General features: G+C 40.5%; 39 protein-coding genes and 2 tRNA genes. 20 read left to right on the forward strand and 21 right to left on the reverse strand.

Annotated features, from left to right (window positions below):
• Window positions 1–40: 40 nt before the first annotated feature.
• The 12 genes from LPH68_RS16145 to LPH68_RS16200 all read right to left on the reverse strand — a co-directional run bounded on the left by LPH68_RS16145 (window position 41) and on the right by LPH68_RS16200 (window position 10,604).
• Window positions 41–1,441: a P-loop NTPase fold protein gene (locus tag LPH68_RS16145; protein WP_230296985.1), complete on the reverse strand. Its 1,401-nt coding sequence runs from the start codon at window positions 1,439–1,441 to the stop codon at window positions 41–43.
• Between the two features lie 39 nt (window positions 1,442–1,480).
• A complete protein-coding gene (locus LPH68_RS16150) occupies window positions 1,481–2,044 on the reverse strand; it encodes a hypothetical protein (RefSeq protein ID WP_117610571.1) in 564 nt (187 codons plus the stop codon).
• A 165-nt stretch (window positions 2,045–2,209) separates the two neighbouring features.
• Window positions 2,210–3,712, reverse strand: a complete 1,503-nt coding sequence (gene dnaB, locus LPH68_RS16155; protein WP_117610570.1) for a replicative DNA helicase — start codon at window positions 3,710–3,712, stop codon at window positions 2,210–2,212.
• 38 nt (window positions 3,713–3,750) lie between these two features.
• Window positions 3,751–4,248 (reverse strand): hypothetical protein, encoded by a 498-nt coding sequence (locus tag LPH68_RS16160; RefSeq protein ID WP_004303073.1) that lies wholly within the window; start codon window positions 4,246–4,248, stop codon window positions 3,751–3,753.
• A gap of 94 nt (window positions 4,249–4,342) precedes the next feature.
• Window positions 4,343–5,035, reverse strand: a complete 693-nt coding sequence (locus LPH68_RS16165) for a hypothetical protein (protein WP_117610588.1) — start codon at window positions 5,033–5,035, stop codon at window positions 4,343–4,345.
• Window positions 5,036–5,077: 42 nt separating this feature from the next.
• On the reverse strand, window positions 5,078–6,361 hold the full coding sequence (locus LPH68_RS16170; RefSeq protein ID WP_117610569.1) for a PcfJ domain-containing protein: 1,284 nt from the start codon (window positions 6,359–6,361) through the stop codon (window positions 5,078–5,080).
• A complete protein-coding gene (locus tag LPH68_RS16175) occupies window positions 6,358–6,759 on the reverse strand; it encodes a PcfK-like family protein (RefSeq protein WP_117610568.1) in 402 nt (133 codons plus the stop codon). Before LPH68_RS16175 ends, LPH68_RS16170 begins: the two co-directional genes overlap by 4 nt.
• A gap of 4 nt (window positions 6,760–6,763) precedes the next feature.
• Complete coding sequence (gene dnaN, locus LPH68_RS16180; RefSeq protein WP_117610567.1) at window positions 6,764–7,879, reverse strand: DNA polymerase III subunit beta; 1,116 nt, start codon at window positions 7,877–7,879, stop codon at window positions 6,764–6,766.
• Between the two features lie 165 nt (window positions 7,880–8,044).
• Window positions 8,045–9,301 (reverse strand): phage integrase SAM-like domain-containing protein, encoded by a 1,257-nt coding sequence (locus tag LPH68_RS16185; RefSeq protein ID WP_117610566.1) that lies wholly within the window; start codon window positions 9,299–9,301, stop codon window positions 8,045–8,047.
• Window positions 9,302–9,553: 252 nt separating this feature from the next.
• A tRNA-Pro gene (locus LPH68_RS16190) sits at window positions 9,554–9,628 on the reverse strand.
• A 34-nt stretch (window positions 9,629–9,662) separates the two neighbouring features.
• Window positions 9,663–9,737 (reverse strand) — tRNA-Pro (locus tag LPH68_RS16195).
• A 114-nt stretch (window positions 9,738–9,851) separates the two neighbouring features.
• On the reverse strand, window positions 9,852–10,604 hold the full coding sequence (locus LPH68_RS16200; protein ID WP_120069716.1) for a bifunctional 2-polyprenyl-6-hydroxyphenol methylase/3-demethylubiquinol 3-O-methyltransferase UbiG: 753 nt from the start codon (window positions 10,602–10,604) through the stop codon (window positions 9,852–9,854).
• An 890-nt stretch (window positions 10,605–11,494) separates the two neighbouring features.
• Here LPH68_RS16200 and LPH68_RS16205 point away from each other — a divergent pair.
• Complete coding sequence (locus LPH68_RS16205; RefSeq protein ID WP_008022408.1) at window positions 11,495–11,689, forward strand: hypothetical protein; 195 nt, start codon at window positions 11,495–11,497, stop codon at window positions 11,687–11,689.
• Between the two features lie 63 nt (window positions 11,690–11,752).
• Here the strand turns inward: LPH68_RS16205 and LPH68_RS16210 are convergent, their stop codons facing one another.
• Window positions 11,753–13,042, reverse strand: a complete 1,290-nt coding sequence (locus LPH68_RS16210) for a PAS domain-containing sensor histidine kinase (RefSeq protein ID WP_120069719.1) — start codon at window positions 13,040–13,042, stop codon at window positions 11,753–11,755.
• Window positions 13,039–14,415 (reverse strand): sigma-54 dependent transcriptional regulator, encoded by a 1,377-nt coding sequence (locus LPH68_RS16215; protein ID WP_118195232.1) that lies wholly within the window; start codon window positions 14,413–14,415, stop codon window positions 13,039–13,041. Before LPH68_RS16215 ends, LPH68_RS16210 begins: the two co-directional genes overlap by 4 nt.
• A 191-nt stretch (window positions 14,416–14,606) precedes the next feature.
• Between LPH68_RS16215 and LPH68_RS16220 the strand changes: the two genes are divergently transcribed.
• The 6 genes from LPH68_RS16220 (at window position 14,607) to LPH68_RS16245 (ending at window position 25,363) form a co-directional block, all read left to right on the forward strand.
• Complete coding sequence (locus LPH68_RS16220) at window positions 14,607–16,079, forward strand: TolC family protein (RefSeq protein WP_151923716.1); 1,473 nt, start codon at window positions 14,607–14,609, stop codon at window positions 16,077–16,079.
• 75 nt (window positions 16,080–16,154) lie between these two features.
• Window positions 16,155–17,405 (forward strand): efflux RND transporter periplasmic adaptor subunit, encoded by a 1,251-nt coding sequence (locus tag LPH68_RS16225; RefSeq protein ID WP_004312894.1) that lies wholly within the window; start codon window positions 16,155–16,157, stop codon window positions 17,403–17,405.
• A gap of 25 nt (window positions 17,406–17,430) precedes the next feature.
• Window positions 17,431–19,809, forward strand: coding sequence for an ABC transporter permease (locus LPH68_RS16230; protein ID WP_008640198.1), 2,379 nt, complete (start codon window positions 17,431–17,433; stop codon window positions 19,807–19,809).
• Between the two features lie 172 nt (window positions 19,810–19,981).
• Window positions 19,982–20,656: an ABC transporter ATP-binding protein gene (locus LPH68_RS16235; RefSeq protein WP_008640200.1), complete on the forward strand. Its 675-nt coding sequence runs from the start codon at window positions 19,982–19,984 to the stop codon at window positions 20,654–20,656.
• Window positions 20,657–20,683: 27 nt separating this feature from the next.
• Window positions 20,684–23,026, forward strand: coding sequence for an FtsX-like permease family protein (locus LPH68_RS16240; protein ID WP_118219893.1), 2,343 nt, complete (start codon window positions 20,684–20,686; stop codon window positions 23,024–23,026).
• Between the two features lie 15 nt (window positions 23,027–23,041).
• Entirely contained in the window at window positions 23,042–25,363 is a 2,322-nt protein-coding gene (locus tag LPH68_RS16245; RefSeq protein ID WP_151923718.1) for an ABC transporter permease, read from the forward strand.
• Between the two features lie 81 nt (window positions 25,364–25,444).
• Here LPH68_RS16245 and LPH68_RS16250 read toward each other — a convergent pair whose 3' ends face one another.
• On the reverse strand, window positions 25,445–26,629 hold the full coding sequence (locus tag LPH68_RS16250) for an aminotransferase class I/II-fold pyridoxal phosphate-dependent enzyme (RefSeq protein WP_004312889.1): 1,185 nt from the start codon (window positions 26,627–26,629) through the stop codon (window positions 25,445–25,447).
• A 219-nt stretch (window positions 26,630–26,848) separates the two neighbouring features.
• Between LPH68_RS16250 and LPH68_RS16255 the strand changes: the two genes are divergently transcribed.
• The 3 genes from LPH68_RS16255 to LPH68_RS16265 all read left to right on the forward strand — a co-directional run bounded on the left by LPH68_RS16255 (window position 26,849) and on the right by LPH68_RS16265 (window position 30,132).
• Window positions 26,849–27,874 carry a diacylglycerol kinase family protein gene (locus LPH68_RS16255; RefSeq protein ID WP_004312888.1) on the forward strand — a complete coding sequence of 342 codons (1,026 nt, stop codon included), beginning with the start codon at window positions 26,849–26,851 and terminating at the stop codon, window positions 27,872–27,874.
• 108 nt (window positions 27,875–27,982) lie between these two features.
• A complete protein-coding gene (aspS, locus tag LPH68_RS16260; RefSeq protein WP_008022394.1) occupies window positions 27,983–29,746 on the forward strand; it encodes an aspartate--tRNA ligase in 1,764 nt (587 codons plus the stop codon).
• Window positions 29,743–30,132: a GtrA family protein gene (locus LPH68_RS16265; RefSeq protein ID WP_009041050.1), complete on the forward strand. Its 390-nt coding sequence runs from the start codon at window positions 29,743–29,745 to the stop codon at window positions 30,130–30,132. Before aspS ends, LPH68_RS16265 begins: the two co-directional genes overlap by 4 nt.
• Window positions 30,133–30,426: 294 nt before the next feature.
• Here the strand turns inward: LPH68_RS16265 and LPH68_RS16270 are convergent, their stop codons facing one another.
• From LPH68_RS16270 to LPH68_RS16280, 3 genes are all read right to left on the reverse strand, one after another.
• Window positions 30,427–31,311 (reverse strand): carbon-nitrogen hydrolase, encoded by an 885-nt coding sequence (locus tag LPH68_RS16270; RefSeq protein WP_015531126.1) that lies wholly within the window; start codon window positions 31,309–31,311, stop codon window positions 30,427–30,429.
• Between the two features lie 29 nt (window positions 31,312–31,340).
• Window positions 31,341–32,456 carry an agmatine deiminase family protein gene (locus LPH68_RS16275; RefSeq protein ID WP_118407559.1) on the reverse strand — a complete coding sequence of 372 codons (1,116 nt, stop codon included), beginning with the start codon at window positions 32,454–32,456 and terminating at the stop codon, window positions 31,341–31,343.
• A gap of 87 nt (window positions 32,457–32,543) precedes the next feature.
• Entirely contained in the window at window positions 32,544–33,086 is a 543-nt protein-coding gene (locus LPH68_RS16280; protein ID WP_118407558.1) for a ferredoxin domain-containing protein, read from the reverse strand.
• 86 nt (window positions 33,087–33,172) lie between these two features.
• Here LPH68_RS16280 and LPH68_RS16285 point away from each other — a divergent pair, with 86 nt between their 5' ends.
• The 3 genes from LPH68_RS16285 to LPH68_RS16295 are packed head-to-tail and all read left to right on the forward strand — an operon-like array spanning window position 33,173 to window position 34,914.
• The gene (locus LPH68_RS16285) at window positions 33,173–33,793 is read left to right on the forward strand and encodes an ATP-binding cassette domain-containing protein (RefSeq protein ID WP_009041048.1); all 621 of its coding nucleotides are present in this window, start codon (window positions 33,173–33,175) and stop codon (window positions 33,791–33,793) included.
• A 51-nt stretch (window positions 33,794–33,844) separates the two neighbouring features.
• The gene (locus LPH68_RS16290; RefSeq protein ID WP_004312875.1) at window positions 33,845–34,639 is read left to right on the forward strand and encodes an ABC transporter permease; all 795 of its coding nucleotides are present in this window, start codon (window positions 33,845–33,847) and stop codon (window positions 34,637–34,639) included.
• Entirely contained in the window at window positions 34,636–34,914 is a 279-nt protein-coding gene (locus LPH68_RS16295; RefSeq protein ID WP_074704652.1) for a hypothetical protein, read from the forward strand. The genes LPH68_RS16290 and LPH68_RS16295 overlap by 4 nt, the downstream gene beginning before the upstream one ends.
• 53 nt (window positions 34,915–34,967) lie before the next feature.
• Here the strand turns inward: LPH68_RS16295 and LPH68_RS16300 are convergent, their stop codons facing one another.
• Both LPH68_RS16300 and LPH68_RS16305 read right to left on the reverse strand, forming a co-directional pair.
• Window positions 34,968–35,381, reverse strand: coding sequence for a DUF4891 domain-containing protein (locus tag LPH68_RS16300; protein ID WP_117685100.1), 414 nt, complete (start codon window positions 35,379–35,381; stop codon window positions 34,968–34,970).
• Between the two features lie 232 nt (window positions 35,382–35,613).
• Window positions 35,614–36,117, reverse strand: coding sequence for an RNA polymerase sigma factor (locus LPH68_RS16305; protein WP_117685098.1), 504 nt, complete (start codon window positions 36,115–36,117; stop codon window positions 35,614–35,616).
• A 280-nt stretch (window positions 36,118–36,397) separates the two neighbouring features.
• Between LPH68_RS16305 and LPH68_RS16310 the strand changes: the two genes are divergently transcribed.
• The 5 genes from LPH68_RS16310 (at window position 36,398) to LPH68_RS16330 (ending at window position 44,409) form a co-directional block, all read left to right on the forward strand.
• Window positions 36,398–37,492: a Nif3-like dinuclear metal center hexameric protein gene (locus tag LPH68_RS16310; RefSeq protein ID WP_151923719.1), complete on the forward strand. Its 1,095-nt coding sequence runs from the start codon at window positions 36,398–36,400 to the stop codon at window positions 37,490–37,492.
• Window positions 37,493–37,497: 5 nt separating this feature from the next.
• Entirely contained in the window at window positions 37,498–38,328 is an 831-nt protein-coding gene (locus LPH68_RS16315) for a zinc ribbon domain-containing protein (RefSeq protein WP_004312909.1), read from the forward strand.
• 220 nt (window positions 38,329–38,548) lie between these two features.
• On the forward strand, window positions 38,549–39,946 hold the full coding sequence (locus tag LPH68_RS16320; protein WP_141409256.1) for an efflux transporter outer membrane subunit: 1,398 nt from the start codon (window positions 38,549–38,551) through the stop codon (window positions 39,944–39,946).
• A gap of 34 nt (window positions 39,947–39,980) precedes the next feature.
• Complete coding sequence (locus LPH68_RS16325; RefSeq protein ID WP_167509145.1) at window positions 39,981–41,114, forward strand: efflux RND transporter periplasmic adaptor subunit; 1,134 nt, start codon at window positions 39,981–39,983, stop codon at window positions 41,112–41,114.
• Window positions 41,115–41,253: 139 nt separating this feature from the next.
• Window positions 41,254–44,409 carry an efflux RND transporter permease subunit gene (locus LPH68_RS16330; RefSeq protein ID WP_141409255.1) on the forward strand — a complete coding sequence of 1,052 codons (3,156 nt, stop codon included), beginning with the start codon at window positions 41,254–41,256 and terminating at the stop codon, window positions 44,407–44,409.
• Between the two features lie 166 nt (window positions 44,410–44,575).
• Here LPH68_RS16330 and LPH68_RS16335 read toward each other — a convergent pair whose 3' ends face one another.
• A complete protein-coding gene (locus LPH68_RS16335; protein WP_008022371.1) occupies window positions 44,576–45,025 on the reverse strand; it encodes a type I restriction enzyme HsdR N-terminal domain-containing protein in 450 nt (149 codons plus the stop codon).
• A gap of 63 nt (window positions 45,026–45,088) precedes the next feature.
• Here LPH68_RS16335 and LPH68_RS16340 point away from each other — a divergent pair, with 63 nt between their 5' ends.
• Entirely contained in the window at window positions 45,089–45,865 is a 777-nt protein-coding gene (locus tag LPH68_RS16340) for an AMP nucleosidase (RefSeq protein ID WP_141409254.1), read from the forward strand.
• Window positions 45,866–45,889: 24 nt separating this feature from the next.
• Window positions 45,890–46,909 carry a DNA polymerase III subunit delta gene (holA, locus tag LPH68_RS16345; RefSeq protein ID WP_087318571.1) on the forward strand — a complete coding sequence of 340 codons (1,020 nt, stop codon included), beginning with the start codon at window positions 45,890–45,892 and terminating at the stop codon, window positions 46,907–46,909.
• Window positions 46,910–47,429 lie beyond the last annotated feature (520 nt).

The raw sequence follows: 47,429 nt of genomic DNA on the forward strand, positions 1-47,429 counted from the left end.
CCCCCCCCCCCCCCCCCCCCCCCCCCCCCCCCCCCCCCCCCTATTTTTTTTCAAGCACAAGACGGCATACGAGATTAGCCATGGTCTCGTGGGCTCGGAGATGTGTATAAGAGACAGACAATTGGTAATCTCCAATCCCATGTGTTATTTCTCTATAATATGAAATTTCTATCTTATTTTTTTTAACTTCAAAAGTAATTTTTTTGTCAAACGTAGAAGCTAAAGCCCAGTATTTACCTATTATCCTCACAAATTCATCAAAAGCAGACTCTATATCAATATCAGTGAAGTTGAATCCAAATGCTTTCAATAAAGCTAACAACTTTGTAAAGTCTGAATCATAAGTTAGATATTTGCCTGCAAATCTTTGATTTAGTATTATATTTTGGGCCCTTATTAGTTTATTAGCATTAACTATACGTTCCTTTATTATACGCAAATTACTTTCTACAGTTTCTCTATTATCCATCGATGAAATTATGATATCTGATAGTATGTCACAGATTTTGTGGTATTTCTCCAAATCTTTATCCAATAACACATTAGTAATATACCATTTCACTTTTTCCTTTAAAGAATAGATATATTCTTTGCTGTTTGAGAATTTGCTTATATAACCTATAAAATCAGTCTTTTCTCCATAAATATGCGCATATATATTCTTGATATTATCAATATCACAAACTGAAATAATTTTGTCTAAACAAAACTTGTTACCTCCACAGGTTGTTTCAAATTCGACAACACCTGGTGTATGTCTATCAAAATGAGCTGAAAATACATTTAGAATTCTAAAGATGTGAGCAGGATCTATTCTGTCAAGATCTTCTATAATCAACACCACTTTCTTACTGGAACACTTCGCTTTATATTCGTGAATTATATCACATATCAATTGCGAAATAGCATCAAACTCGTATATTGATCCTTTTAAAGCTTCAAATTGGGTAATATATAATTCAGATGTTTTATCAACAGACACAAATCGTTCCTTATACGTATCAAATTTATTCTTGACTTCTTTCAGTTTTTTAATTACGCTAGTAATATTAATATCAACCCCATAGAAATTTATATCAGGGATTACACTTAAAATGTTGAAAAGTTTATCTCCTGGATTGGTCGTGAAAAAGTAATAGAACAATGAAGCAGTATTCAATTCTATTTCATTGATATTAATTTCCTCACTTGAGAGTAGTCTGATTAATATATCCCTTTTTATCAATTCGAATATATCTTTATTATCCATAACCTGGTAATTCACTGGATATATAGGAATAAACAAATATTCTTCAGAATAATCCTTCATAAAGTTGCTAATAAAATAGCTTTTTCCATTTCCAAATTTAGCAGATAGTATACATCTTGAATTTGCATCAAGATATTGTTTAAAGTCCTTAAGATAAGGTTCTATCGGAATCATGTTTTCTTCTGTATTCATGCTTTTATTATTTTTTTTCAAAAGTAATAATATTACAAATTAGAACAATGAATTTCCATTTATTTTCTTTCTAATAAGTTCCTGCACTCCATTATATATTTCATATAGCTGCTTCAATGTCTCTGGGCCTTCCCATTCAGAGAAATTTCCATCATGGAAGAAACGATACTCAAAAACGCGGGTAGCTGTCGTACCAAGGTTTAGGCTTTCGAATGTTTCCCTTACTATGTGCAGCTTGTCTAATATTTCAGCGTTTCGATCTTCTGATTCATCTGAAATATCCTCAATATCTAGCCTGGAATAATCTACATTATCATCCACAGGCAGGGGCTTGTATCTACTCCTATACTGTGAAGTAGGAGAGGATGCGTTTAGCTTTATCATCTTCAAAACAAAGAAATCAAGTTCTGTATAGCCATTTCTTTTTGTCTCAAGTAATTTATCCAGTAACCTGCTTTTCTTTTGAAGGAGCGAACAAATGACCTCATTCAAGACGTCTGTTGCTTCGTCTGAAATACCAGCAAGCCCACAATGATACAAAGAGTAATCAAGCCAGCGTTCGTAGCGTTTAGTTATGTAATTATTTACTGCTTCACTTGCCATAATTTTAATTTTTTAAATTAAGTATGACATAGCAAAGAGAATACTTTAGTGTTTCAGTAACTTACAAATAACAAATGCCGGATTTTTTCTTCAAAATCCGGCGCAACACCATTCTTTTACAAAGATAGAAAAAATATTGAAGAGAAAATTAATTCAGCGAATATTTTAAAAAGGTAATGGACCATCATCTTTAATTTGATTATCTATAGAGAATGGCACTTTGGTTTTAGAGATTGAAGAAGAACCAAGTTTCGTACCGATGGGTTCACCAGGCATGGGAATACATATGTCTTCCTCTGGATTTGAAAAGCGACAGAATTCGCCTTTGAATCGCAATAATATTTCACCTAGTGCACCGTTACGATGCTTAGCAATAATTACTTCTGCCATACCTCGCATATCGTTTCCTCGATCATCTTGAAAAATCTTATAATATTCTGGCCGATGTAAAAAAAGAACCATATCAGAATCATCGCATAATGTACCACTATCACGTAAATCTATTAACTGAGGACGTTTAGCATCAATCCCTTCACGAGATTCAATTGCCCGATTCAATTGCGATGTAATAATAATAGGAATATTCAGCTCTTTTGCTAAAGATTTTAATCTTCTTGTGAAGTAATTTATTTCCGAATATCTATTCTCTGTATATTTGATGTCATTATATAACAATTGAACATAGTCGATAGCAATCAACTTAACACCCTTTTCTTTTACTAAATAATGTGCCTTATTACACAAAATATCCATTTTCATAAGTGGTGAGTCATCTACATAAAGAGGAGCGTCTTGCAAATCTTTTAGTTTATAGTCCAATTGCTGCCACTCATAACAGGCAAGCTGTCCGCTCTTGATTTTCTCACTTGGAATTTCGCAGACATTGGTGATAAGACGATTGACTAACTGCACATTGCTCATTTCAAGAGAAAACAAAGCGACTGGAATTCTGAAGTTGACCGCCATATTTCTTAGCATAGATATAATAAATGCTGTTTTCCCCATTGCAGGACGTGCTCCTATAGTAATCAAATCACCATTCTGCCAGCCACATGTCATTTTATCCAATCTAGTGAATCCACTTTCCAAACCACTTAGTCCATCAGTTCGTGTAGCTGCCTTCTGAATTAGTTTATAGACTTCATCAATCACGGGGTTAATCTGAATACAATCATGTTCCGTATTTAATGAGGATATATCAGTCAGCTTTCCTCTGATTTCCGAAATTAAATCTTCTACATCTTGGGTTTCATCGAATACTTTTAAGCGAATATCTGTTGCAAGTGCAAGTAATTGGCGGGATATATACTTTTGTGCAATGATTCGGGCGTGATACTGCGTTTGAGACGATGATGCTACTTTGCTACTCAAGTGAGTTATATAAGCTGGTCCTCCAATTTTATCTAATTCGCCTCGTTTGCTAAGTTGCTCCTTTACAGTTAGAATATCTATCGGCATTTGATTGACCGCGAGGGTAATTATTGCAGCATATATCAGTTGATGTCGATATTCATAAAAAGATTCTGGACGAAGAATATCACTTATTAACGCATAAGCCTTTTTGTCAGTCATTAATGTACCCAATACAGCTTTTTCTAATTCAGGTGCGTAAAGAAGGTTCATGTTAAATTGATTATCATCTTCTTGTTGCTGTTTTTTTTCTTTCATGGTTTTTTGTTTTTTTATAATAGTTTTCAAAGATACAATTATCTTCGACTTTTACCTCCGATTTCCACAACATTAAACATTTCGTTAACTCGATCGGCAATATATTCCCCATATTTTAAATGAATCTCTTCCGGAAATAAATTAGTAGTCACGAATGTTGTACAACTTCTCCTGTTGTCGTATCTCATTTGAAGTATGTACTGTATCACATCCATCTCTGTCCCGTAATGCTTTACCTTAGGCTCTCGTCCGACTTCATCCAGACCTAACGCTATTCCATTTGAACCGTCATAACTTAAGATTCCGTCAATGCCTTTCTTGCAATACTGGTTAGCTACGAAAGCTGCTGCCTCTATCGGGAATCCTCCCTGTAGGTAATATCCTGTTTTGTCTTTTCCGTTGCTATACCTGTCATACATCTGTATGATTTTCAATATGCAGGATTTTCCGGTTCCTACAGAACCATATAGCCACAATCCTTTGCTGCGGTCTAAAACGTTCGACCCTCCGATGAGATATAAAAAAATCTCATTCATGATTTCGCGATTTCGATCGTCAACGCAAAAATTTGGGCATACATATAAACAACATCTTCGGAACAAATTCATCGAATTCTTAAAAGCAATCGGGTCATAGCTTGATGGTCCGCACTTTAATTTTTGTTTCTGAATCTGTATCTGTTCTCTTACTTTTTCCATCTTTTTTGTTGCTTAGTTCTAATTTCAACCATCGGGCAAAGTGAGACATCGCGCCTTTTGGCGACTTTGTCGTTTCACCCTCATTTTGTAGTTTCATAAAGAATTGCTTCAAACACTCGTAAAAGGCTTCTATCGTAAATTCATCATAACCGGAAGAACGAGTATTCATCGTTACAGTTTCCGCCCATGACTGATTAGATTTCAGTTCCTGATAGCATTCTTCTAAAGACTTATCGAAAAAACTATCTTCCGGAAACAGCTCTCCCACGCATGCGCGTGAGAGAGTTATAGTCTTATTGTCTTTAGTCTTATTATTAATGTTTACCGTTTTACTTACTCTTTTACTTACTCTTTTACTTACCTCTTTACTTACCGTTTTACTTTCGTCAAGTAAGTAATAAACTGGCGATTTCGCATTCTTCTTACCCGATTCGAAGGTTATTAAACCTTTTTGCTGCAATCTGTTCCTAACTTCAATGACGGTTTTCTCTGATATACCGGTTGCGAGGACGATAGTCTTGTTGGGATGCTCAAACGGATTCTGCCAACCCCGAATATTGCACTCATTCAAGAGATAGAAGTACAAAAAGACTTCGTTCGGGCTGAATTCTACACTTCGATTCATCTTCCAAAATTGGTTTATATAATCTATATAGGTCATTGTATGCTATGCCGTCAGTTTCTGACGTATTAAGTTCATATTTTTTTTCACGAGTCCGATAATACGGTTATGGTACTCGGTATTACTATTGCAGGCTCCACGGGACTGAACAATACTGAATGTTTTTAAATTGACCTCTACGGTCTCAATATGTTTCTTGCCGATTCGAGCAGAAAGAATGAGTGAATCCTTTTCTTTATAATATTTATTTGTAAAGACGCAATGGTGCATGATTTCACCTTCTTGTTGAAACTCTTCAAGACTTTTGAGCGGTACTACGACTATTTTACCATCAGACATTTTTAGGTCAAAGAACTTCGATTTTTCTTTGATATAATTCTCTGCATCCTTCTTGAGTTTAAGCAATTGTTGCATTTCTTTAGCCTTGCGTTCTTTTTCATCATCACGTTTCTTTCTCGCCACATACAAGTCATGGGCTTTTTTTAGATTCTTAGGACAAACGTAATGGGCGTTATGCAGATCCTTACGATAATGTTCAAGTAGTTTCAGATAATCAAACCACATGGAAACATCCTTAATCCGATATTTATTTCGAAGGCAAATTTTAATAGACGGCCAATACATATCAATCTTGTAACGGTGTCCCTCGAAATGATCTATTAATTCATAACGTCTTGCCTTTAGAAGTGTTTCAGCCTTGGGAGAATGGGGAATTATATTGGTAGCAGTAAGAAATGACATACCGCGTAATTTACAATCTATACCCATTTGAATATACTTAGGTCTAAAGACGGAGGCTGGATGATAGCGTTCACAATAAACATCATTACTACAACTGTAATAATATGATCCAACAACTTTATTACGTATCTCCAAATCTCCACACCATCCACAATGTCCCGTATTGTTAGCACGAGCTACTACCTCCCGGTTGCCATCATCTTTTATCCAATGTTGCAGTATCTCACGAATAAAATAACGAGGATTCGCTTCTGCCTGATAGTAAGCAATCAATTCAAAGCTTCGGATAACTTGGAATTCCTCACAAATTTCTGCCTTGCCAATAAACATTGTCTGTTTATTGATACGCTTCCTCGACTGTTCTATTTTCAAAGACGTATCACAATGAGGACAAACAGCACGTTTACGTTTTACAAGTTCCGGAGCGAAGCGTTGGCCGCACTCCATACAGATAATACGTGACTTGGTTGCATATCCTATATGTTTCAAACACTCATTCTTAGCCCAGTCAATCATCAAACTCTCAATATTAGGTAGCTGGCTACTTAAATTAACAACTCTAAGCTGTAACTTTGTTCTTGGTCTCATAAGTCTTCAAATAATAAAAATTGTCCGGAAGGTATTTCCTTTTTCTTTCCTTTACGTTTATTATTAGCAATCTGCTCCGGTTTGGGCTTCTCAATAGATGGTATAAGTTCCTTTTTCTTTTCAGGTCGATTAGAAACAACTGCTTTTGTTGCAGGCTGCTTACTAACTTTGATATCATCTTCATCATAGTAATGAACTGCCAATCCGAATACTTCATCGTCAGACATACATACAACACTACCACCGCGTTTTTTTGCTTCTCCTATGATATAGTTGTAACATTCATCAATATTTTTGTTTGGCTTTGTGTAGGAAGTGACAAAGAGGGGATCACTCTTTGCTCTCTCTTCCAAATACGATTGAATAACCTGTTTAGGTGATTGATATTCTTTTCCCATAGCATTAATAATTAATTGATAAAGGCATTAATAGATAAGTCAAGCTACGAACTTCTTCATCGCAGCGGGTAAAGATTGAGGCTTTTGATGGATCACTCATGCTGATAGTAATATCTTCCGAAGGAATGTTATTTATCATTTCTATTAAGAAGCTGCTCTTAAAACCAATTTCAATATTACAGCCTGACTGCAGGGTGATCGTTTCTTCTGCTGATTTAGAAAAGTCTAAATCATGAGTTTCAATTTTAAGAGAAGTAGAATCAAACTTGAGTACCACCAAGGATGAGGATTCGGAACAGAAGACAGATACACGCTTTAGAGCTGATACTATATCAGTCTTCTTTAATACTGCACGATTAGGTTGTTTTTGAGGGATAACAGCACGATAATTAGGGAACCGGCCTTCGATCATACGACAGATTAACCGGTATGAATCAAATTCAATTAAAATATTGGTCTTGTTTACCGAGATTTCTACTTCCATGCAATCTTCCGGAACAATGTTAGAAAGTACTTTAGCAAACTTGCTTGGTAGGATGAAAGCCGCCCGCTCTTTTCGTGTGTAAGGAGACGGATTCTCAATCATCGCTAGACGAGTGCCATCAGTTGCAACAAAAGACATAGAATCCAGGCCTATATCAAAATAAACTCCGTTCAGTACTGGGCGAAGTTCATCATTAGCACTACAAAACAATACTTGCCTTATTCCGTATAATAGATCGTTGCCTGATACGAGAATTGGGCTGGCAGTATCATCCGTGCTCATAGATGGGTATTGATCTCCTTTTTCAAGTGGTATTGAGAACTTACCGTTTGCATACTTAACAATCAACTCCTTTTCGAGGATGGATATAATCAAGGGTTGTTCGGGAATCTCTTTTAATCCGTCAAGTAATGTTTTGGCATTAGCCATAAAAGTGTAATTGGTGAAGTCTGCGGCACCATCAATGTTTGTAGAGATGCGTCCTCCTTCTTCTCCTGCGGTTACTAGAATGACTCCAAATTCATCGACAACAAACAAAAAGTTGTCATAGGCAGGTAATGAGTTTTTAGGCTGTATAATTCGCCCGACTGATTTTAGCTTATCTGATAAAGCTGTTTTTGATACTGTAATTTCCATGCGTCATTGTTTTTTGGCGCATAACATAAAGAGGAGATAGGTTTCAGTAATTAAAAGCTATTGAATTGTATAGGAACAACAAAAGCCGGATAAAATCATTGTTTTATCCAGCTCAACACCATTATGTCTGCAAATATAGAGAGAGTTTTTGTATTTGCAAACGTTTCAGTCTTTTTTTTCTTCTTTTTTTTGCAATAAATCCAATACAGCGCGATTTGCCTTGTCGCAAATACTATAATCTATATCAATGTAGATATCAGCCATTTTATAGTCATTGTTCACATGGCCGAGGCAGAAGTCGATGTCAGCTTTTGGTACTCCGGCTTTATTTCTTGCTAAACTAGCCCATGTGTGGCGAGCCCAATTAGTAGTAACTTTAAAATCAATCTCTAAATTCAAGCAAATGTCTTTCAGCCCATTATTAATTGCACGCATGAAATTATTCAAGTTACAATAGTTGGTATGAAAGTAGGAGAGGAAATAACCCTCTGTGTATTTATCAAGGAGGATGCGGAGTTCTGGTTCTATTTTTATCGAAAGCGGTATTTGTTCATGATTGTTCCGCGTTTTTGTTTTTGAACGTGTGTATTCCAGCCTTCCACGACGTTCACATGATATACTATATAGATCATTGATATTGATTCCCATCATATAGAACATCATCATAAAGACATCACGAGCCATATTAGTACATTTCTTATCAGACTGAAAATCTCGGATTTTTAATAAGGTGTTGGTATCTATATTCTTCCGTTTTCTCCGATACTCCGGGATTTCAACTTTCTTGAATGGGTCGCCGGGAATCCTTATAATATCAAAGTCTTCGTTATTATAATAGAGTTTTGCTTTGTTATACAATGCTCTTATCCCCCTAAGATAGTGGCTTACCGTGCCTGGTTCTAAAGGTGTGCCGGCAGGTCCAGAGTGATATAAGTCTTTGATCATCTTATTCAGCAGGAATGAAGTGATAAGTTTTATATCTATCTTTTTTCTTTTCATGTACCAACATAGGGTATCGATAGAGGATCTGTACCAATCGGCAGTTTTTCTCTTTTCCGTTTGAATTACTATATTTTGGGTAAACTCTACGAAGTCTATAAATTCGGCATCAGGAACTAATGATTTTTCTATTTCTTCTTTTAGGTCCTTACATGACATAAATTGGGTTCTTTCTTGTCCTAGCTTCAAATACTCTCTCCTGATCTTTTGGATATACGCATTTATTTCGTACTCTATCATTTCACTGTTTGGTACGTTGGGTAGGATCCGGCCGGAGGCGTCCATGTTTTCTGGGCGGATATAGTAGCTGGTTGCTATATACTGGGATTCTCTATTATGATAGATTCTAATTTTTATATTTGATGTTCCATCTTGTTTTATATGTCTTCCTGTTTGGAAAACGATCGCTTTAAATGTTGCCATACTGTTTTAATGTTTTTTAAATGTTTAAAATTGCATTAAACAGCTTGAATCGGGGTAATTTGATAGGAGATTGCTTTAATTTCCCCTAAACGGATGCAAATAGAGAAACATGTTCAAAGATAGTTCAAAGAAATACCCTCTTTATTTGCCCCAAAACGGGGTATAATTGTGTCTAATTTACATAAACGAAAAAAGCCGATACAAACTGTATCAGCTCGACACCATTCAATTTTTCTTGACTTGATTTTTTCGTCGGGGTAGCGGGATTCGAACCCACGACCCCCTGCTCCCAAAGCAGGTGCGCTAACCGGACTGCGCTACACCCCGAAAAACTTTGAACTTAATAACCCTCTTTTTGTAGTCGGGGTAGCGGGATTCGAACCCACGACCCCCTGCTCCCAAAGCAGGTGCGCTAACCGGACTGCGCTACACCCCGCTACTTTTTTGAAGGGTTGTTCTTTTCAAAAGCGGTGCAAAGATAGGGAGTATTTTTTAATTAACAATAGCTAAACGAATGTTTTTTATCTATTATTTTTCAATGCCTTGAATCTCATAGCTTTGCGTCTTTACTTTTTTTCTTGGCAGAGATCAAAAGCATCATCGGACGCCGTAATTCATCTTTCATGCCCGGGATGGTATCCAGCAATCTTTCGTCCGGTTGTGGCTCTATAAGTTCGCATATCTCAAATCCGGTTTGAAGGAGTCCGTTTATATACGTAGTCAGCGTTTTGTGGTATTTGACAACTTCTTCGCCCAGAAAGATTGCTGTGCGCCTGCCTTCCGTAAAATAGCGATCTACCGGCCAATGGATAGGCTTCCCGTCCTGGTCGTAATGCCATTCCTGATTGCCATAGGCTGTAAATACCGGATGTTCTACGGAGAAGACGAAGGTGCCTCCCGGAGTCAGGCAGTTATTGATTTTCCGGCATATATCCGTAAAAGATTCGAGATAATGGAAGGTTAACGAACTGATGACAATGTCATAAGTATCCGGCTGGAAATCAAAGTCCTCGATAGCCATGCATTGGTATTCAATGAATGGAGAAGGATTCCTTTTCCGGGCTTCTTCGAGCATCTTCTTCGAAATATCAATTCCGGTAACGTGTGTCGCTCCGTGTTCTATCGCATAGACGCAATGCCAACCGAATCCGCAGCCTAAGTCTAAAACTCTTTTCCCTGCAAAATCGGGGAGCATTTTCTGCAATACATGCCATTCTCCGGCTCCTTTCAAGCCTTCCACCGAGCGGGACATTTGAGAATATTGACTGAAGAAATCGCTATTGTCGTATTTGTTTTCTTTCATAATTTAATAAGAGGATGAGTTGAATGAAAGCACAAATATATGATTTAATTTATATATTTATAGAAAAGGTATACATAAATCAGGGCAACCGTCTCAAAAGTTTGTTTCATTAGAGCACAGATTTGAATTAAATGCTACATAGTGAAAAATATCCATCATGCTATCATTCATTTTAATAGTATTCTCATTGTCAAAAGAATAAGTATGATAGATAGCTTTAAAAAAAGGTATCTATCATACTTTTACCAGCAAAAACAGGTTGTCTATCATCAATAGAATAGTCGAATAAAGGCCCTATATGCATAAGATAGCTTGTTTTTGTTGCAATGAATCCGTATAAATCCGATGATCACGGCTTAATAATCCAACTTTAATGGCGATAAGTTTATAGCCCACACCTGTAAACCGTGCAGCCCGCATCTGTAGGCTGTACAGTTTGCAGGTGTGGGCTGTACAGCCTGCATACGTGGGCTATATAAATACCACCATTCCCAATAGATTATTAAGCTGTCAAATACAGGTTATCATCCTATAAAACGTGTATCCCTATGCCTTTAAATGGGTAATCTCACCTAATACTACACTAAAAATAGACAAAGTATAGGCATGATAGATAGCCGTTTTTTTGCAATAAAAGTATGATAGATACCTTTTTTAAAGCTATCTATCATACTTATTCTTTTGATAATGAGAATACTATTAAAATGAATGATAGCATGATGGATATTTTTTCACTATGTAACTATTCAATTTAAATCTTGTATCGGAATGAACAAGTCCATAGTGGTATATTGGGGGTGTGGTTTCTTTGTACACGAATAATTTGTGAGTATGAACTATCTTTCAATGTTTTCTGTTCTATAAATAAGAATTTTAAAATGAAAAGCCTTATGAAAACAAGAAAACAAAAAGAAACAGGTGAAAAAGAAGTCCACTTGTTAGAGCAAAAAGGATATGAAAAAATGGTGAATGAGATTGTCCCCGTTCAACAGGCGGAAGTATATCGCAAGCCGACTCATAAAGCAGTCAAAGAAGCTGTTAAGGAGTTAAATCCGGATACAAATAGTCTGGGCAGTAGAGGATGATTTATCCTCTGCTGCCCAGATTAATCCATCGTATTAAAGGATCCGGAAGACTTTTGGTGGCTCTCATTTAGGGAAAGTAAGAATAAAACAGCTTCCTTTCCCTAATTCAGATTTTACGTTGATACTTCCGTCATGCAAAGCCATGATCTGTTTGCACAGGCTCAATCCGATACCCGAACCGGATGTTTTGGTAGTGAAGAAAGGAACGAAAATCTTATCCAAAACAGTTGGTAGAATTCCCTCACCATTATCAGATATCGCTAATGTCGGGTTGCCTTTAGAGAAAAACTTTATTTGTATTTCTTTATCTGCTTTCCGCTCGCACGTTTCGCGGGCATTTTTTAATAAGTTGATAAGCACTTGCTCTATCTGTGCACGGTCTGCATATAAATATAAATCGGATGCGGGCATTTCGAAATGAATATACTCTTCCGGAAATAATTTCTTTAAGTCCGTAAACAATTCGGCAACAGATACTTTGGTGCGGACAGGTGTCGGAATACGTGTCAGTCGCCGGTAATTCTCCACAAATCCCAATAATCCTTTACTTCTTCTGTGAATAGTCTGCATGGCTTGCAACATGATAGAATACTCCTTTTCTCCGAGTGATTCGGGGATTCCTCTTTCACTTAATGTTTCCGAAAGAGAGATAATAGGAGTGATGGAATTCATGATCTCATGTGTCAATACACGAATCAGCTTTTGCCAGGCTTCCATTTCATTTCGTTCCAGTACGGAATGGATATTCTTTAAACTAATTAGCCGTTGCTTTTTGCTTTGTGTGGCGAACGCACCTTGTGTGACAAATGTGGTGCAGGAAATTGCCATTTCCAGAACGATGCCATTTTGCTCGATGCGAATAATGGATATGTCATTACTGGTAGAAGCCTCTTGAAGAACTTCCGGAAGTTGTGATAGTTGCCCCAGATGAGTGACTGCTGCCTGATTCATCCATTCGATATGCCCGGTTACATCGGTTACGAGTACGGCGGTATCTACTTTATTCAATAAATTCTCGTAATATTGATGCTTGATTTCTTCTGCCAATAGCTTTCCGCGAAAGTCCTTTAATGCATTAGATAGTTCCTGTGCCCACTCATCCATCATTTTATTTTTAAAAGGAGGATGAAGATTCTGCGTTATATCGTTGTATCGGAGTCCATCCGTTAATTGCCGTAATAAGGCGATTTGTTTGAACTGTATTCGGTAGAGATGTATGCCGACGCCTATTAGAAGGAGAATACAGACGGTAGTACTGAACCATAACTGCCTTTGATACAGCAGACAACTGCTAATGGAAAGTAGAAAGATAACTATGATGTGCAGAATTACTTTAAACTCAAATCGTTTCATAAACCTAATTTTTCAAGTTTGCGATATAATGCAAAACGGGTAATTCCTAAATATTCGGCAGCACGGGAGATGTTTCCGTTGCTGATTCGGAGTGCTTTCTCAATGGCCTGTCGTTCTAGTTGTTCGAGATTCAGTACCACTTCTTCCTCTTTTTTCTGTTTGGACGTGGTGTGAAAAAGAAAGTTTTCAGGTTTCAGCATGGAGCCGTCTCCTAAAATTACGGCACGTTCTATCGTATGTTGAAGTTCCCTTACATTTCCGGGCCATGCATATTTCAGCAGTTTGTTTTTGGCTTCCCGGGTCAGTCCGTGTATTTTCTTTTTATATTTACGGGTATAACGGTCCAGAAAGTGATCTGCAAGCAAGATGATGTCATTGCCACGTTCACGGAGTGGAGGTATATGTATTTCAATCGTGTTGATACGATATAATAAGTCCTGACGGAAATTCCCGTCTTCCACCATCTGACGGATATCAGCATTAGTGGCGCAGATTAAACGGACGTCAATGGGAACGGTTTGCGTACTTCCCAAACGACTGATTTGCCTTTTTTCGATGGCAGTCAGTAATTTGGATTGCATAGGAAGTGATAGATTGCCAATTTCATCCAGAAATAAAGTCCCGCTGGTTGCTACTTCCATTCGTCCCGCTTTCGATTTCTTGGCATCGGTGAAAGCGCCTTTTTCGAAGCCGAACAGCTCACTTTCAAACAATTGTTCGGGGATACTTCCCAGGTCGATCGTGACAAAAGGTTTGCCGTATCGTGGAGAACAACGATATATTAGTCGGGCAATCACGTCCTTGCCTGTACCGTTTTCTCCGAGAATTAGTATATTGGCATCTGTATTACTTAGTTTATTTATCGTGGTAAACACTTCCTGCATAACAGATGATTCTCCAATAATATCATTCTCCGAAGTATTCTGACCGCTAAGAACTTCCACTTGTTCTTTCAAAATACTGACTTCCTGTTGTGACTGACGCAATCGCATTCCTGAAGTCAGCGTAGCCAGCAATTTATCCTTTTCCCAAGGCTTGGGAATAAAATCAGTAGCACCAGCTTTGATGGCCCGAACAGCTTTGTCTGTATCTGCATAGGCAGTCATGAAAATAACAATAGCCTGTGGGTCAATCTGCAATATCTGCTTTAGACTTTCAAATCCCTCTTGTCCGCTGATGGCATCCCGGCTGAAATTCATGTCTAATAAGATAAGATCGGGATGAAAGGTGGTCATGAAATACTCGATACGGTCAGGGGTAGTAGCTACTTTTATTTTTTCCGTATAAGGTTCCAGTAACAGGTTGAGAGCAAAGAGCACGTCCTCGTTATCATCTACTATAAGTATCTTTCCTAATTTGTTCACTTCTTCCATATCTTATAATCTATTAGATTCCGGGAGCAAAGATATGGATAAATCTCATGTGTTGTGTGTGCGATTGCGCACTAATTTTGTGCGTATATGCACACACAATCAACTGAATGGATATTGATAAATTGTTGAATGATAGTGATTTATGCAAATGGCACATCTTTTGAATGATGAATAACAAATAAAGACAACGAATGAATCTGAAATTAATCTTCATATATCTCGGACTATTGTCGACAGAATTATTGATTGCTCAAAATCAAATTACAGAGTTATCATTGAAGCAAGTCATAGAAATGGCCCGTATGGAATCTCCCGATGCACAAACGGCACGTCACAGTTTCCGTTCTGCATATTGGAACTATAAATATTATCGTGCCAATTATCTACCGTTTTTAAGTTTGACATCCGATCCGAATCTGAACCGTGCCATTAATAAGATAACGATGGGGGACGGTTCGGTAAAGTTTGTCGAACAAAATTTATTGAATACGGATTTAACCTTGAATCTTTCACAGAATTTATTCTGGACTGGTGGTTCTTTCTTTCTTGAAACCTCTGCTCAACGTATGGATTTATTCAGCGAACATAAATACTCATGGCAGACTTCCCCTATTATGATAGGTTATCGCCAGTCTCTTTTTGGCTACAATAGCCTGAAATGGGATAGACGGATAGAACCTGTACGCTATCAGGAGGCAAAGAAAAGCTACGTAGAGACACTCGAACTCGTATCAGCCAATGCGATTCATAAATTTTTTGCCTTGGCTACTGCCCAAAGCGATTACGATATTGCTTCCTTTAATTATGCCAATGCCGATACACTTTACCGCTATGCACAAGGCCGCTATAATATAGGTACCATCACAGAAAATGAAATGCTACAACTGGAACTCAACCGTCTGACGGAAGAGACGAATCGCATGAATGCCCGTATTGAAATGGATAATTGTATGCAGGAACTCCGTTCTTATCTCGGTATTCACGAAGACCGGGATCTGCGTGTTCTTGTCAGTCCCCAAGTTCCGGATTTCAGTGTGAACCTGAATGAAGCACTGGTTTTAGCTTACGAAAACAGTCCGGACATACAGACGATGGAAAGACGCAAACTGGAAAGTGAGAGTGCAGTTGCGAAAGCCCGTGCCAATGCTGGCCTGAAAGCAGATATCTATCTCCGTTTCGGATTGACGCAGACTGCTGACAAACTGCCCGAAGCTTATCGAAATTTGTTGGACCAGCAATACGTGAGCATCGGCATTTCTCTTCCTATCCTGGACTGGGGGCGTGGAAAAGGACAGGTACGAGTAGCCCGTTCCAATCGTGATTTGGTGTACACACAAGTAGAACAGAGCCGGACAGACTTTGAACTGAACGTCCGTAAACTCGTCAAACAATTCAATCTGCAAACGCAACGTGTCCGCATCGCTGCCCGTACAGATGAAACAGCCCAACGAAGAAGCGAAGTGGCACGCAAACTCTACCTATTAGGTAAATCTACTATTCTTGATTTGAATGCCTCCATTTCAGAGAAAGACAGTGCTCGCCGTAACTATATTTCGGCTTTATATAATTATTGGAGTTTATATTACACACTCCGTAGCATGACACTATATGATTTTGAGCGAAATACGATGCTGACAGAAGACTATCATCTTCTGATTGAATAGAGAACAACGAAAAGTCAGTAAAGAATAGAAATTGAACCATAGCTAGTAGAAACTTGTAAAACACCAGATAATTTCATGGATATAAAATTAGAAAAGAAACCGTGGTACATTCGTTACAGATACTATCTGATAGGAGGGATATTGTTTGTCGCCTTCCTGATTTATGTGATTACTTTGTCTTTAGGTCCCAGAAAACTGCGGATAGATGCCGAAGATATACAGATTGCAGAAGTAAAAGTGTCTAATTTCATGGAATATGTGGACGTGGAAGGGCTCATTCAGCCTATACTAACCATCAAGATCAATACCCGTGAAGCAGGAAGTGTGGAAAGAATTGTCGGTGAAGAGGGAAGTTTGCTTCAACAGGGAGACACTATTCTTGTTCTTTCCAATCCCGATTTGCTTCGTAGTATTGAAGACCAGCGCGACGAGTGGGAAAAGCAAATGATTACCTATCAGGAGCAGGAGATTGAAATGGAACAAAAAAGTCTGAACCTGAAACAGCAAGCCCTTACCAACAACTACGAATTGGAACGCCTGAAAAAAAGCATCGCTCTCGACCGCGAAGAATTCCAGATGGGCGTGAAGAGTAAGGCTCAATTGCAGGTAGCAGAAGATGAATACGGCTACAAACTGAAAAATGCAGCCCTGCAGCAAGAGAGTCTGCGGCATGATTCTGCCGTTACGATGATACGCAAGGAACTGATCCGTAACGACCGGGAGCGGGAACGGAAGAAGTATGAACGTACTTGCGAACGGTTGAATAGTTTGGTGATTACAGCTCCCTTGAAAGGCCAGCTTAGTTTTGTAAAGGTCACTCCGGGGCAACAGGTTTCCTCTGGTGAAAGTATTGCTGAAATAAAAGTATTAGACCAATACAAAATCCACACTTCACTTAGTGAATATTACATTGACAGGATCACCACCGGATTACCGGCTACAGTGAATTATCAGGGAAACAAATATCCGCTGAAAATAACAAAAGTGGTTCCCGAAGTGAAAGACCGTATGTTTGATGTCGATCTTGTCTTTACAGGAGATATGCCCGATAATGTACGAGTTGGCAAGAGCTTCCGTGTGCAGATTGAATTGGGACAGCCGGAGCAAGCACTCATTATTCCGCGAGGCAACTTCTACCAGTCTACAGGCGGACAATGGATTTACAAAGTAAATACATCAAAGACAAAAGCAGTCCGTGTGCCATTGAGTATTGGTCGCCAAAATCCGCAGCAATATGAAATAGTAGAAGGTTTACAGCCGGGAGATTGGGTAATTACAACCGGATATGATACCTTTGGGGATGCAGAAGAGTTGATTTTGAAATAAATGAAAAATAATAAATAGATAAAGCATGAAAACATTGAACTATGCGATACGCTTTTTGTTGCGTACAAAATCATATACTATTATTAATTTGCTCGGGCTGGCCTTTAGTTTAGCTTGCTGTATTATCCTGCTTCGTTATATCCATCGTGAGCTTACGGTAGACATACATTGCATAGATCGTAATCGAGTGTATGGTGTACAGACAACGTTTGAAGGAAATCGCGTATTAAGTGTTGCTGAAATAGGGGATCGGGATAGTGTTTATATTGATAATAGTGGCATGGTGACACGTTCGCGTATCGTGTTGCTCGAAAATGATTATTTGACCTATCAATCAAATCGTATCCCTGTTCATGCTATGGCGGCAGATAGTGCTTATTTTGAACTTTTCCCTTACCATGTGTTACAAGGTTCAGCATCCCTGGAAGATCCGGCATCAGTTTTGTTAATGGAAAGTTTTGCTGAAAAACTTTTCGGCAAACAAAATCCTATCGGAAAGATTTTGACCTATTCGAATGGAAAGGAGATTAGAGTGACAGGCATATTAGAGGAACCAGTTAATAAGCGGATGTTTAATTTTGACTTGGTTCTTTCTTCAAAACTATCATCATTATGGGAGCGTATGCCTTTGGATTTTATTCGTTTTACTTCAGAGACGGAAGTAATGAAAGCCAATAAGGCTGGGAGTTATCCCCGGTTTATCAATCAGGATTCTCGTAGTGGAGATAGTCGGAAATATACTTTCTCTCTTATTCCTGTAAGTGATATGTATTGGGATCAGGCGTTAATTGGTCGATCCGGACCAGACATGCTAGTTAGCGGAAATCGTTCTCAACTATTTATTTTAGGAGGAATTTGCTTGTTGGTATTACTTGCAGGTGTGATGAATTTCATTAATCTTTATTTGGTATTGATGATGAAACGAGGGAAGGTGTATAGCTTGCGGAAAGTTTTTGGAGCTGACAGAAAAGCGTTGTTTAAGCAGATATTCATAGAAAACTTTTTATTGATTGCTGCCTCCATGATAGTAGCCTGGCTCATTGTAGAGGTGACAAATATTTCTATATCATCTATGTTTGGCAGCCAGCTGATGTATACTGCATTTGATGGGATATTATCGTTTTCTATTCTATTGTTTTTGCCTCTGTTAGTATCTATTTATGCGTTTGTGCAGTGCCAGCGTTCTTTGTTGGCCATTTCGATCCAGAAAGTAGGTACAGATAATCGTTCGGTCCGTTCGCGTATGGTATTTCTTTTTCTGCAATATATGATTACTTTCCTGTTGGTGGTATTATCAATCTATTTCGGCAAGCAGCTGAATTTTATGTTGCACACTGATCCAGGTTTCCGTGTAGAGTCTGTTATTCAGGCAAACATGATATACGAATCACGGGATTTTTCGGCTTATACTATGGAGACAATCAAACAACGGCAGAAGAGGATAACTGAAATAGATCAACTAATGAAGAGTTGTCCGGATATCCAATATTGGACGACGGGACATTCATCTATTCTGGGAGCCTATTATTCAACAAACTTTCAAAATGTAAAAGGGGAAACAGTTGCATTGTTGCAGTCTTACGTTACTCCTGAATTCTTTAAAGTTTTCAATCTTGCGTTTGTGGAGGGAAGTCTGCCGGAAATGGATGAAGACTCGAGAAATAGAGTTGCTGTTGTGAATCGTGCTGCATTGAAAGCCTTGGGATATACGCAATGTGAGGGAGCTATGCTAGTTGATGAAAGGATGAAAAGAAATGTTCCGGATTTTCCGGCTCAACCTATTGTTGCTGTAATAGACGATTACTATGACGGACATATTAGTACGGGTATTCATCCGATGGTCTTTATGGTTGGCAGTTATTTAGACGGTGATTTATATCAGATATATTGCCACTCCGGCAAAGAACAGGCAGTTATTGACTATTTGAAAAGTATTCAGAAAAAAGTGTATGGTACAGAGGATTTTAAATATTCTTTGTTGAAGGACGATGTAGCTGAACTTTATAAAAATGATCGCCAGATAGCTTCTGTTTATGCTCTTTTTGCTTGCATAGCTATTGTAATAGTTTGTCTTGGTTTGTTTGGTATTTCATTATTTGACATTAGGCAGCGTTCCCGTGAGGTTGCAATTCGCAAAGTGAATGGAGCATCACTGAAAGATTTATATCTTTTATTAGGACGTAAATATCTCATCATATTAAGCGGGGCTTTTGCAGTAGCTCTTCCATTATCTTGGTATCTGATATATGAATACACAAAGGATTTTGTAGTGAAAGCCCCTATAAGTATAGGAATCTTTTTCATAGCTTTGCTATTGGTTGGTGGTATTTCTTTAGGGACTCTATTCTGGCAAATAAACAAGATCGCATATATTGATCCTGCTAAAATTATGAAAACTGAATGAATTTAAGATATTTATTTTTTAATGATGGAATATTATACTGGGGAAGCATATTTGGAGGAGTAACCTTATTAACAGTAATCACCATTATTTTAAAACTACTGAAGATTGCACGTATCAATCCCGCAGAAGTAATCAAAAACGAATAAAAATATAATTCTAAAACAATACAGTTATGATTAAGACCATTAACTTACAGAAGATTTTCAAAACGGAAGAAGTAGAGACTTGGGCGTTGAATAACGTCAGTATCGAAGTGAAACAAGGCGAATTTGTAGCCATCATGGGGCCCTCCGGCTGTGGTAAGTCAACATTGCTCAACATTTTGGGGCTGCTCGATAACCCGACAGGAGGGGAGTATTACCTGAATGGAACGGAAGTCTCTCGGTATACCGAATCGCAACGTACCAGTCTTCGCAAAGGTGTGATAGGGTTTGTGTTTCAGAGCTTTAATCTGATAGACGAGTTGAATGTATACGAAAACATAGAACTGCCTTTGCTTTATATGGGAATTTCTGCTTCCGAACGGAAAAAGAGGGTAGAGGCAGCTATGGAGAGAATGGCTATTAGTCATCGTAGCAAGCATTTCCCGCAACAACTTTCCGGCGGTCAGCAACAACGTGTTGCTATTGCCCGCGCCGTCGTGGCCAATCCCAAATTGATTCTGGCTGATGAACCGACCGGTAACCTGGACTCCAAAAACGGTAAAGAAGTGATGGGACTGTTGAGCGAACTGAATAATGAGGGAACCACCATCGTCATGGTGACCCACTCACAACATGATGCCGGTTATGCCGACCGCATTATAAACCTGTTTGACGGACAGGTGGTGACTGAAGTTAGTATGTAAACATAAGTTGTCGATAAAGAATATATCATGATAAAACACTATCTGAAAGTAGCCTTTCGCAATCTGATGAAATACAAGATGCAAAGCTTTGTCAGCATCATCGGATTGGCAGTCGGCTTCACTTGTTTCGCACTATCTGCTTTATGGATACGTTATGAAATGACTTATGATAACTTCCATAAAGGATCCGACCGCATTTATATGGTACGTGCGCATTACGCCAATGAGCCCGGTACAAGTAAATTTACTCCATATCCTTTAATGGAATATTTGCAAGATAAAATGCCGGAGATAGAAGCTGCAACCGCTTTTACCCCGCATCATGTAAAATTCCGTTTGGAGGAAACAGAACAGGAGGTCGGAATGATTGACGCAGATTCTGTTTTCATGAACTTTTTTGATATACAATTATTGAAAGGTACTGTCAACTTCCTGAAAAGCGATGGTCAGGAAGTGGCTATCACCAAAGAATTTGCAAAGCGGCTCTTCAGCAAAGAAGAGGATGCATTGGGGAAAGAAGTGGAAGTAGGCAGACGCGTATGTAAAATAGGAGCAATCGTGAGCGGATGGTCGAACCATTCCAATATTCCATATAATATACTGGCTCCGGCAAGACATTCTCCTCGGTGGGGAAGTTCGAATGAGCAGCTATTTATTCGTGTACGCGAAAGAACAGATATAGACGCATTCCGAACAAAAATGAGCACCGTTCACATCAACGATATTGAGAAAGAGAGCGAACTTTCCGATCTGTTGATTACCCGGATGTCAGCTTTGCGCTATTCGGATTATGTAGATAAAGCAGATGTTGTTATCTCTTTCAGTTATATATTCTATTTCTCTTTGGCAGGCGGACTGGTGATTATTTGTTCGTTATTCAATTATTTGACGCTTTTTATCAGTCGCCTTTGTATGCGCAACCGTGAAATGGCACTTCGTAAGGTGAATGGGGCAAGCAATAAAGCCTTGTCTGTACAGTTTGCCATTGAGTTATTGCTGCTTTTATGTATTGCTCTGTTCAGCGGATTGCTGCTAGTGGAGATGAGTATGTCCCGGTTCCTGAACTTTACGCAGATAGAGCCCAGCTCATATTATGGAGAAATCTTGGTATATCTTCTGGCAGTAATTATCCTGTCGTTTCTGTTTACACTGATGCCATTGTCCTATTTTCGTCGTCGAACATTGCAGGAAACGATCAAAGGAAATGTTGCTACTGCCCGTCCGTACTTATTCCGCAGAATAGGTATTATCGTACAGTTGATGGTTAGCCTTAGCTTTATCTTCTGCACGGTTGTCATCATGAAACAACTACATTTCCTGAAAAATACGGATTTAGGTATGGAGCGTCATAATGTAGCTAATGTGGCATTGTGGAATGGAGACATTTATCAATGGGCAGAGAAAATAAAAGCTCTCTCTATGGTAACAGAAACTTTACCTCCTGCGTACTTTCCAATTATTCCAACCGGTCCGATGATGTATGCAGAAATAACAAATTGGGATGGGCTGCCCAAGGTGACAGAAAAAACACTACTTGTTGGCATAATGCCGGCAAAGGAGGAATTCTTTAAGTTTTATGATTTGAAATTACTGGAAGGTGAATTTATATCTGAAAAGAGCCAGCAGAATGAAGTTGTGGTTGATGAAAGTACGTGCCTGAAATTCGGATGGAAACATGCTCTAGGAAAGACTTTCGGCAATAATACCAACAGTCGTCAGGACATTACATACAAAGTTGTCGGAGTGGTGAAAAACTTTAGTTATCGTTCTCCGACAAGCAAGCCAGGACTTATTGCCTTTCAACGCCCCGAAGCACAAGAATATCTCCTGAATCGTGCCGGTATCCTTTTTAAATTCAAAGAGGGGACTTGGAACGAATGTCGTGAAGCTATAGAAAAACTCCACAAAGAAGAATTCCCCAATGCTTACTTACGGTTGTTTAGCGAGGAGGAGGAATATGGTAAATATCTTCGTTCCGAAGATGCACTGATGAAGCTATTGAGCTTCGTGTCATTGGTCTGTGTACTCATTTCCGTATTCGGAATCTTTTCATTGGTCACTCTATCGTGTGAGCAACGTCAAAAGGAGATTGCCATACGTAAAGTAAACGGGGCGCAAATTCGTCATATCTTGCAGATGTTCTTCCGTGAATACCTGCTGTTGCTGGTTATTGCTGCTGTTATAGCCTTCCCAATGGGATATGTGGTTATGAGGCAGTGGCTTGAAACGTATGTGAGACAAACTGTGATTAACGGTTGGGTATATGTAGGGATTTTCGTTGTAGTGGCAGTTATTATTTTACTCTGCATCATCTGGCGCATATGGAAAGCCGCCCGACAGAATCCAGCGGAAGTTATCAAAAATGAATAATAAAATAACAATATCATGATAAAACACTATCTGAAAGTAGCCTTTCGTAATCTGATAAAGTATAAAACACAAAGTCTTGTTAGTATTATCGGATTAGCAGTCGGCTTTACCTGTTTTGCGCTGTCGGTATTATGGATACGTTATGAAATGACGTATGATAATTTTCATGAGGGAGCCGATCGCATTTATCTGGCAGGCAGTAGCTTTCGTCTTTATGGAGACGGATTTACCTATAATTCATCTAGTTTTCTAGCTGATTATTTGGCAAAGAATTGTCCGGAGATAGAGAAAGTATGTCGTATCTTTTATGACTGGAATGAAAAAAAAATTAAGAATGAGGATGTTGAGTTTGTGGTACGACGTATAGAGGTAGATTCAAATTTCATTTCAATGTTCAATATTAAAGTATTGGATGGAGATAACTATCTACAGCTAAAAAAGGATGAAATTGCTATAACAGAAAATACGTCAAAGCGAATATTTGGGAAAGAATCTCCGATAGGTAAACACTTGATTTTAGAGGAAAGTAACGAAGAAAAAATAATCGTTGCAGTTGTAAAGTCATGGGAAGGACACTCTTTGTTTTCATTTGATATATTATTGCCATTTCATGATACAAACCCCAATTGGGGGAACCAACGATGCCAAACGCTTTTTCGTATTTATCCCAACTGTGATATAGAAGCATTGAAACAGAGGTTGTCAGAATATGAAGTACAACAAGATGGTCATAAATATCCAAATTCTACGCTTATTGCTCCATTATCCACATTGCGGAGTAGTCATCCGAGCGAAGATGTGAATGTGAAGTTGAATCATATTTGTCTTTTTGCATGTATTAGTGGTTTGGTTATAATTTGTGGAATATGTAATTATTTAACAATGTTGATAACTCGTATCCGGATGCGTAAACGTGAGTTAGCGTTGAGGAAAGTCAATGGTTCATCAAATGGTGGGTTACTCACTTTACTTCTTACAGAACTTGTCTTATTACTAATTTTATCTTCAGGAATAGGGTTGGTATTGATAGAGCTTATCCTACCCACTTTTAAACGTTTGTCACAAATTGATGAGGGTACTTCATTTTTTTATATTGAAGTATTTGTTTATATACTATCATTGATTGCTGTAACAGTTGGTTTTGCATCTCTGCTTATAAGATATATTAGTAGGCGAACTCTACTTAGTAATATAAACAAGAAATCCAATCTTCATCTCTCCGGCTGGTTTTATAAGAGTAGCATTTTATTTCAGCTGTTTATCGGTATAGGCTTTGTTTTTTGTACTCTGGTAATGATGATGCAACTTCATTTCTTACTAAATACTAGAGAACTTGGAATAGAACGGCATAATGTAGGAGCAGTTGTTTATTGCTCTGAAAATATCCCTTTCAAAGAAATTGTAAGTCAGATACCAGAGGTATCAGAATGTTTGAATGGTTTTCATACACCTATTCCTAAGATGTTTTATTCAATATATAGGGTAAAGGAATGGGATGGAAAGGTCGCTGATAGTGAACAATATATTGAATTGGAAGATGAAACGATTAATCAGGACTATGCCGATTTCTTTGGAGTAGAGGTGTTGAATGGAAGTATGCTGGATGAAAAGGATGGAAAAGATATGGTTGTTATAAATGAAGCTGCTATGAAAGCTTTCGGATGGACACAACCGATTGGAAAGAAAATGGGAAAATTAGGAAAGCAATGTATAGTGAAAGGTGTTATTAAAAATATTTCATATAATGCTCCAATACATCCGGTAGCTCCTGCTATGTTTCATTTACCAGATAGTAGAGACAGAGGAGGTATTATATTCAAAGTGAAAGAGGGAACTTGGAATATTGTTTCTGAAAAGATAAAAGCGGAAGTGAATAAAGTTAATCCAAATGCAGAATTGATGTTGTCTAATATTGAAGAAGTTTACGACGCTTACATGAAATCAGAGAGAACATTGTGCAAACTGTTGAGTGTGGTTTCTGCTATTTGTATATTAATTGCGGTATTTGGTATATTCTCGTTAGTGACTTTATCCTGTCAGCAACGTCGTAAAGAAATAGCTATACGCAAGGTAAATGGAGCCAATATAGGAATAATCTTGAATCTATTCTTTAAAGAATATTTATTTTTACTTGTACTTTCATCGTTCTTTGCTTTTCCGCTAGGATATGCTATGATGAAGCATTGGCTTGAAAATTATATAAAGCAAACACCGATGGAATGGTGGTTATATGCAGTTATATTTATAGGAATGGGCCTTGTCATTTTCTTAAGCATCATCTGGCGCGTGTGGAAAGCCGCCCGGCAAAATCCAGCAGAAGTACTCAAGAGTGAATAAGATAAAATAAAAGTCTGGCACATTGATTTGTGTCAGACTTCATTTTATTCACCCAATAATGAGTGATATATTTTTCGTAGATTATAAAAGATCCAATGCTTTAAATGCCTTAACTAGCTTTTCTACAGCACGGTCTATTTGATCTTTTGTATGAGTAGCCATTAATGCCACACGTACCAAAGTATCTTGCGGTGCACATGCCGGAGGAATAACCGGATTGATGAATACACCTTCATCAAAAGCTAATTTGGTAACCATAAACGTTTTTTCCGTGTCACGTACGTAAAGAGGGATGATAGGTGATTCTGTTGCACCGATTTCAAAGCCAGCTTCACGGAAACGTTTCAATGCATAGTTGGTAGCTTCCCACAATGCTTCAAGTCTTTCCGGTTCATTTTGGATGATGTGGAGAGCTTCGAGAGCAGATGCAGTAGCAGCCGGAGTGTTGGATGCACTGAAAATATAAGTACGTGCGTTGTGACGTAACCAGTTGATGATAGAAGAATCAGCAGCGATAAATCCGCCGATAGAAGCCAGTGACTTGCTGAAAGTACCCATAATCAAATCAACCTCGTGAGTCAGACCGAAATGGTCGCAGACGCCACGTCCTTGTTTTCCGAATACGCCCAAGCCGTGAGCTTCGTCTACCATGATAGTAGCGTTGTATTTATGTTTCAAGCGTACGATTTCGGGCAAGTTTGCCAAGTCACCTTCCATAGAGAACACACCGTCCACTATGATTAGTTTCACTGAATCCGGATTGCACTTTTGAAGTTGCTTTTCCAGGTCCGCCATATCGTTATGCTTGTATTTTAATTGTTGAGAGAAGGAGAGACGACGGCCATCTACGATAGATGCGTGGTCGCGGTCATCGCAAATGATATAATCATTGCGGTCTGTCAAAGCAGGAATAACTCCGGAATTCACCGTAAAACCGGTTGAGAAGCAGAGTGCTTCGTCTTTGCCTACAAAGGCAGCCAGTTCTTTTTCCAACTGAACGTGCAGGTCAAGCGTACCATTCAAGAAGCGCGAGCCTGCGCAACCGGAACCATATTTATGCATGGCGTTGATACCTGCTTCAATCACTCTTTCATCTCCCGTAAGGCCAGTGTATGCATTGGAACCGAACATCAACACTTCGTGTCCGCCCATTTCTACCTCTGTACCCTGCTTTCCTTCTATCTCACGGAAATATGGGTAAACGCCCTGTGCCATAAACTTTTGTGGCAGGTCGTACTTAGCTAACTTCTCTTGTAATAATCCCATGAATTATAATTTTTATACTCATACTCAGATCGTTCGCTGACGATCTTACATCCTTTTATCTTAACAAGTGTTTAAAAACAGGGGGCAAAGATAACAAAATTTGCTTTTATCTGTTCTTTTTAAGAGAAAAAAGTTGCTCTCGTATGATTAGAAACCTCTAACAGATTAAAATTTAAGATATTTATATTACTTTTGTCGTCTACAATCGACAAGAATAGCATGAACGAAAGAATGAAAAAAATAAAATTCGTCGTCAATCCTATTTCGGGAACACAAAGTAAAGAATTGATTCTTAACTTGCTGGACGAAAAAATAGACAAGGCGAGATACTCTTGGGAAGTAGTGTATACGGAAAGAGCCGGTCATGCAGTAGAAATAGCTGCCAAAGCTGCCGAAGAGAAAACAGATATAGTAGTGGCTATCGGTGGGGACGGAACGATCAATGAAATAGCTCGTTCGTTGGTGCATACTGATACCGCACTGGGAATTATTCCCTGCGGATCGGGCAATGGACTGGCGAGGCATCTGCATATACCGATGGAACCGAAGAGAGCATTGGAAGTGCTGAACGAAGGTTGCATGGATGTGATAGATTATGGTAAGATCAACGGTACAGATTTTTTCTGCACTTGCGGAGTGGGATTCGACGCGTTTGTCAGTCTGAAGTTTGCGCATGCCGGTAAACGGGGGCTATTGACTTATCTGGAGAAAACCCTGCAGGAAAGTCTTAAATATGAGCCGGAAACGTATGAACTGGAAACGGAAAACGGAGTCTCCAAGTATAAAGCCTTCCTGATTGCCTGCGGAAACGCGTCGCAATATGGAAACAATGCTTATATCGCACCACAAGCCACTCTGACAGATGGTTTGCTGGATGTGACCATTCTCGAACCGTTCACCGTATTGGACGTTCCTTCATTGGCCTTTCAATTATTCAATAAAACAATCGATCAGAATAGCCGTATCAAGACTTTCCGCTGCAAACAGTTGTGCATCCGCCGGACTACTCCGGGCGTCGTGCATTTTGATGGTGACCCCATGGAAACGGATGCCAATGTAAATATTCAACTGATTCAAAGAGGATTGCGCGTGGTAGTGCCACGAGCATCGGAAAAGGACGCAGCCAATGTGCTCCAAAGAGCGCAGGAATATATGAATGGTATCAAATTGATGAATGAAGCCATCGTCGACAATATAACAGATAGAAACAAGAAAATATTGAAAAAGCTGACAAAGAAAGTCTGATAAAATAACGGATTACTGACACCGAATTACAAATTATTGCGTACTTTTGCGCAGTTTTGGTTCGATCAAAATAAAAACGCGAGTGATAATCGTTTAAATAAAAAATATATGTTTAGAACGCACACATGTGGAGAACTTAGAATCTCTGATGTAAACAAGCAAGTCACGCTGTCCGGATGGGTACAGCGCAGCCGTAAGATGGGAGGGATGACTTTCATTGACCTTCGCGACCGTTACGGAATTACCCAATTGGTTTTTAATGAAGAAATTAATGCTGAACTCTGTGAACGTGCTAATAAATTGGGACGTGAGTTCGTCATTCAAGTGACAGGAACGGTTAATGAACGTTTCAGCAAGAATGCAAACATTCCTACCGGAGACATTGAAATCATTGTTTCCGAACTGAACGTACTAAATACTGCCATGACTCCTCCGTTCACTATCGAAGATAACACGGATGGGGGGGATGATATCCGCATGAAATACCGTTATCTGGATTTACGCCGTAACGCTGTACGTTCCAATTTGGAACTGCGTCATAAAATGACAATTGAAGTTCGCAAATATCTGGATAGTCTGGGTTTCATCGAAGTGGAAACGCCCGTTTTGATCGGTTCTACTCCTGAAGGCGCACGCGACTTCGTGGTGCCGTCACGTATGAATCCGGGACAGTTCTACGCACTTCCGCAGTCTCCGCAGACCTTAAAACAGTTGTTGATGGTTTCCGGTTTCGACCGTTATTTCCAGATTGCGAAATGTTTCCGCGACGAGGACTTACGTGCCGATCGTCAGCCGGAATTTACACAGATCGACTGTGAAATGAGCTTCGTTGAGCAAGAAGATATTATCACTACTTTCGAAGGAATGGCTAAACATTTGTTTAAGACTCTTCGTGGTGTGGAACTGAATGAACCATTCCAACGTATGTCTTGGGCGGACGCCATGAAATATTATGGTAGCGATAAACCGGATTTGCGTTTCGGCATGAAATTCGTGGAACTGATGGATATCATGAAAGGTCACGGATTCTCTGTATTCGATAATGCGGCTTATGTGGGTGGTATCTGTGCCGAAGGTGCTGCGACTTATACCCGCAAGCAGCTGGATGCATTGACCGAATTTGTAAAGAAACCGCAGATTGGTGCGAAAGGAATGGTTTATGCCCGTGTGGAAGCCGACGGAACGGTGAAATCGAGTGTAGATAAATTCTATGCGCAGGAGGTGCTCCAGCAAATGAAAGAAGCATTCGGAGCTAAACCGGGTGATTTGATTCTGATTCTGTCTGGCGACGATGTAATGAAAACACGTAAACAACTTTGCGAGCTTCGTCTGGAAATGGGTGCTCAACTGGGATTGCGTGATAAGAATAAGTTTGTTTGCCTTTGGGTGATTGACTTCCCGATGTTCGAATGGAGCGAAGAGGAAGGACGCCTGATGGCTATGCATCATCCGTTTACTCATCCGAAAGAGGAAGATATTCCGATGTTGGACACTGACCCGGCAGCTGTACGTGCAGATGCATACGATATGGTAATCAACGGTGTGGAAGTTGGCGGCGGATCTATCCGTATCCACGATGCGAAATTGCAGGCGAAGATGTTCGAGATTCTTGGATTCACTCCGGAGAAGGCAGAGGCACAGTTTGGCTTCCTGATGAATGCCTTTAAGTATGGTGCGCCTCCTCACGGTGGTTTGGCATACGGACTCGACCGTTGGGTGTCTTTGTTTGCAGGATTGGATTCTATACGCGACTGTATTGCGTTCCCGAAAAATAATTCCGGACGTGATGTAATGCTGGACGCACCCTCTGCAATCGACCAGAGCCAGCTTGATGAACTGAATTTGATCGTAGATTTGAAAGAGGGCGAGTGAAAGAATCTGTACGCATATTCCGTTTTATAGTCATCGGTACAATGAACGCTTTGATTATGGCGTTGGTTGTATGGTTAATGATGAAAGAAATGTCATTTGACGGCGACTATATGGTGGCTAATATAACAGCGTATCTGATAGCTCAAATCCATAACTTTATCTGGTGCAAATACTGGATATTCCCTGTAGAAAATAAAAAGAATAGTATCTGGAAACAGATACTGCTCTTTTGTTCTGCTTTTGCCGTGGCTTACACCGCACAGTTTTTATTTCTTATCTTATTGGTAGAAGGACTGGACATGAATGAATATCTGGCTCAATTTCTGGGATTGTTTATTTATGGAGGAGCTAATTTCCTAGCCAACAAGAAAATAACTTTTCAATGAAATAGTTATTAAATATAATATATAGAAAGGGCACAGAGTTTTAAATTTAGATTTTGACTCTGTGCCCTTCTTATTTCCTTATTGTAGCAGAGACATTTCCCACATAATAAATATAATAGGGACTGTCTGACAAGTCCCTATTAATAATTTCACCCACGCTATAACTATCTGTAGCGTGGGTGATTTTCAATATTTAGAATTCGTTAGACAGCTCCTTTTTTGTTGTGATATTTATAAATATCCTCTCTTATGTCTTTGGGAGTGAACTTTATTGGGGAACTTCTGCATTGAACTTTAATCGAGAAAGCGTTTGGTAAGTCCTTCGTATTCGTCAATCCGGCGATCACGGAGGAAAGGCCACCAGCGGCGGACGTTTTCCGAGCGTTCCATATCTATTTCCACTACCATGTTTTCCGGATGATCGTTTCCGGCTTGTGCCAGGAATTCTCCTTGCGGTCCTGCTACGAAACTGTTTCCCCAAAATAGGATGCCGTTTGTCTGTCCGGAAGGATCGGGCTCGTGTCCTACACGGTTGACGGAGATAACAGGAAGACCATTGGCAACGGCATGGGCACGCTGCGAAATAATCCAGGCGTTGAGTTGGCGGGCTTTTTCGTCGTCCGTGTCACTGCTTTCCCAGCCAATGGCAGTAGGATAAATTAAAAGTTCCGCACCTTTCAGTGCCATCAGGCGGGCAGCTTCCGGATACCATTGATCCCAGCATACCAGTACGCCCAGCTTTCCTAAAGAGGTTTGAATGGGTTCAAAACCGATGTCTCCGGGAGTGAAATAGAATTTTTCGTAGTAAGCCGGATCATCGGGAATATGCATTTTCCGGTATTTACCCGCAATGCTTCCGTCGCGGTCGAACACAACAGCGGTGTTATGATATAGTCCGGGGGCACGTTTCTCAAAAAGAGAGGTGACAAGGACTACTTTATTGGCGGCTGCCAACTCGGAATAAAAGCCTGTGGATGGTCCGGGAATGGGTTCAGCCAGATCAAACAGGTTGGTGTTTTCTGTTTGGCAGAAATAAAGTGAATTGTGTAACTCTTGAAGCACAATCAGTTGCGCACCGTGAGCAGCGCAAGCCTCGATACTCTTTGCGAGGTTCATCAGGTTGACCCGAATATCTGCGGTATTGGATTGTTGGATGATTCCGACTTTTATCTTTTTCATGATGAATAATTACTTGGTTGATTCATTCGTTATTTTATAACTCCCAATGGGTATTGCATGGTGACACAATGCAGGGAACCGTGTTGCTTAATCAGGGCACGGCAGTCTATTCCGATTATTTGATAGTCTGGGAATGCTTGTTGTAACACTTCTCTTGCTTTTTGGTCATTTGCCGGCTGATGGTATGTCGGGTAGAGAATAACTTCGTTCATAATCAGGAAGTTGGCGTAAGTTGCGGGCAGGCGTTCGCCGTCTTCTTCGATCTTGTCCGCCATCGGTAAGGCTAACAGGCGATAGGGTTCTCCTGCTAAGGTGCAGAATGTTTTCAGTTGTTCCTCCATTGCGAGTAATGCTTCGTAGTGTTCGTCTTCTTTGTCGTCGCATTTTACGTAAGCAATGGTGTCGGTAGAACAGAAACGTACCAAAGTGTCGATGTGGCTGTCAGTGTCGTCGCCGGCAAGATAGCCGTGGTCTAACCAAAGAACCTTTTGCAGGTGGAAGGTTGATTTCAGGTATTCTTCTATCTCTACCTGGTTCAGTCGCCCGTTCCGCTGGGGAGACAGCAGACATTCGGAGGTAGTGAGCAGTGTGCCCATTCCGTCGCTTTCGATGGAGCCTCCTTCGAGAACGAAATCGAGGCGGTCTATATACTGGCCTTTCAAGGCTCCGGCTTCTACCGCTTGTTTGGTGATTTGATTATCCAGTTCGGAAGCAAATTTCAGTCCCCAGCCGTTGAATGTAAAGTCGAGCAGGGAAGGGGTGCCGGTGTCTATCATGGTGATGGCTCCGTGGTCGCGTGCCCATGTGTCATTGGTGGCACATTCCAGAAAGCGGACGTTGTTCATGTTGACGGTAGCAGCTATCTGCTTTTTCACTTCTTCCGGTTCGGGGGTGACAATCAATAGTAACTCTCGCTTCGCTATTTCCCTGGCTATGTTTATAAAACACTCTTGCACTTCTGCCAGCATGTATGCCCAGTCTGTACCGGCGTGTGGCCATGTCAACTGTATACCACTCTGCGTATGCCATTCGGCGGGCAAATGAGGGGCTCTCATTTCTACCTGCACGGTCATGTTTTTGCCGAAATTCAATTGCAAATCTTTCTCCGAGCCACTTGGGCTGGGAAGTCCAACCATGATTCCCATTAGACTATTATCTATTTGGTTATTTATAAAATCAGTTTATTGTCTGCGTCAGTCGTCAGTGTGCCTGTTACGCATCATTACGTATTATTATGAATTCGTTTCTTGCTTTGGCTTCCGGTCAAAGAACGGATTCTTAGAAGATGCACTTACAGGAATGGCCATTACCATCTTGCAGTCTTTCAGCCAGTTCAGGCGTTGTGCTGCCAGCCCGGCGGAGAACATCACACGTGTGTCTACACGCAAATCGGCTGCCATAGCACAGGCGGAACCTATGGCGATACCTACGTCTATGCTGTTCAATGCGCAGGGAACTCCTCCGGTACGTCCGTCGCAGGTGGTGAAGCCGCAATGACCGCAGTTTAAGCCTTGTGTCTGCTCGCGTGTTCCTATCAATACAACACATTCGGCACTTAAGATGTTGTCGGCATCACGAAGGAAAAATTTCATTCCGTGTTCTTCTACCATAGCTATCATAGTGTCCGATAGTTGTTTAATCTCTTCATCCGTGATTAGGGCCACTTCGATAATATCGATTCCTTTTCCTTTCGGAGCAGTACGCGCAGCCGTCATCATCTGGCGGGCTACTTGTAATACATGCTCATGACGGGCATCTCTTTCGTTCAGTATCATAACTTTTCTTGAATTAATTAGTGAGGCAAAGATAACGTTTTTCAAGAAAATAGTACCTTTGCCGGAGAGAAAGAATTAAAAACGCTATGCTACATATTAATAACGCCTGTATTGCTTTTGGTACGGAAGTGCTTTTCTCCGGTTTTAATATGAAACTGGAAAGGGGAGAGACAGCCTGTATCGTAGGGCAATCCGGTTGTGGAAAAACTTCGTTGCTGAATGCGGTGATGGGGTTTGTACCTTTGAAAGAAGGATCTGTGCGGGTAGGGGAAACATTGCTTGATAGATCAACCATCGATAGTGTCCGTAGGCAGATTGCATGGATTCCCCAGGAATTGGCATTGCCTTTCGAATGGGTGAAAGAGATGGTAGCTCTCCCGTTCGGACTGAAAGTGAACCGTTCTGTCCCTTTTTCGGAAGAAAGGCTTTTTGCCTGTTTTGATGAATTGGGACTGGAACATGAATTATATACCAAGAGAGTGAATGAAGTGTCGGGCGGTCAGCGTCAACGCATCATGCTTGCTGTAGCCGCTATGCTCAATAAACCTCTGATTATTATAGACGAACCTACTTCTGCTTTGGATGCCGATTCGACCGGTAGGGTCTTGTCTTTCTTCCGGCGACAGGCGGAAAGGGGAACAGCAGTGCTGGCCGTATCGCATGATAAGGATTTTGCTTCGGGTTGTCATTATTTAATAGAATTGTAACGATTGGAGAGAACGCTAACACGAATCGGATAGAATTGTTAAGAATACACTGTGGGAACGATTGATATATCATATTATAATCTTTTTATAGGCTTGCTTCTGCTTGCCATCCCGTTCTTTTATCTTTGGAAGTTTAAAACGGGACTACTGAAACCTGCCCTGATTGGTACAGTACGGATGATTATCCAACTGTTCTTTATCGGCATGTATCTGAAATATCTCTTTTTATGGAACAATCCCTGGATTAACTTCCTTTGGGTGATAATTATGATATTCGTAGCCGGACAGACAGCACTGGTGCGTACCCAGTTGAAACATCGTATCTTATTAATCCCTATTACGGTAGGATTTCTTTGTAGTGTTGTACTGGTAGGCTTGTACTTTATCGGTATTGTTCTTCAATTGGACAATATATTTAGCGCCCAATACTTTATTCCGATATTCGGTATCCTGATGGGTAATATGCTTTCGAGCAATGTGATAGCTTTGAATACGTATTATAGCGGATTAAAACGTGAGCAACAGTTGTACCGTTATTTACTGGGGAACGGAGCAACAAGGCAGGAAGCGCAGGCTCCATTTATCCGACAGGCCATTATTAAATCCTTCAGTCCGCTGATTGCGAACATTTCCGTGATGGGATTGGTTGCTCTTCCCGGCACAATGATCGGACAAATTCTGGGAGGAAGCAGTCCGAATGTTGCCATCAAGTATCAGATGATGATTATGGTGATTACTTTTACGGCATCTATGCTGTCGCTGATGATTACTATTTCATTGGCTTCACGCCGATCTTTTGACGCATATGGGAAATTATTAGAGGTAACCAAAGAACCCCGAAAATGACAATTACCGATCAGATATTCCGTAAAGTGGCTGAAACTTCTATTCCGCATTTTTTTATAACAGTGGAGTTTTCGGCATCCGGCACTGAAATGCCGGAACATATCGAATCGTTCCTGCGGGAAAAGCACAAAGCAATTCTTCGTGGAGCCAGCGGGCGTAAATTTATCTATAAAGAAGGAGAGTGGCGGCTTATTTTCACTTTCTTTCCTACCGACAGGGTGGTAGACGAGCGGTATGCGCTGAAAAACAAAGTACAGATGAAAAGCGAAAGATAGACGCTAAGACAACGGGTTATCTTTGCTTTTAGCTCCGGTTGTGAGCACATTGATTACTTGCCTTTCAACATTCCCCATAAGCAGCGAAGCTGCACGAATTGTTCTCCGGGTTGCACATACCCGCCTTCAAACATCTTTTCCGACACTTTAAATTTGGAAAGATGATGGCGTATGTACGTCTCTACAGCCGGGGATTGTTTTTTGACGAATGACATCAAATCGACCTTTCCATCTTCACGAATGAGAACATGGGCTTTGATGGTACGAAAGCCGTACTCTTTGCAGTGTTTGGTTTCTGCTTTATCAATCCAGAAGATAGCAGTAGCTTTGACCGTATCTGCCGTGCAATCTTCGGCATTGTCAATTTCTGTAGACTCGGTTACAGCCGTTTCCGTATTATCACTCTTTTTGAGTTGACAGGAGGTCGTCACAACTATCAGCAACAGTAGAGTCAGAATTGTTTTCATCGTATTTATTATTTAGTGGAAGTAAAAATACAGATTTTCAATAAATAACGGAAGTTTTACGCAGAATTTTATAATTAGTTTTTATTCCGGCATTGATTTTTATCCATATTTGTCCGATGAAAACAGGCAAAAGGCAAAAAGAATATACACTCTCTTTGCCTTTTGCCTATTGATAAAACTGAAAAATGAAATCAATTGTTTAATCTGAAACTGATGTAGATATAGTTAGGGTTTAGCGGAAGTCTTTCAGTTCTTCCTGTAATTTCTGGCGCGTGAAGAAGATACGGCTCTTTACAGTGCCCAACGGAAGATTCAGTTTTTCTGCAATTTCGCGGTATTTGAATCCGGAAACGTGCATGGCGAACGGAATTCTGTATTCTTTCGGAAGAGCATTGACTACGCGGTGCATCTCTTTCAGGTCGTATGTCTTTTCCGTACTTTCAAACCCTGCGTCTTGCGGTAAATTAAGATGGTAGAGATTGTCTGTATGGTCAATAAATGTCTGGTCACGAACTACCTTGCGATAGTTATTGATAAAGATATTGCGCATGATGGTATACATCCATCCTTTGAAATTTGTATCAGGTGTATATTTTTCTTCGTTATCTAATGCTTTTAATGAGGTTTCCTGCAGCAAATCGTTCGCTTCTTCGCGGTCTGTTGTCAGTTTGTATGCGAAACGTAGTAGTTCTTCCTGAACGCCTACCAAGTCTTTTCTGAAGCTTAAACTTTTCATATGTGTTGTTTTTAAAATGTGAGTATTCGTTGTTAAAATTTTGATGTTGCAAGTTTAAGGTATTTTGTCGATCCCGCTGGGGGAGAATCCGACGGAATTTAGGGGAATTTCTATCATCGGATAGTTTTTAGGTCTTATTTGATAGTTTTCGGGTGGTGTTTGATATCTTTTACGGTGGTCTCAAGAAAACGGATAACGATAAATTCTCTAAAAAACGACCGTTTAGTATGATTATTCCTTTTTTATTTATTATATTTGCAACCAAATTTTCTACCAAATAATGAAAATTAAGCAAATAGTAAGCGCCCTTGAACGATTCGCGCCTCTGCCATTGCAAGACGGCTTTGATAATGCCGGCCTGCAAATCGGATTGACAGAAGCGGAAGCAACAGGGGCTTTGTTGTGTCTTGACGTTACTGAAGCTGTGTTGGATGAAGCGATCGCGTTGGGTTACAATCTCGTCATATCTCATCATCCGCTGATTTTTAAAGGGTATAAATCCATTACGGGCAAGGATTATGTGGAACGCTGTATATTGAAAGCAATAAAGAATGATATTGTGATTTATTCGGCGCATACCAATCTGGATAATGCACAAGGTGGAGTCAATTATAAGATAGCCGAAAAAATCGGATTGAAGAATTTGAAAGTGCTTGAGCCGAAAGAGAATAACTTGGTTAAGTTGGTGACGTTTGTCCCTTACGCACAAGCTGACGCGGTACGCGAAGCACTGTTTGCTGCCGGATGCGGAAATATAGGCGACTATGATTCATGCAGTTATAATCTGAAAGGAGAGGGAACTTTCCGGGCAAAAGAGGGAACGCATCCTTTCTGTGGAACAATCGGAGAACTGCACCACGAAGAGGAGGTGAGGATTGAAACGATTCTTCCTTCCTTTAAAAAGGCGGAAACTATCAAGGCTTTATTGGCTGCCCATCCTTATGAGGAACCGGCATTCGACATTTATCCGTTATTGAACGACTGGTCACAGGCGGGATCGGGAATTGTCGGTGAATTGGATGAATCGGAGACAGAGCTCGAATTTTTGAAACGCATCAAAAAGACATTCGAAGTGGGATGTTTGCGTCACAACAAGCTGAAGGGAAGAGAGATACAGAGAGTGGCATTGTGCGGCGGTGCAGGTGCATTTTTGCTTCCACAGGCAATCCGGTTGGGAGCGGATGTTTTTATTACCGGCGAAATTAAATATCATGATTATTTCGGCCATGAAGAAGATATTCTGATGGCAGAGATTGGTCATTACGAAAGCGAACAATATACAAAAGAAATTTTTTATTCCATAATCCGGGATTTATTTCCTAATTTTGCACTCCAATTGAGTAAAATAAATACGAATCCCATAAAATATTTATAAGTAAAATGGCTAGAGAAGCAAAAAAAGATCCGAATGAGTTGACGGTAGAACAGAAACTGAAGACACTGTTCCAACTGCAAACGATGTTGTCTAAGATTGATGAAATCAAGACATTGAGAGGTGAACTTCCGTTGGAAGTGCAAGACCTTGAAGATGAAATTGCCGGTTTGAGTACCCGTATCGACAAGATCAAAGCTGAAGTGGATGAACTGAAATCTGCTATTGCCGGCAAGAGAGTAGAAATCGAAACAGCAAAGGCTTCAGTAGAAAAATATAAGTCACAACAAGACAATGTTCGCAACAACCGTGAATATGACTTCTTGACAAAGGAAATCGAATTCCAGACATTGGAGATCGAACTTTGCGAAAAGAGAATCAAAGAATATTCTGCTGATAAAGAAGAAAAAGAGGCTGAAGTGACAAAGAACGATCAGATTCTTAACGAAAGAATGAAAGACCTGGAGCAGAAAAAGAGCGAACTGGATGAAATTATCTCTGAAACCAAACAGGAAGAAGAGAAATTGAGAGACAAAGCTAAAGACTTGGAAACTAAGATTGAACCACGTCTGTTGCAGTCTTTCAAACGTATCCGCAAGAACTCTCGTAACGGATTGGGTATTGTGTATGTGCAACGTGACGCATGTGGTGGTTGCTTTAACAAGATTCCGCCCCAGAGACAGCTGGATATCCGCTCTCGTAAGAAAGTAATCGTTTGCGAATACTGCGGACGTATTATGATTGACCCGGAATTGGCTGGTGTACAAATCGAACACAAGGTGGAAGAAGCTCCGGCAACTACTACCAAAAGAGCTATCAGAAGAAAAACTGCTGAATAAAGAAAGCAGTGAAGTAGTAAGTAAAGTTACTATTTTGAGATATAAAGTAAGCCCTGCAGCAATGCGGGGCTTTTTTTGTTTTAGTAAGTGCCCGTATAAAGGGAAATCGAATACTTCAAAATAATATTGCGTCGCGTGGGAGTTTTACTCCAATTTTACTCCGGTAAACAAACTTACCCTTTAGTTGTTATCTTTTCATTTCATAAAAACCTGAACTGATATGAGTATACGAGTGTGGGGCACATCGCTCCTTATGTTTCTTTCAACTGTAACTGCGGTTGGACAGACTGCAAACCATTATTTGAAAGCTCCGCTCCCTAACGATTGGGAAGAGAGCGGGGAAGTGTTTCAACAGATACTTCCGGTGGATGACCATTGGTGGAAGTCATTCCAAGACGCCAAACTGGACTCTTTGATAGCTCTGGCAGTAGATCGTAATTATTCCGTTGCAATGGCAATCAACCGTATAGCCGCTGCCCGTGCCAATCTTTGGATAGAACGTAGTAATTTCTTTCCTTCCATCGGACTGAATGCAGGGTGGACCCGTCAGGAAACAAGTGGAAATACCAGTTCGCTGCCTCAAACAACGGATCATTATTATGATGCTTCGCTAAGTATGAGTTGGGAGCTGGATATCTTTGGCAGTATCCGCAAGCGGGTAAAAGCACAGAAAGAGAATTTTGCCGCCAGTAAGGAAGAGTACACAGGTGTTATGGTTTCGTTGGCTGCGGAAGTAGCCTCGGCCTATATCAATCTAAGGGAATTGCAACAAGAACTTGAGGTGGTGAAGAAAAACAGTGCTTCGCAGGAGGAAGTACTGAAAATCACCGAGGTACGCTATAATACCGGACTTGTTGCCAAGCTCGATGTGGCACAGGCTAAGTCTGTGTTGTATAATACGAAAGCCTCCATTCCTCAACTGGAAGCGGGTATCAATCAGTATATAACGACATTGGCCGTTTTATTGGGAATGTATCCGCAGGATATTCGTCCGGTTCTCGAATCCGGCGGAACACTGCCCGATTACATGGAACCGATCGGAGTGGGGCTACCTGTCGATTTGTTATTGAGACGGCCTGATGTACGAGGTGCGGAATTGAGCGTGAATGCACAAGCGGCATTGCTGGGAGCCTCAAAAGCGGATTGGTTGCCGAAAGTTTTCTTGAAAGGATCATTTGGATATGCCGCCCGTGATTTGAAGGATCTCACCAAAAGTAAAAGTATGACTTATGAAATCGCTCCGTCATTGAGCTGGACTATTTTCAGCGGAGGACAGTTGGTGAACGCAACCCGACTGGCGAAAGCGCAACTGGATGAAGCGATCAATCAGTTTAACCAGACGGTTTTGACTGCCGTACAGGAGACTGACAACGCTATGAATGGCTACCGGAATTCAATCAAACAGATTGTCGCCCTGCGGGAAGTGCGTAATCAAGGGATTGAGACATTGAAACTTTCACTGGAACTGTACAAGCAGGGACTCTCTCCTTTCCAAAACGTACTCGATGCGCAACGTTCTCTGTTATCTTACGAGAATCAGCTGGTACAGGCACAAGGGAGTTCACTTTTGCAACTGATAGCCCTTTACAAGGCTTTGGGAGGCGGTTGGAGAGAATAAAAAAATCAATCAAAAAATATATAACCTAACAGATATGAAAAAACTGATGTATATCTTTCTTGCACTGCCTATATTGACGGGTTGCAAGGAGAAGAAAAGTGCAGGAGCGATGGGAGGTATGCCCACTCCGGAAATTAGCGTGACCAAGCCCATAGTGGAGGATATTACTTTGACGAAAGATTACCCGGGCTATCTGACAACTGAAAAAACGGTGAATCTTGTGGCCCGAGTGAACGGAACCTTGCAGTCTACCTCGTATGTTCCTGGCGGACGAGTGAAACAGGGACAACTGCTGTTTGTCATTGAACCTACTTTGTATAAAGACAAGGTGGAGCAGGCAGAAGCAGAACTGAAAACCTCCCAGGCTCAACTGGAATATGCCCGTAATAATTATAGCCGTATGAAAGAGGCTGTAAAGAGTGATGCTGTCAGTCAGATACAGGTGCTTCAGGCTGAATCGTCTGTGGCAGAAGGGGTTGCAGCTGTCAGCAATGCGGAAGCTGCTTTGAGCACCGCCCGTACAAACTTGGGATATTGTTATGTTCGTGCGCCGTTTGATGGCACTATCAGTAAGGCGACGGTGGATGTAGGAAGTTATGTCGGCGGCTCGTTGCAGCCGGTTACATTGGCTACTATTTATAAGGATAATCAGATGTATGCTTACTTCAATGTAGCTGATAATCAATGGTTGACGATGGCTATGGATAACCAACAATTACCTGCCAATCTTCCGCAGAAAATAATGGTTCAACTGGGAAAGGAGGGAACTGAAACTTATCCGGCTGCCCTCGACTATCTTTCACCCAATGTAGATTTGAATACAGGAACGCTGACGGTTCGTGCCAATTTTGATAATCCGAAAGGGATATTGAAGAGTGGGTTGTATGTAAGCATTACTTTACCTTATGGAGAAGCTAAAAATGCGGTGTTGGTGAAGGAAGGTTCTATCGGGACCGATCAGTTGGGTAAATATTTATATGTTGTAAATGATTCGAATATAGTTCATTACCGGCATATTGAAATAGGACAGTTGGTCGACGGCACTTTACGGCAGATAGTGGGAGGACTTTCTCCGCAAGAACAGTATGTCACAGAGGCTTTGATGAAAGTCAGAGACGGAATGAAGATAAAGCCTCTTCCTGATTCTCTTCCCAAGAGAGAAAAGTAAAGTCCTTTGCTAACTGATTGACTAACAAATGAAATCAATAAAGGCGATGTACTTAAAACCGATTAATTAACAAAGGTAACTTCTTGCTCCCTCTCTTTGGGAGAAGGCTGTGGAGAGGCTGCTTTTAAACCTATATATTATGTTTTCTAAGTTTTTTATCAACCGACCGATATTTGCTACTGTCCTTGCCCTGCTTATTGTAGTAGCCGGTCTGGTCACACTCAATATATTGCCTGTGGCGCAATTTCCGGAGATCACGCCGCCAACGGTGCAGGTCTCTGCCGTTTATCCCGGGGCAAATGCTGAAACTGTTGCCCAAACAGTGGGTATTCCTATCGAACAGCAGGTGAATGGTGTAGATGGTATGCTTTATATGTCTTCCAATTCTTCCTCTTCGGGAGCGTATTCTCTGACCATTACATTCGCTGTCGGTACGGACATCGATATGGCAACTGTGCAGGTACAAAACAGGGTAAGTATCGCGCAGTCATCACTGCCGGAACCGGTAGTTGTGCAAGGAGTCACTGTGCAGAAACAGTCTTCAAACATTGTGATGTTCCTGACAATGACTTCGCAGGATTCTGTATACAATAGCCTGTATCTGACTAATTATGCCAAACTGAATTTAGTAGACCAGCTGACACGTGTGCCCGGAGTGGGTGCTGTGAATGTTATGGGAGCGGGGGACTATTCGATGCGCATCTGGCTCGATCCGGAGGCTATGCGTATACGGAATATTTCACCGCAACAGGTTTATCAGTCTATCCAGTCGCAGAATGTGGAAGTATCTGCCGGATATATCGGTCAACCTATCGGGCAGGATAATAATAATGCTTTTCAGTATACATTGAATGTCCAGGGACGATTGAAATCTCCAGAACAGTTCGGCGATATTATTATCCGCCGCGAACAGAACGGAGCGATGCTTCGCCTGAAGGATATTGCACGCATCGATTTGGGGTCTGCGTCATATAGCGTAGTGTCACGATTGAATGGAAAACCTACGGCTGCCATTGCTATTTACCAGCAACCGGGTTCCAATTCGCTGGATGTCTCCAAAGGAGTGAAGGCTAAAATGGAGGAATTGGCGGCAAGTTTTCCGAGAGGAGTTTCGTATAATGTCACTTTGGATACGACCGATGTGATCCATGCTTCTATTGATGAAGTGATGGTCACATTCTTTGAAACGACTTTGCTGGTGATTCTCGTTATTTTCCTGTTCTTGCAGAATTGGAGGGCTGTGATTATTCCTTGTATTACCATCCCGGTATCGTTGATTGGTACATTTGCCGTGATGGCGGCATTTGGTTTCTCTATCAATACACTGACGTTGTTCGGGCTGATTCTGGCAGTTGCCATTGTGGTGGATGACGCGATAGTGGTGGTGGAGAATGCTTCGAGGTTACTGGAAACCGGGCAGTACTCCCCCCGCGAAGCGGTAACGAAAGCGATGGGAGAGATTACAGGCCCGATTGTCGGGGTAGTGCTTGTATTGCTGGCTGTGTTTATTCCAACGATGATGATTAGTGGAATTTCAGGGCAGTTGTATAAGCAGTTTGCATTGACCATTGCCGCTTCTACCGTGTTGAGCGGTTTCAATTCGTTGACGTTGACTCCTGCGCTCTGTGCGTTGTTTCTTGAAAAGAGCAAACCTTCTAACTTCTTTATATACAAAGGTTTCAATAAAGCATACGACAAGACGCAAGGAGTGTATGACAAGATTGTCAAATGGTTGCTTCAGCGTCCCGGAATGGCTCTTGTTTCCTACGGTGCCTTGACTGTTATTGCTGTATTGCTCTTTATGCATTGGCCGTCTACTTTCATTCCGGACGAGGATGACGGATATTTTATTGCTGTTGTTCAACTTCCGCCTGCAGCCAGCCTTGAACGTACGCAGGCAGTGGGAGATAAGGTTAATGCAATTCTGGATTCTTATCCGGAAGTGAAGAATTATATTGGCATTTCCGGCTTCTCGATAATGGGTGGCGGCGAGCAGAGCAACTCGGCAACTTATTTTGTGGTACTGAAAAACTGGGATGAAAGGAAAGGGAAGGAGCATACGGCTGCTGCCGTAGTCAACCGTTTTAATGGTGAAGCGTATATGACTATTCAGGCTGCGGAAGTATTTGCGATGGTTCCTCCGGCTATTCCGGGACTGGGTGCTTCCGGCGGTTTGCAACTTCAGTTGGAAGACCGGCGTAACCTGGGGCCGACGGAAATGCAACAAGCTATCAATGCGTTGCTTGCTTCTTATCATTCTAAACCGGCTTTAGGATCTGTGTCCAGTCAGTATCAGGCAAATGTTCCGCAGTATTTCTTGAATATCGATCGTGATAAAGTGCAGTTTATGGGGATTGCCTTGAATGATGTTTTCTCTACATTGGGCTATTATATGGGAGCGGCTTATGTGAATGATTTTGTTGAATTCGGCCGTATCTATCAAGTGAAGATTGAGGCACGGGATCAGGCACAGCGTGTGATTGATGATGTCTTGAAACTAAGTGTGCCGAATGCAGCAGGAGAGATGGTACCTTTTTCTTCTTTCACCAAAGTGGAGGAACAGTTAGGACAGGATCAAATAAACCGTTATAATATGTACTCGACTGCTTCTCTGACTTGTAACGTTGCTCCGGGAAGTAGCACCGGGCAGGCCATACAGGAAGTGGAAGCATTATTTAAGGAACAGCTGGGAGATGAGTTTGGATATGAATGGACTTCTGTGGCTTATCAGGAAACACAGGCAGGAAATACAACTACCATTGTACTCGTGATGGCTCTAATTGTTGCTTTCCTGGTACTTGCTGCACAGTATGAGAGTTGGACCAGCCCGGTGGCAGCCGTTATCGGATTGCCGGTAGCATTGCTGGGGGCCATGATTGGCTGTCTGATTATGGGAACTCCGGTCAGTATTTATACGCAAATCGGTATCATTCTGCTTGTTGCGCTTTCGGCAAAGAATGGTATTTTGATTGTGGAATTTGCCCGTGATTTCCGTGCCGAAGGTAATTCGATTCGGGAAGCTGCATTTGAAGCGGGACATGTCCGCTTGCGTCCGATCCTGATGACATCTTTTGCTTTTGTACTAGGAGTGATGCCGTTGTTGTTCGCTACCGGCGCAGGTGCGCAAAGTCGTATAGCATTGGGGGCCGCTGTTGTGTTTGGTATGGCTATGAATACTTTATTGGCTACTATTTATATTCCTAATTTTTACGAATTGATGCAGAAATTGCAAGAGCGGTTCAGTAAAAAGAAAGCAGATGATGGTGGCGGGAAAGATGCTGCAACGCAGAAGTAAAAAGCTGTTTGAAGACTGTCTGGAAGGGTAGTTGGTATAGTGACGCTATCTGTTCGGGATAGCGTCACCATAGTAGGCAAATAGCGTCACTATCTTGAGGGGATAGTGACGCTATTTTATTCTTGTCGGCAAGGCTGTTTTTTTAAGGCGAATACAGCGGATTATTTTATAAAGAATGGTAATCTGGAATATCCTGGAGGAACGTATAGCTCTGATGTTCATAATCCATACGGCAGCAATAATGTTGCATTCCGTTGCTGACAATCAGGTAATCTACTTTCAGTACCATATTATATCGGGTAATCTGATCGAAAACAGCTTGCGTTATTTCAATGTGTGGTGCTTTATATTCTACAATCATCCGGGCGGATAAATCCCTCCGGTAAAGTACTGTATCGCATCGTTTGGTAGTACCGTTCAACTTCACCATTACTTCATTGGCAAGAAGGGTAGTCGGATATCCTTTGTGTGCAATAAGAAAGTGAACAAAGTGTTGCCGTACCCATTCTTCAGGGGTAAGGGCGACATATCGTTTACGAATAACGTCGAAAATTACATTTTTTCCGTTTCGTACGTTTATTTTAGTGTCGAATACTGGTAGGTTTAACGATAACATTTATTATTTTTGTAAGTTAAATAATGGTTCCCATTATTGGGAGCACAAATTTAATAGATAATTATGAAAACAAAAGAAGAAATCGTAGCTAATTGGCTGCCGCGTTACACAAAACGTAACCTGGATGATTTTGGAGAGTATATTCTGTTGACTAACTTCAACAAGTACGTCGAGATTTTCGCAAATCAGTTTAATGTTCCTATTTTAGGAAGGGACGCAAATATGATTTCTGCTTCTGCCGAAGGTATCACAATGATTAACTTCGGTATGGGAAGTCCCAACGCTGCTATCATCATGGACTTGCTGGGTGCTATTCGCCCCAAAGCATGTTTATTCCTCGGAAAATGTGGTGGTATCGACAAGAAAAACCAGCTTGGTGACTTGATTCTTCCTATTGCGGCTATCCGTGGGGAGGGAACTTCCAATGATTATTTTCCTCCCGAGGTTCCTGCGTTGCCTGCATTTATGTTGCAGCGTGCCGTTTCTTCATCCATTCGTGACAAAGGCCGCGACTATTGGACCGGTACTGTATATACCACTAACCGTCGTATTTGGGAACATGATGATGCGTTCAAAGAATATCTGACAAAGACACGGGCTATGGCAGTAGATATGGAAACTGCAACTCTGTTTAGTTGTGGCTTTGCCAATCATATTCCTACTGGTGCGTTATTATTGGTATCCGATCAGCCAATGACTCCCGACGGAGTGAAAACGGATAAAAGCGATAATTTGGTGACCAGAAATTATGTAGAAGAGCATGTTGAAATTGGCATTGCTTCTCTGCGTATGATTATTGATGAAAAGAAAACTGTTAAACACTTGAAATTCGACTGGTAATCCGGTCTTTCTGAAAAAATATATATGGCAAAACAAGAATTGACCTGTGATGACATCCTCAAGGAATTGAGAGCAAAGCAGTATCGCCCTGTCTATTACCTGATGGGAGAAGAGTCGTATTATATCGACTTGATTGCAGATTACATAACGGATAATGTGTTGAGCGAAACGGAAAAAGAATTCAACCTGACTGTTGTGTATGGTGCTGACGTGGATGTGGCAACGATTATAAATGCCGCAAAGCGTTATCCCATGATGTCAGAACATCAAGTAGTAGTCGTTAAGGAAGCGCAGGCCGTGCGTAATATGGAGGAGTTGTCATATTATCTTCAAAAGCCTTTGCTTTCCACTATCTTAGTGATATGCCATAAGCATGGAACTTTAGATCGTAGAAAGAAGTTAGCTGCCGAGGTGGAAAAAACAGGTGTATTGTTTGAGTCTAAAAAAATCAAAGATGCGCAACTTCCCGGTTTTATCGCTTCATATATGAAACGAAAAGGGGTTGATATGGAACCGAAGGCAACTTCTATGCTTGCTGATTTTGTAGGCTCGGATTTAAGTCGTCTGACCGGAGAACTTGAAAAGTTGATTATCACTTTACCTGCCGGACAGAAACGTGTTACTCCTGAACAGATAGAAAAGAATATCGGCATAAGTAAAGACTATAATAACTTTGAATTGCGCAGTGCTTTAGTGGAAAAGGATATATTGAAAGCGAACAAAATAATAAAATATTTTGAGGAAAATCCGAAAACTAATCCGATCCAAATGACGCTGTCTCTATTATTTAGCTTTTACTCCAACTTGATGTTGACTTATTATGCGCCGGATAAATCAGAGCAGGGAATTGCAAACATGCTAGGATTAAGAACTCCATGGCAGGCTCGGGATTATATGGTGGCAATGCGAAAATATAGTGGAGTAAAGACGATGCAAATTGTTGGAGAAATACGATATGCTGATGCAAAATCTAAAGGAGTCCAAAACAGTTCTATGACAGATGGGGATATTCTTCGTGAGCTGGTGTTTAAAATTTTGCATTAACTTGAATTAAGAATTACATATATCATCAGACATATACTTTTACCATAGATAGAAATGGGGAGTATATGTCTTTTTTATATTCCCGCAATTATACTTATCTTAAAAAGTCCTCTCACTATTTTCTATGATTATTTTTACAAATAAATTTAGTTATTTCATCGTTTTATAGAGTTACTGTTTGGCTAATCACACAAACAGTTTTTTTAATTTTATATTGCCTATCTTTTCAGAAAATACATTTTCATTAAATCTAAAGCTTGAATTTTTTAACGAGAAAAGTTTACTGATCCTTGAGTTTTATCAAAAAAGCATTTTAGATTTTGATGCTACCATTTTATAGTGAGAATGGAGATTTTCTCTTTTTCTAAAGTTGTCCATTAATGTCATTTTGATAGTTCAGACTATATTGGATTGTTACAGCATGATTTTTTTCTAGTTTAATAGAAATATAGATTCACTTTATTGGGCTTAAACTCTTGTATATCATTTATTTATGCGAAAAATAAGCCTTCTAGAATCG

Source organism: Bacteroides sp. 1_1_30, from assembly GCF_020982715.1.
In the GTDB taxonomy this organism is placed as follows: domain Bacteria; phylum Bacteroidota; class Bacteroidia; order Bacteroidales; family Bacteroidaceae; genus Bacteroides; species Bacteroides xylanisolvens.

What these genes read in the sequence shown, in the direction of transcription:
- LPH68_RS16200 (WP_120069716.1), bottom strand. Translation starts at nt 10,604, where the DNA reads ATGAAAGAAAACAAATACGACAATAGCGATTTCTTCAGTCAATATTCT.
- dnaN (WP_117610567.1), bottom strand. Translation starts at nt 7,879, where the DNA reads ATGGAAATTACAGTATCAAAAACAGCTTTATCAGATAAGCTAAAATCA.
- LPH68_RS16300 (WP_117685100.1), bottom strand. Translation starts at nt 35,381, where the DNA reads ATGAAAACAATTCTGACTCTACTGTTGCTGATAGTTGTGACGACCTCC.
- LPH68_RS16325 (WP_167509145.1), top strand. Translation starts at nt 39,981, where the DNA reads ATGAAAAAACTGATGTATATCTTTCTTGCACTGCCTATATTGACGGGT.
- LPH68_RS16310 (WP_151923719.1), top strand. Translation starts at nt 36,398, where the DNA reads ATGAAAATTAAGCAAATAGTAAGCGCCCTTGAACGATTCGCGCCTCTG.
- LPH68_RS16220 (WP_151923716.1), top strand. Translation starts at nt 14,607, where the DNA reads ATGAATCTGAAATTAATCTTCATATATCTCGGACTATTGTCGACAGAA.
- holA (WP_087318571.1), top strand. Translation starts at nt 45,890, where the DNA reads ATGGCAAAACAAGAATTGACCTGTGATGACATCCTCAAGGAATTGAGA.
- LPH68_RS16340 (WP_141409254.1), top strand. Translation starts at nt 45,089, where the DNA reads ATGAAAACAAAAGAAGAAATCGTAGCTAATTGGCTGCCGCGTTACACA.
- LPH68_RS16245 (WP_151923718.1), top strand. Translation starts at nt 23,042, where the DNA reads ATGATAAAACACTATCTGAAAGTAGCCTTTCGTAATCTGATAAAGTAT.
- LPH68_RS16150 (WP_117610571.1), bottom strand. Translation starts at nt 2,044, where the DNA reads ATGGCAAGTGAAGCAGTAAATAATTACATAACTAAACGCTACGAACGC.
- LPH68_RS16255 (WP_004312888.1), top strand. Translation starts at nt 26,849, where the DNA reads ATGAACGAAAGAATGAAAAAAATAAAATTCGTCGTCAATCCTATTTCG.
- LPH68_RS16215 (WP_118195232.1), bottom strand. Translation starts at nt 14,415, where the DNA reads ATGGAAGAAGTGAACAAATTAGGAAAGATACTTATAGTAGATGATAAC.
- LPH68_RS16175 (WP_117610568.1), bottom strand. Translation starts at nt 6,759, where the DNA reads ATGGGAAAAGAATATCAATCACCTAAACAGGTTATTCAATCGTATTTG.
- LPH68_RS16145 (WP_230296985.1), bottom strand. Translation starts at nt 1,441, where the DNA reads ATGAATACAGAAGAAAACATGATTCCGATAGAACCTTATCTTAAGGAC.
- LPH68_RS16165 (WP_117610588.1), bottom strand. Translation starts at nt 5,035, where the DNA reads ATGAATCGAAGTGTAGAATTCAGCCCGAACGAAGTCTTTTTGTACTTC.
- LPH68_RS16280 (WP_118407558.1), bottom strand. Translation starts at nt 33,086, where the DNA reads ATGATACTGAACGAAAGAGATGCCCGTCATGAGCATGTATTACAAGTA.
- LPH68_RS16185 (WP_117610566.1), bottom strand. Translation starts at nt 9,301, where the DNA reads ATGGCAACATTTAAAGCGATCGTTTTCCAAACAGGAAGACATATAAAA.
- LPH68_RS16235 (WP_008640200.1), top strand. Translation starts at nt 19,982, where the DNA reads ATGATTAAGACCATTAACTTACAGAAGATTTTCAAAACGGAAGAAGTA.
- LPH68_RS16230 (WP_008640198.1), top strand. Translation starts at nt 17,431, where the DNA reads ATGAAAACATTGAACTATGCGATACGCTTTTTGTTGCGTACAAAATCA.
- LPH68_RS16275 (WP_118407559.1), bottom strand. Translation starts at nt 32,456, where the DNA reads ATGGGAATCATGGTTGGACTTCCCAGCCCAAGTGGCTCGGAGAAAGAT.
- LPH68_RS16320 (WP_141409256.1), top strand. Translation starts at nt 38,549, where the DNA reads ATGAGTATACGAGTGTGGGGCACATCGCTCCTTATGTTTCTTTCAACT.
- aspS (WP_008022394.1), top strand. Translation starts at nt 27,983, where the DNA reads ATGTTTAGAACGCACACATGTGGAGAACTTAGAATCTCTGATGTAAAC.
- LPH68_RS16160 (WP_004303073.1), bottom strand. Translation starts at nt 4,248, where the DNA reads ATGAATGAGATTTTTTTATATCTCATCGGAGGGTCGAACGTTTTAGAC.
- LPH68_RS16250 (WP_004312889.1), bottom strand. Translation starts at nt 26,629, where the DNA reads ATGGGATTATTACAAGAGAAGTTAGCTAAGTACGACCTGCCACAAAAG.
- LPH68_RS16335 (WP_008022371.1), bottom strand. Translation starts at nt 45,025, where the DNA reads ATGTTATCGTTAAACCTACCAGTATTCGACACTAAAATAAACGTACGA.
- LPH68_RS16295 (WP_074704652.1), top strand. Translation starts at nt 34,636, where the DNA reads ATGACAATTACCGATCAGATATTCCGTAAAGTGGCTGAAACTTCTATT.
- LPH68_RS16305 (WP_117685098.1), bottom strand. Translation starts at nt 36,117, where the DNA reads ATGAAAAGTTTAAGCTTCAGAAAAGACTTGGTAGGCGTTCAGGAAGAA.
- LPH68_RS16330 (WP_141409255.1), top strand. Translation starts at nt 41,254, where the DNA reads ATGTTTTCTAAGTTTTTTATCAACCGACCGATATTTGCTACTGTCCTT.
- dnaB (WP_117610570.1), bottom strand. Translation starts at nt 3,712, where the DNA reads ATGAAAGAAAAAAAACAGCAACAAGAAGATGATAATCAATTTAACATG.
- LPH68_RS16270 (WP_015531126.1), bottom strand. Translation starts at nt 31,311, where the DNA reads ATGAAAAAGATAAAAGTCGGAATCATCCAACAATCCAATACCGCAGAT.
- LPH68_RS16210 (WP_120069719.1), bottom strand. Translation starts at nt 13,042, where the DNA reads ATGAAACGATTTGAGTTTAAAGTAATTCTGCACATCATAGTTATCTTT.
- LPH68_RS16225 (WP_004312894.1), top strand. Translation starts at nt 16,155, where the DNA reads ATGGATATAAAATTAGAAAAGAAACCGTGGTACATTCGTTACAGATAC.
- LPH68_RS16285 (WP_009041048.1), top strand. Translation starts at nt 33,173, where the DNA reads ATGCTACATATTAATAACGCCTGTATTGCTTTTGGTACGGAAGTGCTT.
- LPH68_RS16240 (WP_118219893.1), top strand. Translation starts at nt 20,684, where the DNA reads ATGATAAAACACTATCTGAAAGTAGCCTTTCGCAATCTGATGAAATAC.
- LPH68_RS16170 (WP_117610569.1), bottom strand. Translation starts at nt 6,361, where the DNA reads ATGAGACCAAGAACAAAGTTACAGCTTAGAGTTGTTAATTTAAGTAGC.
- LPH68_RS16205 (WP_008022408.1), top strand. Translation starts at nt 11,495, where the DNA reads ATGAAAACAAGAAAACAAAAAGAAACAGGTGAAAAAGAAGTCCACTTG.
- LPH68_RS16315 (WP_004312909.1), top strand. Translation starts at nt 37,498, where the DNA reads ATGGCTAGAGAAGCAAAAAAAGATCCGAATGAGTTGACGGTAGAACAG.